The sequence below is a fragment of the Streptomyces actinomycinicus genome (assembly GCF_016741775.1).
Lineage (GTDB): Bacteria > Actinomycetota > Actinomycetes > Streptomycetales > Streptomycetaceae > Streptomyces > Streptomyces actinomycinicus.
Genome location: NZ_JAERRK010000028.1, coordinates 1 through 57,671, shown reverse-complemented (window position 1 = coordinate 57,671; position 57,671 = coordinate 1). Strand labels below are relative to the sequence as shown.

Here is a 57,671-nt window from a genome sequence, read left to right as displayed (position 1 = left end):
TGCCCCAGTCGGCGCGGTTGCTGGACGAGTTGGGCCTGGCCCGGGCCACCCCGGCGTCGCTGATGGCCCGCTGGGCCGACGCGGCCGACGACACGGAGTCGCTGGGCGGCCGGGCACGGGCGGTACTGGGTGCCGGACCGCGCGGGCCGGTCACCGCCGATCTCGTTGCCGAGGGGCCGCACCTGCTGATCGAGGGGCCGCCCGGCAGCGGTCGTACCGAGCTGCTGCGGGCCGTGGTCGCCTCGCTGGCCGCGGCCGAGCGGCCGGACCGGCTGGCCGTGGTGCTGCTCGACGGCCGGGACGGGGTCGGCGCGGGCGCCGGACGTGGGGAGGGCCTGCGGGTCTGCACCGACATACCGCACGCCACCACGCACCTCATCGCCAACGACCCGGTGCGCATGCGGGAGTTCGCGCAGTCGCTGACCGCCGAACTGAAGCGGCGGGCGGAACTGCTGGGCCGGACGGACTTCGCCCAGTGGCATGCGGGCCGGGAGGTGTCCGGCCGGATGGTGGCCCAGCGGACGCCGGCCGCCGGGGACACGTCCGCCCCCGCCGACGCGCCCGCGCACCGCGCCTCCGCTTCCGGCGACATAGAGGCGCCGCCAAGTTCCACCCTGCGCCTGCGGCCGGCCCGGGCCCGGCAACGTGCCGACGCGCCGCCGCCGTTGCCCCGGCTCGTGGTGGTCGTGGACGACCTGGACGCGCTGGTCTCCCCCGCGCTCGGCTCTCCCGGCCGGCCCGCCGCGGGCTCGGTGATGCGGGCGCTGGAGGCGGTGGCCCGGGAGGGTGCCCGGCTGGGTGTGCATCTGGTGGCCGCGGCCGGGGCCGGCGGCCGTACCGCGGAGTCGGAGCCGGCGCGCCGGGCGGCCCTGCGGGTGACGCTGGACGCGCCGCAGCCGGGGCCTGACGAACCGGCACCCGGTCGTGGGCGGCTCGTGTACCCGGACGGGCGTGCCGTCGGCTTCCAGGGCGGCCGGGTGACGGGCCGTATCCCGCGGACCGCGACCCAGCGGCCGACGGTGGTCCCGCTGGACTGGCAGCGGATGGGAGACCCGCCGGCCCGCCGGCCGGTGCGGGAGCTGGGCAACGGCCCGACCGACCTGGCGCTGCTCGCGAGCGCGGTGGAGCGGGCGGCCCGGGAGGTCGCGGCGGCGGAGATACCGTCCCTGCTCTGACCGCGGCCGGGCACCGTACGCCGGGAAGGCAGGTGGGGGGTGCCCGCACACCGGGCGATCGGGCGGAGCCGGGCCCGCACGCCGGGTGGCTCCCGCGGGCCCGTCCCCCCTCCAGGTGAACCTCTGGGGCCTCGGTGAATCCGTCGTCCCCGCGGCCGCCGGAAACCCGTACGCATACACACCTGGTCACGAGCCGGTCACGATGAGCCGGTCGACACCGCAGGCGCTCTTGCCCCTCCCGAGCGGCCCGGCGTAGACCGGAGCGCACGGGACAGAGTTCTGACGTTCAACGACGTTCAACGGAGAACGACGAACGGGGAAGTGATGCGCAGCAAGAGCAGCACGTTCCGGACACACAGGGCCGTCACCACACTCGCCGCACTGCTCACGGGAGCCCTCGCGCTCTCCGCGTGCTCCAGCGGTGACGACGGCAAGAAGGGCGACGGGGGCGGGAGCGGCGAGCCCAGCGCCTCCACCGTCACCCTGCCGAAACTGAACGGCGCCCATCTGGAGGTGGCCGCCGTCTGGACCGGTGCCGAACAGGCCAACTTCAAGAAGGTCCTCGCCGAGTTCGAGAAGCGCACGGGCGCCACGGTCACGTTCGTGCCCGCGCAGGACCCGATCATCAACTTCCTCGGTTCGAAGATCGCGGGCGGGCAGCCACCGGACGTCGCGCTGCTGCCGCAGCCCGGCGCCATCAAGCAGGCCGTGCAGAAGGGCTGGGCCAAGCCCCTCGGGCCGGAGGCCCAGAAGGAACTGGCGGAGAACTACTCGCAGGGCTGGCAGGACATCGGCAAGGTCGACGGCAAGCAGTACGGCGTCTACTACAAGGCGGCCAACAAGTCGCTGATCTGGTACAACACGAAGGTCTTCGAGAACGCGGGTGCCAAGGAGCCCAAGACCTGGCAGGACCTGCTGACCGCCTCGCAGGCGGTGTACGACTCGGGGGTCACGCCCTTCTCCGTGGCCGGCGCGGACGGCTGGCCGCTGACCGACTGGTTCGAGAACGTCTATCTCTCCCAGGCGGGCCCGGAGAAGTACGACCAGCTGGCCCAGCACAAGATCAAGTGGACGGATCCGTCGGTCAAGCAGGCGCTGACCACGCTGGCCCAGCTGTGGGGCAAGAAGGACTACCTGGCCGGCGGCCAGAGCGGCGCGCTGCAGACGGAGTTCCCGCAGTCGGTCACCCAGACCTTCACCGGCGGGGACCAGCCGAAGTCCGCGATGGTCTACGAGGGCGACTTCGTGCAGGTCAACATCGGTGAGACCAAGGCGAAGGTGGGCACGGACGCGAAGGTGTTCCCGTTCCCGGCGGTCGGCTCGGCCGCGCCGGTGGTATCCGGCGGTGACGCGGCGGTGATCCTGAAGGACTCCAAGGCGGCGCAGGCCCTGGCCACCTTCCTCGCCTCGCCGGACGCGGCGACGATCCAGGCGAAGCTCGGCGGCTACCTCTCGCCGAACAAGAACGTGCCGGTGTCGGCGTACCCGAACGAGGTCCAGCGGAAGATCGCCAAGGCGCTGATCGCGTCCGGCGACGACTTCCGCTTCGACATGTCCGACCAGACCCCGCAGGCCTTCGGCGGCACCCCCGGCAAGGGTGAGTGGAAGGACCTGCAGGACTTCCTGAAGAACCCGAAGGACGTCGCGGGCGCCCAGGCCCGGCTGGAGAAGGACGCGGCGGCCGCGTACGGAAGCGGGAGCTGAGCCGGCGATGGCGCCGGCAGCGGCGGCCGGGGCCCCACCGGGCCCCGCCGCGCCCCGCAGTCGCAAGAGCGTGACCGGCACCCGCAAGGCCGTGGCAGCGCTGTTCCTGCTGCCCGCGCTGGTGCTGCTCGGCGCGCTCGTGGTCTACCCGATCGGGTACTCGATCGTCCGCAGCTTCTACAACGCCTCCGGTGACGGTTTCGCCGGGGTCGACAACTACAAGACGCTCTTCACCGACGACGGCATCCGGACCGCCCTGAAGAACAACGTCATCTGGGTGGTGTTCGCGCCGACGGTCTCCACCGCGCTCGGTCTGGTCTTCGCGGTCCTGACCGAACGGGTGCGCTGGGGAACGGCGTTCAAGCTGGTCGTCTTCATGCCGATGGCGATCTCGATGCTGGCCGCGGGGATCATCTTCCGGCTGGTGTACGACCAGGACCCGGACAAGGGCGTCGCGAACGCCGTGTGGGTCGGTGTGCACGACACGTTCGCGCAGGCGTCGGCGTTCCCGAAGGCCCATCCGGGCCGCGAGTCGCCGCTCGTCGCGGAGGACGGCGGTTTCCTCACCAAGGACGCCGTCCACGCCGGGCGGCCGGTCTCCCTGCCCCTCGTCGGTGTCGCCCCGGACCAGTTGCCGGACGGGGTGAAGAAGGCCACCGCGGCCGGGGCGGAGCCGGGGAGGGTCACCGGCACCACCTGGCAGGACTTCACCCGGGGCAAGGGCGTGGGCCGGCTGGGCGCCCCCGACCCGTCCGAGGTGGGTTACGCGGGGATGCGGATCGAGGCGGTGAAGGACGGCAAGGTGGTGGCCTCCACCGAGGCGGCCGGCGACGGCACCTTCACGCTGCCCGCGTCCGCCGACGGGGCCCGGCTGCGGCTGCCGGCGAGCAACTTCCGGGAGCCGTACAACGGGGTCGAGTGGCTCGGTCCGGCGCTGGTCACCCCGTCGATCATCGGGGCGTACGTGTGGATGTGGGCGGGCTTCGCGATGGTGCTGATCGCGGCTGGGCTCGCGAGTGTGCCCCGGGAGCTGCTGGAGGCGGCACGGGTGGACGGCGCCGGCGAGTGGCAGGTGTTCCGCAGGATCACCGTGCCGTTGCTCGCGCCGGTCCTGGCGGTGGTCACCGTCACGTTGATGATCAACGTGCTGAAGGTGTTCGACCTGGTGTTCATCATCGCGCCGGGGTCCTCCCAGGACGACGCCAACGTGCTGGCACTGGAGCTGTACCGCAAGGGCTTCGCGGAGGGCCGGCCGGGCGTCGCGAGCGCGATCGCGGTGTTCCTGCTGCTGCTGGTGATCCCGGTGATGCTGTTCAACGTCCGTAGGCTCAGGCGGGAGGTGCGGCGATGACGGCGACCGCCGGAAGCATCGGCAAGACCGACCCGGTCCGGACGGCCGGGGCCAGGGAGTCGGTCGGCTCCCGTGTCGCCGGGAAGCTGAGCGGCGGGCTGGTCCGGGTGGTGCTGATCGTCGTGGGCCTGTTCTGGCTGGTTCCGACCATCGGCCTGCTCATCTCCTCGCTGCGCACGCCGGAGGACATGAGCGCGAGCGGCTGGTGGACGGTGCTGAGCAAGCCGTCCCAGCTCACCGTGGACAGCTACCAGAAGCTGCTGGAGAACGGTGACATCACCGGCTCCCTGGTGAACACGGTGCTGATCACGGTCCCGGCGACCGTCCTGGTCGTCGTGATCGGCGCGCTGGCGGGGTACGCCTTCGCGTGGATGGAGTTCCCGGGCCGGGACTGGTGGTTCCTCGGCGTGGTCAGCCTGTTGGTGGTCCCGGTGCAGGTGGCGCTGATCCCGATCGCCGAACTCTTCGGGAAGATCGGCCTGTTCGGGACGATCCTCGGCGTGATCCTGTTCCACACCGGCTTCGGGCTGCCGTTCGCGGTGTTCCTGCTGCGGAACTTCTTCGCGGAGATCCCGCGGGAGCTGCTGGAGGCGGCCCGGCTGGACGGTGCGGGCGAACTCCGGCTGTTCGCGCGGGTGGTGATGCCGCTCGGCGGCCCGGCGATCGCGAGCCTCGGCATCTTCCAGTTCCTGTGGGTGTGGAACGACATGCTGGTCGCGCTGGTGTTCACCAAGTCGGGCACGCAGCCGATCACGGTCGCCCTGCAGACCCAGGTACGGCAGTTCGGCAACAACATCGATGTCCTGGCGCCCGGTGCGTTCATCTCCATGGTGATCCCGCTGGCCGTGTTCTTCGCGTTCCAGCGACAGTTCGTGTCCGGAGTGATGGCGGGCGCGGTCAAGTAGCCGCACGGCAGGGCGTTTTCCGGGGGGCGGGCCTTCAGGGGCCCGCCCCCCGGCGTTCACGCGGTGTCCCCCGGATGCCGTACGAACCGTAACCAATTCACTCCATCGGCCGTTCCCGGGCAGAACGCCCGCGCCGACCGACCCATGGATGTCCCTTGCCCAGGTTCAGTGTCATCGTCCCCGCACACCAGGTCCAGGCGTACCTCTCCGAGTGCCTGGACTCGGTGCTCTCGCAGTCGTATCCCGATCTGGAGCTGATCGCCGTGGACGACTGCTCACCGGATGCCTGCGGCGAGATCATCGACGAGTACGCGGCCCGGGACGCCCGGGTGAAGGCCCTGCACCTGGCCGAGAACCAGGGGCTCGGCCGGGCCCGCAACGCGGGCATGGCCGAGGCGACCGGTGACTACCTGGTCTTCCTGGACAGTGACGACACGCTCACCCCGGACGCGCTGCGGGCGGTCGCCGACCGGCTCAAGGAGACCGGCGACCCGGACGTCCTGGTCTTCGACTACGCGCGCACCTACTGGGACGGCCGGACGGTGCGCAACCAGCTGGCCGCCCAGCTCACCGAGCAGGGCCCGGCGCCGTTCCGGCTGGAGGACCGGCCGGGGCTGCTGCGGGTGCTGATGGTGGCCTGGAACAAGGCGTACCAGCGGGAGTTCGTGCAGGCCCGCGGGTTCGCGTTCCCGCCGGGCTACTACGAGGACACCCCGTGGACCTTCCCGGTGCTGATGACGGCCGAGTCGATCGCCACCCTGGACCGGGTGTGCGTGCACTACCGGCAGCGCCGGCAGGGCAGCATCCTGGGCACCACCAGCCGCAAGCACTTCGACCTGTTCGAGCAGTACGACCGGGTGTTCGCGTACGTCGACGAGCGGCCCGAACTCGGGCGGTGGCGGCCGGAGTTGTTCCGGCGGATGGTCGACCACTACGCCGTGGTGTTCACCAGGCGGGGCAGGCTGCCGCGCGGCAGCCGGGGCGACTTCCTGCGCCGGGCCCGCGTCCACTGCCGCCGCCACCATGTGCCGGGGGTGCGGATCCGGCTGCGGCACGCCCTGGTCCGCTTCGGGCTGCACCGCTCCTTCCGGGCCCTCCAGCTGGCCGCCGCCGTCCGCCGGCGCACGGTGAAGACGGCGGTGAAGCTGGCCCGGGCGCTGCGCACGGCCGCGCTCCAGTTGCACTACCGCGTCCAGCTGCGCCTGCCGCTGCGGTCCGACCGGGCGGTGTTCGCCGCCCACGAGGGGCACGGCGATCCGGCCGCGCTGGAGGAGGCGTTCCGGACGTACGCCCCGCGGCTGAGCACGGCGTGGATCGCCCGCCGCGGGCAGGAGGACGTGGTGCCGCCGGGCCCCCGCCGGCTGCGCCCGGGTACGGCCGCGTACTGGACGGCGCTGGCCCGCTCCCGCTACCTGGTCAGCGACGCCGGGCTGGATCGGCGGCTGCGGAAGCGGCCCGGGCAGGTGTTCGTGCAGACCCAGCAGGGCACCCCGCTCGGGCACGCGGGCCTCGACCTCCAGGAGCGCCCGGCGGCGGCCCGGGACACCGACTTCGCGGAGCTGCTGCGGGGCGTCGACCAGTGGGACTACGTGCTGTCGGGCAACCGGCACGCCACCCTGACCTGGGAGCGGGTGCACCCGGGCCGCTACACCACGCTGGAGTACGGGCTGCCCCGCAACGACGTCTTCCAGCGGGCGACCGCGGCGGACGTGGCCGGGCTGCGGGCGTCGCTGGGCGTCCCGGAGGGCGCGGTCGCGATCCTGTACGCGCCCGCGCACCGCGACCACCGGCGCACCCAGCACCCGCTGCTCGACCTGGAGCGGGTCCTGCGCCGTCTCGGCCCGCGTTTCGTGGTGCTGGCCCGGACCCCGGTTCCGGTCGGGGGCACCCGGATCATCGACGTCTCCGGCCGCCCGGACCTGTCCGCGCTGTGCCTCGCCTCGGACGTGCTGCTCACCGACTACGCGTCCGTCATGTTCGACTACGCGGGCCTGGACCGGCCGATCGTGGTGCACACCGAGGACTGGGCGGCGTACGCGGCGGCCCGGGGCGTCTACTTCGACCTGCGGGCCTTCCCGCCGGGTGCGGTGGCGCGCAACGAGGACGAGCTGATCGACATCTTCGCCACGGGGCACTGGCGCGGTTCCCGCTCGGCGCAGCTGCGGGCGGCGTTCCGGGAGCGTTTCTGCCCGTGGGACGACGGGCGCGCCGCCGAGCGGGTGGTACGGCGGGTGGTGCTGGGCGAGACGGAGCTGCCGCCGGTGGTGCCGCTCGCGGACCGGTTCCCGGCGCCGTCGGCGTGCGCACGCTCCCCGCTGGCCACCGTGCCGCAACCTTCCGGTCCCCTCCCCGTCACCGAGAGCCTCTGAACACCGTTGGTCCTTCCGGGAGTTCCCATGCCCCTCGGCTCGACGCGGCCCACCCCGAGCCGGCCGTCCACCTGGCGTCCGGCGGGGCGGCCCGGCCGCGTCCGCAAGACGACAGAAAGAACAGAATGCCCCGCTTCAGCATCATCGTCCCATCCCACGGGGTCGCCGGCCGCCTGTCCCAGGCGCTGGACTCCGTCCTCGGCCAGTCCTTCGGCGACCTGCAGCTGATCCCGGTCTGCGACGCCCCCGACGCCCCCGCCGCGGAGCTAGCCGCCGGGTACGCCGGGCGGGACACCCGGGTGACCCCCGTGCACTCGCCGCCGTCCGCCGGTCTGAGCGGGGCGCGCAACGCCGGGATGCGAGCGGCGACCGGCACGTACCTGCTGTTCCTGGACGGCGACGACCTGCTGCTGCCGGGTGCGCTCGCGGCGCTGGACGCCCGGCTGACCGAGACCGCCGGCGTGGACGTGCTCTACGCCGAGCACGAGCGCGTCCCCTGGTGGGAGGGCGAGCCGACGAACCCGGTCGCGCCCCTGCTCGCCAAGGCGCCGGCCGGCGCCTTCGCCCCCGCCGACCTGCCGGAACTGACCGGTGTGCAGCTGCCCGCGTGGAGCGCCGTCTACCGCCGCACCTTCCTCACCGCGCACGGGCTCGCCTTCCCCGACAGCCACTTCACCGACCTCGGCTGGGGCGGGGCGACCTGGGTCGCCGCCACGCGGGTCGCGGTGCTGCGGCGGACCGTCGTACGGCACCGGCTGCGCCGCCAGGGCAGCCGGCTCAATCTCCCCGGGCCGCACCAGCACACCCTGCTGGACGAGGTGGAGCGGGTGCTGGCCCTGGCGGCCGAGCGCGGCCTGCCGGCCGAGCGGACCGGGCCGCTGTTCGACCAGCTGTTCGCGGTGGTACTGAAGACGGCGTCCAGGCCGCGGCGGCTGTCCGGCGGGCATCGGGCCTTCTTCCGCCGCGCGGGCCGCCTCTACCGGCGCTACCGGCCGGCCGGCCACCGGTTGCCGGGCGGCAGCCTGGGCGTGCAGCACCGGCTGCTGGCGGCGGGCGCGTACACCGCCTTCCGGGCCCTGCGCGGCGCCAACCAGGCGGCGGGCGGCGCCGCCGAACGGCTGCCCCGCCCGCGCATGCTGCGCACCCGGCTGCGTTACGCCCGTGACCTGCGCCGCCCGCTCGACCCCGAGCTGGCGGTCTACTGCGCCTACTGGGGCCGCGGCTACGCCTGCAACCCGGCCGCGATCCACGCCAAGGCCCGCGAACTCGCCCCGCACATCCGCTCGGTGTTCCTGGTGGAGGCCGGCCAGGAGCACGCCGTGCCGAAGGACGTCGACTACGCGGTGATCGGCTCGCGCCGCTACTGGGAGGTGCTGGGACGCGCCAAGTACCTCATCAACAACGCGAACTTCGCCGAGGGGATCGTCAAGCGGCCCGGCAGCGTCCACCTGCAGACCCAGCACGGCACCCCGCTGAAGACGATGGGCGTGGACCAGTCGACGTACCCGGTGGTGGCCGCGCAGTCCGGCAGCTTCACCCGGCTGCTGGGCCGCGTCGACCGCTGGGACTTCAACCTGTCCGCCAACCGCCACTCCACCCAGATGTGGGAGCGCGCCTTCCCCGGCTCGTACGAGCACCTGGAGTACGGCTACCCGCGCAACGACGTCTACTACACGGCGACCGCGGACGACGTGGCCCGGATCCGGCGTGCGCTGGGTGTCCCCGAGGGCAGGACGGCCGTGCTGTACGCGCCGACCCACCGCGACCACCACACCGGCTTCGAGCCCGGCCTGGACCTGGAGGCGTTCTGCGCCGCGGCCGGCGAGGACGTCGTCGTGCTGCTGCGCGCCCACTACTTCTACGACCGGGGCGGCTCACGGAACTCGGACCGGATCATCGACGTCACCGCCCACCGCTCCTCCGAGGACGTGTGCCTGGCCGCGGACGCGCTGGTGACCGACTACTCGTCCATCATGTTCGACTACGCCAACCTGGACCGGCCGATCGTCGTGTACGCCGACGACTGGGAGGTCTACCAGGAGACCCGGGGCGTCTACTTCGACCTGCCGGCCGAGCCGCCGGGGCTGGTCGCCCGGACCCCGCAGGAGCTGGCCGCCGTGTTCCGCGACGGCTCGTACGCGGGGCCCGGGGCCCGGGAGCGCCGGGCCGCGTTCCGGGAGCGGTTCTGCCAGTTCGACGACGGGCGGGCCGCCGAGCGGGTGGTGCGGCGGGTGCTGCTCGGCGAGCCTCCGGAGGCGGTGCCGCCGGTTGTCCCGCTCGCGGAACGCATCCCCGCCCCCGCCGCCGCCACCCTCGTGAGGAGCTGACCCGCCGTGCCCCGCTTCAGTCTGATCGTGCCCTGTTTCAAGGTGCAGGGCTTTCTGCGCGAGTGCCTGGACTCGGTGCTCGGGCAGTCCTTCGGCGACTTCGAGCTGATCGCCGTGGACGACTGCTCCCCGGACGGCTGCGGCGCGATCCTGGACGAGTACGCCGAACGTGACCCGCGGGTGACGGTGTTGCACCTGCCGGAGAACGTGGGCCTCGGCCGAGCCCGCAACGCCGGCGTGCCGCACGCCACCGGCGACTACCTCTTCTTCCTGGACAGCGACGACACCTTCACCCCGGGCGCGCTGCGGGCCGTCGCCGACCGGCTCGCCGAGTCCGCCGACCCGGACGTGCTCGTCTTCGACTACGCGCGCACCTACTGGTGGGGCGGCACCCGGCGCAACGTCCTGGCCCATGTCCTGGCCGAGGCCGGGGCGGACACCTTCACCGCCGCCGAGCACCCGGAGATCCTGGACCTGCTGATGGTGGTCTGGAACAAGGTCTACCGGCGGGAGTTCGTCGCGGAGGGCGGCTTCGAGTTCCCGCCCGGCTACTACGAGGACACGCCCTGGACCTTCCCGGTGATGCTCAGCGCCCGCCGGATCGCCACCCTGGACCGGATCTGCCTGAACTACCGGCAGCGCCGGCAGGGCAACATCCTGTCCACCACCAGCCGCAAGCACTTCGACATCCACGACCAGTACGAGCGGGTCTTCGCCTTCGTGGCCGAACGGCCGGAGCTGGCGCACTGGCGGCCGTACCTGCACCGCAAGATGGGCGAGCACTGCCTGGACATCCTCGCCAAGCCGGACCGGCTGCCGCCCGGTGACAAGGCGGAGTTCTTCCGGCGTACGGCGGAGATGTTCCGCCGGCACAGGCCCGAGGGCGCCGCGGTGGACGGTGAGGCGGCGGTGCTTGAGGGCTCCTGGACCGGGTACCGGCTGCGGCGGCAGTTGGTGGGCGCCGGGCGGGAGACGGCTCGGCGTGCGGTCCAGGCGCGCCGGGCGGCCGCCGGGCGGGCCCGCACCGGCTGGGCGTCCCTGCACACCCACCGTCCGCTGGACGAGAACCTGGTGGTGTACTCGGCGTCCTCGCACCGCGGTCTGCTCGGCGACCCGGCGGCCGTGTACGCCATGGCCCGCGAGATCGCCCCGCAGCTGCGCGGGGTGTGGGTGGTGCGGGACGCGGAGACGGCCGCGCAGCTGCCGGCCGGCGTGGAGCACGTGGTCGTCGGCTCGCGCCGCTACCTCGAGGTCACGGCACGGGCGAAGTTCTTCGTCAACGACGTCAACTGGCCCGGCACCCTGGCCAAGCGGCCCGGCAGCGTGCACATCCACACCCACCAGGGCACTCCGCTGAAGTACGCGGGCGCCGACCTGCGGGACAAGCCCGGCGCCCGGCTCGGCTTCGACGTGCCGCAGATGCTGCGGCGGGCCGACCGCTGGGACCACAGCCTGGTCGCCAACCGTCATTCCGAGCTGGTGTGGGAGCGGGCCTACCCGTGCCACTTCGGCTCGGTGCGCAGCGGCAGCCCCCGCAACGACGTGCTGGTGGCGGGCGGCAGCAGTGACTTCCGGGAGCGGCACGGCATTCCGGCGGACCACACGGTCGTGCTGTACGCGCCGACCCGCCGTGACTACCGCCGGAGCGGGCACGTCGACCGGATCGACCTGGCCCGGTTCGCGGCCGACCTCGGCGAGGGGCACACCCTGGTGGTCCGGCTGCACCCGTCACTGGCGAGCGGCCCCGCCCGGGGCATGGGTCTCGCGGAGCTGGCCCGGCGCGGGATCGTGATCGACGCGACCGACGAGGCGCACGTGGCGGACGTGCTGCTCGCGGCGGACGCCCTGGTCACCGACTATTCGTCGATCATGTTCGACTACGCCAACCTGGACCGGCCGGTCGTCGTGCACGCCGACGACTGGCCCGCGTTCACGGCGAGCCGGGGCGCCTACTTCGACATCACGGCCGAGCCGCCGGGGCATGTCTCCCGGACGTACCGGGAGCTGGCCCGGCTGTTCGCCTCGGGCGCCTGGCGGGACGAGGAGTCGACCCGGCTGCGGGCTGACTTCCGTACCCGGTTCTGCGAGTACGACGACGGGCGGGCCGCCGAACGGGTCGTACGGACGCTGCTGCTGGGTGAGCGGCTGCCGGACGCGGAACCGCCGCGGATCCCGGGCCAGCCGGCGACCCGGAACGCGCTGACGTCCGCCTAGCGCGCCGGGCCGGCGCCGGCCCGGCGCGGCCGCGGGGGCCGGCCCCGTCCGGGACCGGCCCCCGTACCGCACGCGGCGGTCGCACGCCCACCGGCGGGCGGTGGGCCGACTACTCGATGACGAGGTCGACCTCGATGTTGCCGCGGGTGGCGTTGGAGTACGGGCAGACCTGGTGGGCGGTCTCGACCAGCTTGCGGCCGGTCTCCTCGTCCACGGTGTCGGGCAGCTCGATCCGCAGGACCACCTGGAGACCGAAGCCCTCGCCCTGCCTGCCGATGCCGACCTCGGCGGTCACGGCCGCCTGGCTGACGTCCACCTTGGCCTGCCGGCCGACGAGGCCGAGGGCGCTGCCGAAGCAGGCGGCGTATCCGGCGGCGAAGAGCTGCTCCGGGTTGGTGCCCTCCCCGTTGCCGCCCATCTCCACCGGCGGGGCCAGCTTGAGGTCGATCTTGCCGTCGGAGGAGACGGCACGGCCCTCGCGGCCGTGGGTGGCGGTGGCGACGGCGGTGTAGAGCGCGTCCATGAAGACCATCCCTTGACGAAGTCGGTGTTCCGGCGGCGCCTGTCCCGGCCGCCGTACGACCACAAGTAAAGCACACAATTTAGTTGTGCACAACTAAATGGCTTGCAAGAGCTACGCTGGAGCCATGACCGCCACGCCCACCACCTCCGACGCCGCCGACGCCCCCGACGCGGACTGGCTCCGCCTGGACCGCCAGATCTGCTTCTCGCTGCACGCCGCGTCCCGCGCCTTCAACGGCGTCTACCGCGTGATCCTCAAGGACCTCGGGCTCACCTACCCGCAGTACCTGGTGATGCTCGTGCTCTGGGAGCAGGGCGACCTGCCCGTCAAGCGGCTCGGCGAGGAGCTGCGACTCGACTCCGGCACGCTGTCCCCGCTGGTCAAGCGGCTGGAAGGGGCCGGCCTCGTACGGCGCGAGCGGAGCGCCGAGGACGAGCGGTCGGTGCGGGTCCACCTCACCGGGGAGGGCGTGGCGCTGCGCGAGCGGGCCCTGGAGGTGCCGCGCCGGATCATGACGGCGACCGGCTTCGCCCTGGACGAGATCGTCGAGCTGCGCGCCCGGCTCGACCAGCTCACCACCGCTCTGGACGCGGCGGCGCGGGCGGAGGCGCGGGGCGGGCGCTGACCGGGCGGACGTAGAGCCGTACGGTCACCCCGTGCCGCACCTTTTGCTCACGGCCGGTGAACTCCTGCTGCAGGACGGCGTACTTCGCCCGCTCGACGGGGTTGCGCGGGGCCCGGCGGCCGGCCAGGAGCTTGCGGTCCGCCACGACCCAGACCCGGTCCAGCCGCGCCAGCCTCCGGCGCACCTCGCCCGGTCCGGCCTCGCGCCCGTACAGCGTCCCGGACCCGGCCGCCCCGGCCACCAGGGCCACGTCCCGCACACCGCGGAAGGCGCGGGGATACGTCAGCGCCACGTTCCGCAACTGCACCGGCAGGAACACCACGGCGTCCCCGGGCCGCAGCTCCCGCCCGGCCACCCGGGAGACGGCGGCGAGATCATCGGCCCGCCGCCCGGGGTCCCGGTCCTTGTGCAGAACGGGGAACTGGTGGAGGAGCGAGAGGGCGAGGGCGAGTACGCCGGTGAGGGTGAGGTAGGGGGCTCGCGCACGGGGCCGCACCGCCACCCGCCCCATCAGCCCGGCCGCCCGCTCGGCCCCGGCCGCCACCACCAGCGGTGCCCCCGACAGCGCGTACAGCACGTACCGGTCGACGTACAGCGGCGACACCTGCGAGGCCAGCATCAGTGCCACCGGCGGCAGCACCGCCAACGGCAGTCCCACCCCCGCGCACGTGACCTCCCCCCGCCGCCCCACGAGCCCCAACAGGCCCAGCAGAGCCAGCCCGAGACACACCCGGTACACCCCGTCCGTCGGGCCGAGGAACACCCGCAGCAGGTGTTCCGCGGTGTCCGTGGTCGGCGGCTTCAGCCAGGCCACCTGCGCCGACTGCCCCCGCGACACCAGCGCCATCGGAAGCAGCCCGACGACGACCGCCCCCGCCGCACACCCCCACCCCCGCCACACCCGCGCCCCGGCCCGGGCGAGCGCCAGCGACGCCGCGTGGGCGAGGAGCAGCAGGACCGCGAACTCGTGCAGCCAGCAGGTGGCGCCGAGGAGCGCGCCGTAGGGCCACCAGGAGCCCCCTTCGACGGCCCGCACGAACAGCAGGGTCGCACCCGTGGCGCCGGCCGCGACGAGTGCGTACGAGCGGCCCTCCTGGGCGTAGTGACCGGCCATCGGCGTCACGGCGTACAGCAGACCCGCCCACAGCCCGACCCGCGGCCGGGCCAGCCGCGTGCCGAGTGCGGCCACCAGACCCGCCGTGACGGCCGCCGCGCACACCGACGGCAGCCGCAGGACGACCTCGCCGGGGTGGACGGCCAGGACGGCGTGCAGGAAGAGGTAGTACACGCCGTGCACCGCGTCGACCTCGTGCAGCAGCCGCCAGATCTGCGGCACCGTACGCCGCCCGACCTGATAACTGACCGCCTCGTCACGCCACATGCCGCCCCGGTCGAGCCCCCAGAGCCCGAGCAGCAGCATCACCAGCGCGGGCACGCCCACGGCGACGGCCCGGCCCAGCCGCACCGGGGTGCATTCCGGTACCCGTTGCGGTGCCCGGCTCGTTGCACCGGTCGGCACGGCAGTGGTCGCTCCAGCCGCCCGACGCGGCTGCGGTTTCGCAGGAAGCCCGACGTTCACCATGGCCCGATCTCTTGCGATTAGCCAATATTTGCGGCCGTTGACGGCGTATCAGCATGGATACACCATCCGCACCGCTTAGGCTCCCATGTGATGAACCGTCTCCGTGTCACCTCCGGCCCGGTCCTCGCCGTCACCTCCCTGTGGCTCGTCACCCGGGCCGTGATGCTGTGGCTGCTCGAACACAACAGCGCCCGGCTGCTGGGCAGCGGCTCGGTGACCCGGGAGGTGTGGCGGCTCTACTTCCACTGGTACGGCGTCCTCGCCCACGGCTCCTTCCCGGTGCACGACACGCTGTGGCAGTACCCGCCGGGCGCGGGCGCGGTGCTGCTGGCGCCGGGGCTGCTGCCGGGACTGACGTACTTCGAGGCGTTCGTGCTGCTCACGCTGGCCGTGGACGCGCTGACCGCGGCGGCGCTGGTCCGTGCGGGCACCCGGAGCGGGCGGAGCCTGCTCGGCGCGGCCGTGTGGACCGGCGGTCTGCCGCTGCTGCTGCAACTGCCGCTCGCCCGCTACGACGTCCAGGTCACCGCCCTGGCCGTGCTGTCCCTGCTCGCGTCGGGACGGTTCCCGCGCGCGGGCGGTGTGCTCGGTGCGCTGGGCGGCCTGGTGAAGGTGTGGCCGGCCCTGGTCCTGCTGGGCACGCCCCGGGGGCGGACGACCCGCACGGCGTGGGCCTGGGCGGCGGGCGCTGGGGCCGCGGGTCTCGCGCTGCTCGCGGCCTTCTTCACCCACCCGCTGTCCTTCCTGCGGGAACAGGGCGGCCGGGGCGTGCAGATCGAATCGCTCGGCGGTACGGCACTCAGCCTGGCCCGGCACGCCGGCTGGTCCGGGCGCACGCGCTACCAGTACGGCGCGATCGAACTCGTAGGCCCGCACGTGCAGGCCGTCGCCGGCGTCTTCCTCGGGCTCACCGCGCTCGCCCTCGGACTGCTGCTGCTGTGGCGGCTGCGCGCGCGGCACTGGAGCGAGGCCACGCCGTACGACGCGGCCCTGAGCGCGGTGCTGCTGTTCACGGTCACCAGCCGGGTCATCAGCCCGCAGTACATGATCTGGCTGATCGGGCTCGCCGCCGTGTGCCTGACCTCGCGGCACACCAGCCAGCGGCCCGTGGCGGTGCTCGTCCTGACGGCGTCCGCACTGAGCACGGTGGCGTTCCCGATGTGCTACCGCGAGGTCGTCGACGGCACCTGGGCCGGCTGCCTGCTGATGCTGGCCCGCAACGGGCTGCTGACGGCCGCCGCGGTGCTGTCCTTCCTGCGGCTGTGGCGGGCCGCGCGGCCGCCGGCCGGGAAGACCGCGGCGGTGACGGAACCCCGTCCCGGTGCGGACCGTCTTCCGGATCGAGTACTAAGCGTCCCTTAACGGGGTATACCGCACATTTCAATGCCTCCGGCCCGTGGAATCCATGCACCCTGAACCGCGAGACCCGCACCCCGCACCGACACCGGCTCCCGCTTCGGCTCCGGCTTCGGCTCCGGCTGCGGCCGGTGAGGTCGCCGTCGTCGTCATCGGCTACAACGACCGCGCCCACGTGGGCGAGGCCGTGCGCTCGGCGCTGGCGCAGGGGCCCGCCGTCGGCGAGGTGATCGCCGTGGACGACTGCTCCACCGACGGCAGCGCCGAGCTGCTGGCCCGGCTGGCCGGTCGCGAGCCGCGGCTGCGAGTGGTGCGCCGGGACGTGAACAGCGGCGGCTGCGGCAGCCCGCGCAACGCCGGGACGGATGCGACGACGGCCGCGTACGTGATGTTCCTGGACAGCGACGACGTGCTGCCGCCCGGCGCGGTGGACGCGCTCCTGGCGGCGGCCCGGGAGGCGCACGCCGAGGTCGCGAGCGGGCTGTGCGTGCGCCGTGAGCTGCCCGCGGGCCGGGAACAGCCCTGGCAGGGGGCCCTCTACGCGGCGCCGGCCGTGCTCGCGCACCCCTCCCGCCGTCCCCGGCTGGTCCACGACACGCTGTGCGTCAACAAGCTGTACCGCACCGACTTCCTGCGCGAGCACCGCATCCGCTTCCCCGAGGGCCGCTTCCTCTACGAGGACTTCGTGTTCACCGCGCGGGTACTGGCCGCGAGCCCGCGCATCGCGCTCGTACCGGACCGGGTGTACGTGTGGCAGGTGCGCCGGACGGCCGGGGAACTGTCGCTCTCGCTGGACCGGGCGCACATCGACAACTGGACGGCGCGTGTCGAGGCGAGCGGGCTGGCGTACGACATCCTGCTGGGCGCGGGGCAGAAGGAGCTGGCGCGGGCGGCACGCGCCAAGTTCCTCGACCACGAGGTGCGCATGTACGCGCGCGAGCTGGAGTTGCGCGACGCCCACTACCGGCGCGCCTGGTGGACGCGCACCCAGGAGTACCTCGGCCGCTACGACGCGGCCGACTGGGAGCGGAACCCCGCCGCCCCGGGCCGCCTGCTCGCCCGGGTCGTCCTGGCCTCCCCCGAACCCCGTGACCTGCTCCGCCTGCGCGAACTCGCCGCCCGCCCGGCCCGGCTGCTGCCGCCCTACGCCCGCACCGCCGAGGGCGTCCCCGTCTGGGCCCCCGACCTCCCCCAGGTCTCCCTGGCCGCGCTCCTGACCCGGCCCGTCTCCGCGCTCCCCCTCACGGTGGACGCGGAACTGCGCCCACGCGCACGTGCCTCGCTGCTGCGTCTTCGGCTGCACGAGCTGTACGGGAGGGCGGCCGAGGCGGGCCCGCGCGAGGTGGACGTGGTCTGGCAGGCGCGGGCGGACGGCTGCACGCGCGGGCGCTCGACGACGCCCCTCACGCCCTCCGGCGCGGGCACCTGGTCGGCCGAGCTGCCCGTCGACCTCGGCGCGCTCGGCGACGAGACCTGGGACCTGCGGCTGACCTTGCGGTTCGCGAACGGTGCGGAGCGCGAGGTCACGGCGCACGCCCTGACGGGCGCCGGCCGGCTGCGCCGGTGCGCCGTCCCGAGCGCCCGGTACGGCGTACTCCTGGCGCATCCGCACGCCACTCACTCCGGCGCACTGGCGGTGCGCGTGGCGACCGGTGCGCGCGGAGTGCTGGGGGTGGCCCGTGGCCGGTTCCGCCGCTTGCTTCACTGGGACACGGGCCAACCGACGAGCTGACGAGGGGACGGCCGCACATGACCTGGCTGATCACCGGCGGTGCCGGATACATCGGGGCACACGTCGTCCGCGCGATGACGGAGGCGGGTGAGCGCGCGGTCGTCTACGACGACCTGTCCACCGGCATCGCCGAGCGGGTACCGGCCGAGGTGCCGCTGGTGCGCGGCTCGATCCTGGACGCGGACCGGCTGGCCCGGGCCCTCGCCGAGCACGAGGTCACCGGGGTCGTCCATCTGGCGGCGAAGAAGCAGGTGGGCGAGTCGGTGGACAGCCCGCTGCGCTACTACCAGGAGAACGTGGAGGGCCTGCGGATCCTCCTGGAGGCGGTGGTCTCGGCGGAGGTCCCGTCGTTCCTGTTCTCCTCGTCCGCCGCCGTCTACGGCATGCCGGACGTCGACCTCGTGACGGAGGAGACGCCCTGTCTGCCGCTGTCCCCGTACGGCGAGACCAAGCTGGCCGGGGAGTGGCTGGTCCGCGCGGTCAGGCGGGCGACCGGCCTCGCCACGGCGTCCCTGCGCTACTTCAACGTGGCGGGCGCGGCAACCCCGGAACTCGCCGACACCGGCGTGTCCAACCTGATCCCGATGGTCTTCGAACGGCTCACCGAGGGCGCCGCGCCGCGCATCTTCGGCGACGACTACCCGACCCCCGACGGCACCTGCGTCCGCGACTACATCCACGTGGTCGACCTGGCCGAGGCCCACGTCACCGTCGCCCGCGCGCTCCAGTCCTCCCCCGGCACGGACCTCACCCTGAACATCGGGCGCGGGGAGGGCGTGTCCGTGCGCGAGATGATCGACCGCATCAACGCGGTCACCGGGTACGACCGTCCGCCGACCGTCACCCCGCGCCGTCCCGGCGACCCGGCCCGCGTCGTCGCCGCGGCCGACCGCATCACGACGGAACTGGGCTGGCACGCCAAGCATGACGTCCAGGACATGATCACGTCGGCGTGGGAGGGGTGGGTGCGGATGCATCCGGAGGCCGCGCGGTCGTAGGGCCGCCGTTGGAGCGGGGCCGTGGGGGCTCGCCGTCGTGCTGGGGTGCGTGGCCGGGTGCGGCTGCGGGTGCGCTGCGCGCTGGTCGCGCTGTTCCCCGCGCCCCTCAGGCCGGTTGGGGCTCAGGGCAGCTCACAGGGCTGGCGGAGTTCCCCGCGCCCACGGGAGGGTTGGGGCTCGGGCGGCTCCGGGGCTCGCGGAGTTCCCCGGGCCGCTGGGGAGTTGGGGGTCGGCGCCGCTCAGAGGGCTCTGAGTGCTGCCGCCGTGGCTCGTGCCAGGTTTTCCAGGTAGGACTTCGGGAGCTTCGGTGAGCGGGTGACCACCGAGCGCCAGTACAGGGGACCCGAGATCAGGTCCAGGGCGAGGTCGGGATCCACCCCCGGCCGCAGTTCCCCCCGCTTCTCCGCCGCCGCCACGACCTTGCTGGCCACCCCTTCCTGCCCGTCCCGCAGCGCCTTCTGGAAGGCCTCGGCGATCTCCGGGTTGCGCGCGGCCTCGGCCTGGAGGTCGGGGATGATCTGGGACGCGACGGGGTGGCGCAGGGCGCGGGACGTCACCTCGTAGAGGAGGCGCAGGTCGCCCTCGAGGGAGCCGGTGTCGGGGACCGGGAAGCCCGTCACGGCCATCGCTGAGACGACGTCCAGGACCAGGTGGAGTTTCGAACGCCAGCGCCGGTACACCGCCGTCTTGCCGACCCCGGCCCGCCGCGCGATCCCCTCGATGGACATGCGTGCGTACCCGACGGCCGCCAGTTCCCCGAAGACGGCCGCCCGGATGGCCTCGGTCACGTCCTCCCGGAGCACGGCGGCCCCGGCGGGGGCCCGGCGGCGTGGGCGCGCCGGCGGCTCGTCGGCGGACCCGGCGGCGTTCGTCGTCATACCGCACAGCATAGGGCGTTACGACGAAACGGTTGCGTTCCGACGTCGGTTGGGCCTAACCTCACGTTGCGACGATACGGTCCCGTCCCGACGTAAGAGAACGTGAAGAGAAGCGTAAGGAAACGCCGGGCGACGGGCACGGACACGGCGGTCCCGGCGACAGCCGGACGCAGCACCCCCCTCCCCCCGAGCGAAAGCAGCGGATGTGAGCCAGGTCCTCCACACACCGCCCCCGACGCGGGCCCCGGCCGACGACGACCTCGCGGCGCTGGCCGCACGGCACGGGCTGTCGGTCAGCGGCGCCCGCCCCACCCTGCCGGAGTACGTCCGCCAGTTGTGGGCCAGGCGCCACTTCATCGCCGCCTTCTCCACCGCCAAGCTCACCGCGCAGTACAGCCAGGCGAAGCTCGGTCAGGTCTGGCAGGTCATGACCCCGCTGCTGAACGCCGCGGTGTACTACTTCATCTTCGGTGTGCTGCTCAACACCAAGCACAACGTGCCGGACTACGTGCCCTTCCTGGTGACGGGCGTGTTCATCTGGACGTTCACGCAGAGTTCGATCATGGCCGGCACGCGCGCGATCTCCGGCAACCTCGGCCTGGTCCGCGCCCTGCACTTCCCGCGCGCCGCCCTGCCGATCTCGTTCGCGCTCCAGCAGCTCCAGCAGCTGCTGTTCTCGATGGCCGCGCTGGTCGTCATCCTGCTCGTCTTCGGCGTGCCGGTCTCCCTCTCCTGGGTGCTGGCCGTCCCGGCCCTGGTGCTCCAGTTCACCTTCAACGCCGGGGTGTCCATGGTCATGGCGCGGATGGGCGCCAAGACCCCGGACATCGCCCAGCTGATGCCCTTCGTGCTGCGCACCTGGATGTACACGTCCGGTGTGATGTGGAGCATCGACAAGATCGCCGGGCACGACAAGCTGCCGCACGTGGTGACCGTCGCGCTCCAGCTCAACCCGGCCGCCGTCTACATCGACCTGATGCGGTTCGCGCTGATCGACAGCTTCCACGCCGGGTCGCTGCCCCCGCACGTGTGGGCGGTGGCCACCGGCTGGGCCCTGCTCGCCGGTGTCGGCGGCTTCATCTACTTCTGGAAGGCTGAGGAGACGTACGGCCGTGGCTGAGCACACCCAAGAGAAGGTCCCCACCGTCGTCGCCGACGACGTCGACATCGTCTACCGGGTCAACGGCACCGGCGCGGGCCGCGGCACGGCCACCGCGGCCCTCAACCGCATCCTGCGCCGCAAGCAGGCCGAGAAGGCGGCCGGCGTGCGCACGGTGCACGCGGTGAAGAAGGTTTCGTTCGTCGCCTACAAGGGCGAGGCGATCGGGCTCATCGGCACCAACGGCTCCGGCAAGTCGACGCTGCTCAAGGCGGTCGCCGGGCTGCTCCCGGTGGAGAGCGGGCACATCTACACCGACGGCCAGCCGTCCCTGCTGGGCGTCAACGCGGCCCTGATGAACGACCTCACGGGTGAGCGCAACGTGTTCCTCGGCGGCCTCGCCATGGGCATGTCCCGGGAGCAGATCAAGGAGCGCTACCAGGACATCGTCGACTTCTCGGGGATCAACGAGAAGGGCGACTTCATCACGCTGCCGATGCGCACGTACTCCTCCGGCATGGCCGCCCGGCTGCGGTTCTCCATCGCCGCGGCCAAGGACCACGACGTCCTGCTGATCGACGAGGCGCTGGCCACCGGTGACCGTTCCTTCCAGAAGCGTTCCGAGGCGCGGATCCGCGAACTGCGTCAGCACGCGGGCACGGTCTTCCTGGTCAGCCACAACAACAAGTCGATCCGCGACACCTGTGAGCGGGTGCTGTGGCTGGAGCGCGGCGAGCTGCGCATGGACGGGCCGACGGATGAGGTCATGAAGGAGTACGAGGCCTTCACCGGCGACAAGAAGCCGGCCCCGAAGAAGCCCGCCGCGAAGAAGCCGGCCCCTGCGGCGGAGGCACCGGCCGCGGGCAACCAGGGCGGGGCGAAAGTACCTCTTCCCTCCTGACCGGGGCGTCGTACTCCGAACGCATCCATCCCTTTCACCCTGTTAGTCACAGTATGTTATGAAAGGATTGCCCGGAGACGACGAGCCGAAGGAGTCCGCCGCGATGCCCCAGCTGAGCGTGATCGTCTACGGGCCGAACGCACAGGGGCGTCTGACCGAGCTGCTGGACTCCCTGGCGGCGCATCCCCTCACCGACGCCGAGGTGATCGTCGCCGCGGTCGGCGACTGGGCGCGGGAGGCGGCAGGGCGGCACGCCCCGGAGTTCGTCGTCGTCCCCCTTCCGGACGGCACCCGGGACCCCGTGGCCCGCGCGGCCGGTGCCGCCCGCGCGTCCGGCCGCTGGCTGCACTTCGTGCACGCCAAGGACGGCCTGCCGGCCGGCGCGCCCCGCCTGATCGCCGAGCGGACCGCCGAACTGGACGCCACGGACACCCCGCACCCGGTCGACGTACTCCTGTTCGACCACGTCACCACCACCTGGCAGACCGCCGCCGCCCCCTCCCGGGACGGCCGCCGGCTCGCCGCCGTCGGCCGCGCCGGCCGTGCCCTGGACGGGGCCGCCGACCTGCTGCGGCTCGCCCCGCTGCTCGGCAACCGCGTCCTGCGCGCCGAGTTCTGGCGGGCGCACGAGGAGCAGCTCACCACCGACGACGAACCGCGCGCCGCCCACGCGGCCCTGCTGCACGCCGGCCGCGTCGCCTGCCTGAACCAGGTGGCCTACGAGGACCGCGTACTGCGCCCGGAGAGTCTGCCGCCCCGCGCGCCCGAGGACCGGCTCGCCCTCATCGACCGCTACGAGTCCCTGCTGCCGCTCACCCGGGGCCGCCGGGCCGCCCGCGTGGTGCTGTACGACCTGATGGTGCGTGACCTGCTGCGCACCTTCGCCCGCGAGGACCTGCCCGACCCGGTGGCCCGGGAGTTCTTCCGCCGCGCCTCACTGGCCACGGTCCGCTGGCGCCCCGCGGGCCACCGGCGGCCGGCCGGCCTGGAGGGCGTACGGCAGGGGCTGCTGGAGGAGGGCGCGTACACGAAGTACCGGGCGTTCCAGGCCGCCAACCGGGCCCGCCGCACCGCCCGCAAGGCCGTACGCACCCGCAAGCGGCGGCTGAGCGCGAAGGTCCGCGACCACCAGTACCGGCGCGCCCTGAACCGCCCGCTGGACCCGGACCTCGCCGTGTTCGCCGCCTACTGGGACCGCGGCGTGGCCTGCAACCCCGCCGCGATCGCCGCGAAGCTCGCCGAACTCGCCCCGCACATCCGTCAGGTATGGGTGGTGAACAAGGCGAACGCGGCCCTGCTCCCGCCCGGCACCGACCACGTCGTCCCCGGCACCCGCCGCTACTGGGAGACGCTGGCCACCGCCACCTACCTGACGAACAACGTCAACTTCCCCAACGCGGTGGTCAAACGCCCCGGCCAGATCCACCTCCAGACCCATCACGGCACCCCGCTCAAGCGCATGGGCATGGACCAGATGGACCATCCGGCCGCCGCCAAGGGCCTGGACTTCGCCGCCCTGCTGGCCCGCATCGACAGGTGGGACTACAGCGTCAGCGCCAACAGCCACTCCACCCGGATGTGGGAGCGCGCCTACCCGGCCCGCTACACCTCGCTCGACCACGGCTATCCGCGCAACGACGTCTTCTACGCCTGCGATGCCCAGGGGGTGCGCGCGGCCCGCGAACGCCTCGGCATCGCCCCCGGCCGAACGGCCGTCCTGTACGCCCCCACCCACCGCGACTACGAGGCCGGCTTCACCCCCCGCCTCGACCTCGCCGCCCTCGCCGACCGCCTCGGCGAGGACACGGTCCTCCTGGTCCGCGCCCACTACTTCTACGGTGGGGCCGCCTCCCCGCTGACCGGACTGCGCCGCTCGGGCCGGATCATCGACGTCTCCTCGTACGACCCCGTCGAGGAGCTGTGCCTGGCCGCGGACGCGCTGGTCACGGACTACTCGTCGATCATGTTCGACTACGCCAACCTGGACCGCCCGATCGTCGTCTACGCCGACGACTGGGAGACCTACCGCACCACCCGGGGCGTCTACTTCGACCTGATGGCCGAACACCCCGGCCAGGTCGCCCGCACCCAGGAGGAACTCGCCGAGATCTTCCTCTCCGGGGCCTGGCGCGACGAGAACGCGGCCAAGGCGCGGGCCGCGTTCCGGCGCCGGTTCTGCGAGTACGACGACGGGCGTGCCGCCGAACGGGTGGTACGGCGGGTGTTCCTGGGCGAACCGGAGGAGTCGCTGCCGCCGGTCCTCCCCGTCGAGGACCGCACCCCCGCCCCGACCCCCGAGGAGGCCGCTGCATGACGCGTCCCGACGTCACGGTCACGGTCATCGTCTACAACGACGCGGAGCGTCTCCCCCGCGCCGTCGATTCGCTGCGCGCGCAGACGCACGCGAACATCGAGATCGTCATCAGCGACGACCACTCGACCGACGACACCCCGGCCGTGGCCCGGGCGTTGGCGGCGCGGGACCACCGCATCCGCTGCGTACGCCTGCCGCAGAACAGCGGCGGGTGCAGCGCCCCGCGCAACCGGGCCATCGAGATCGCCCGGGCGCCCTACCTGATGTTCCTGGACAGCGACGACGAACTCCCGCCGCGGGCGGTCGAGCTGCTGCTCGCGGCCCACCGGGAACGGGAGGTGGACTTCACCATGGGCGCGGTGCGCCGGGTCCGGGTGGACAACGGGCGCCGCTCGACCTGGATGCCGCACCTGGTCACCCGGCGCCGCACGGTCGAGGGCATCGAGGCGGACCCCCGGCTGCTCTTCGAGCACCTGTCGACGAGCAAGATGTACGCCCGCGCCTTCCTGGACCGCCACCGGCTCCGCTTCCCCGAGGGCATCCACTACGAGGACCAGCTGTTCTCGGCCCAGGCGTACTGCCTGGCCACGGCGTTCACGATCATCCCGGACCCGGTGTACGTCTGGTACATCGAGCCGTTCGCGGCGGCGGCCGCCGCCTCCATCTCCAACCAGCGGCACAAGATCGCCAACGTCCGCGACCGGGTGCACGTCCAGCGGCTGATCGACGACTTCCTGGTGAGCAGCGGCCACGCGGGACTTCGTGAGGACAAGGACTACAAGTTCCTCAAGCACGACTTCCGGATGTACGCCGGCGACCTGCCCTACCGGGACCCGCAGTGGCTGGCGTCCTTCGCCGGCATCATGAACCCGTACCTGGACACGCTCTCCCCCGGCGCGTTCGAGCGGCTGCCGCGGCTCGAGCGGGTGGTGCTGGAGCTGCTGCGGGACGGCCGCCCGGCCGAGGCGCAGCTGGCGGCACGCGGCCTGGGGCACGGGGTGGCGCCACGGCAGGTGACCACCGACGGGACGGGCGTCCCGTACTGGGGCGGCAGCGTCCCGGCCACGGACCGCTCCCGCCGCGAACTGGACCTGTCCGAGCTGGAGCTGGACACCCGGCCGTTCCCCGCGGCCCAGTTCCGCCACGAGATCACCGGACTCACACCCGGTCCAGGGGCGTCCCTGACCCTCGCGATCCGCACCTACGACCCCGGTCTGCGCCTGCCGGTCGGCCCGCAGCGCGCCTGCCTGCTGCTGACCCCCGGCCGGCGCCGGATGACGGTCCCCTTCCGCCTGGACCCGGTCCGCCCCGGCGTCTTCGAGGGCACCGTCCGCCTCGACCTGGCCACCGCGCCGCTGCCCCTCCAGGGCTTCGAGGGCGTACGGCACCCCCTGGTCCGCCTGGACCAGCAGGGCCTGTCCCACACGGGGCTGCTGCTGGCACCCCTGACCTTCCCCACCTGCACGGCCCGCATCGACTACCGCTCCGGCGCCGCTCCCCACCGGCTGACCATCGAACCGGAAGGCCGCAACCCCGGCCGGCTCCAGCTCCGCTGGCAGCCGGTGGGGGTGACCGCCCGGGTGACCCGTCCGGTGGTCCGAAGGGTGGCCCGGCCGCGGGTACGGAGCGCCGCGCGGCTGGTGGCGAGCCTGTTGAGGTAAAAGCAGGCGCAGGGCACTTTTCCGCCAGTCGTACCGCACAGCACCACCGGGGAGTTCCCGTGGCTCAACTGGTCCCTCCGTCCGCCGCAACCAGTCCCACGCCGTCCTCAGGTGCACCGGGCGGCTGGCGGACCCGGCTCCGCTCGGCGACGCGCCGGCACCCCGTACGCGTCACGTTCGTACCGCGTGAGACGTACGTGGCCGTGGCGCTCCACCTGACGCTGTCCGTCGTCGGGTTCGTCGTCCTCCTGCTGCTCAACCGGCACCTCGGCCACACCGTGACGGACCTGCTGCACCGCTGGGACTCGGCGAACTACCTCTCCGTCGCCGAGCACGGCTACCCCGACCGGCTCCCCCGCCGTTCCGACGGGCTGCCCGCCTACAGCACCCTCGCGTTCTTCCCCTTCGTCCCCGGGCTGATCCGCGTACTGCACCTGATCACGGGTCTGTCCTTCGCCTACGCCGGAGTGCTGATCTCCTGGATGGCCGGGGCCGTCGCGGCGAGCGGGGTGCACACGCTGGCGCGGGCCGTCGTCGGTTCTCCCGCCGCCTACGTGTGCGTGGCCCTGTGGTCCTGTTCGCCGTACGCGTTCGTGCTCTGGATCCCGTACTCCGAGGCCGTCTTCACCGCTGTCCTGATGTGGGCGCTGGTGGCGCTGCTCGCCCGGAGCTGGGTGACGGCGGGGCTGCTCTGCGCGGTGGCCGGGACGGTGCGCCCCACCGCATGCGTGCTCGTCGCGGTCGTCGCCCTGACGGGGCTCGCAGCGCTGGCCACCCGCGGCGACGGCCTGCGTCCGCTGGCCGCGGCCGTGCTCGCCCCGCTGGGCCTGATCGGCAGCTGGCTCTACCTCGGCAGCAGGATCGGCTCCGTCACGGGCTGGTTCGAGGCCCAGAAGGCCTGGGGGCAGTCCTTCGACTTCGGCGTCGGCACCCTCGACTTCCTGGACCATGCCATCGGGGCGCACTCGCCCGACATGCGGTACGTGACCGTGCTCGTGACGATGGCCGCCGTCGCCATCGGAGTCGTCGCCCTGGCCATGAACCGGCGCGTGCCCTGGCCCCTGGTGCTGCTCGTGGCGGTCGCCTGGGTGCTGCTGGTGGGCGTCTCCGGAGCGCCGTTCTCCAAGCCGCGCTTCATGCTGCCGTTCCTGCCGGTCCTGTTCCTGCTGCTCGCACCGTCCCTGGCCAGGCTCCGCCGGCCGGTGCGCCGGCTGATGTACGTGAGCGGCGCGGCGTTCACCGGCTGGTACGGCGCCGGCCTGCTCGTCCTCTTCCGGCAGGCACCCTGACACCCGGTTCGCCGGACAGCGCCATCTATATGCTGGGTTGTCACGAACTGCCCGGATACCCCATGTTCTCGGACGACCGGACGGGAGAGGTCATTGGACGGCGGAACGGCTGCCCCGGCCCGGCTGCGCGCGCTGCCCGTGCTCGCCGCCGTGATCTTCCTCGTCCTGCACGTCTTCGCCTACCCGGCGACCCGGTTCTCCAACGACTCCTACCGCTACGCCCGCGAGGCCTACGAGTTCCTCGGCGACCCGCCCGGGCGGGCCCAGCAGAAGGCCCTGGCCGCCTACTGCGCCGACACCGCGAGGCTCGTGCACCGCAACCGGCTGCTGGACCAGACGAAGTTCCGCGCGCCGGGCCGGGAGGCGGAGTACCGCCGCAGCTGTGCGGCCAAGTACCGCGACGGGCTCGCCCCGAGCGGCCCGGAGTACGACCGCATCTTCCGCACCCGGCCCGCCTACCCGCTGATGGCCGCGCCGTTGGTGGCGCTCCTCGGCGCCAAGGCGGGCCTGACCGCGGTGGCGCTCGCCTTCACGGCGGCCGCCGGATTCCTCGTGTACCTGCTGCTGCGGGCCCTGCGCGCCCCGCCGCCGGCCGCCGTGCTCGGCCAGGTCCTGTACTACGTCACACCGCTCGCGCTGTGGGGCGGCCGCCCCCTGTCCGAGGGGCCGGTGGTCGCCCTGATGACGGCCCTGCTGCTGGCCTCGGTCTGGCTGCTGCAGAACCGCCTCACCCGGGGCGCCCTGCTCCTCACCGGGGCTCTCGCCCTGGGGTTCGCCGTCAAGTACTCGAGTTTCCTGATCGTGGCGCCGTTCCTGGCGGCAGCCGCGTACGCGGCCCTGCTCTTCGTCCGGCGTACGCGGCACCGCGGCACCTGGGTGCTCGCCGGGCTCTCCACGGCCGGCACGCTCGCCGCGGCCGTGGTCAGCAGGGTGCTGCGGCTGCCCGGCATGACCGACTCGCTGCAGGACGTGTTCACCCTGCACTGGACCCGCCCCGAGGTCGCCGACCCCTGGCGCTCGCTCGTCCGCCTCGACGCCAACTACTGGTGGCAGTGGCTGCAGAAGGAGGCCCTCGCCCCGCTGCTGCTCACCCTGCTCGCGTGCGGCACGTGGGGCCTGTGGAAGCGCTCGGTACCGGTGGCCCTGTGCGTCCTGGCGACGGGCCTGACCGGATTCGCGACCATGGCCGCGCACCCGCTGGCCGTGGAACAGGACCGGCTCTACGTCCAGGTCTGGCTCATCCCCGTGATCGGCCTGCCCCTCGCCCTCGAACAGCTCTGGCGGCGCGCGGCCCCGGCACCGGCCGCCCCCGGCGACGCCGGCACCGCCGGGGAACCGGCCGGGCCCACCCGCTGCGTGCGCTGATCCGTCCCGCCACATGGAAGGCGCCCCGGACCGTCACCGGTCCGGGGCGCCTTCATCGCCGTACGGCTACGAGTGCGTGCGCAGCAGCGTCCGCATCGTGCGCATCGCCACCGACAGGTTGGCGAGGTCGAACGAGTCCGAGCCGCGGATCTCGTCCAGCGTGCTGCGGGCGCGGCCCAGGATCGCCTGGTTCTTCCGCTCCCAGGCCGTGAACCGCTGCTCCGGCGTCGAGGTGCCGTTGCCCGCCGCGAAGACGTCCGCGGTGAGCGCCGCGTGCGCCGCGTAGAGGTCCTCGCGGATGGAGGCGCGGGCCATGGACTGCCAGCGGTCCTCGCGGGGCAGCTCGATGATGCGGTCCATCAGCTGGGTGATGTCGAGCCGGTCGGCGAGGTCGTAGTAGATCTCGGCGACGTCCAGCGGCTCCTTGCCCATGCGGTCGGCCACCGAGACGATGTCCAGCGCCGGGAAGGCCGAGGAGAACCCGGCCACACGGCCGGCCAGCTCGTCCGGGACGCCGGCTGCGGACAGCTCGTCGTACACGTGCTGGTACCACTCCAGGTCCGCGCCGCGCAGCAGCTTCGGCAGCTGCTGCCAGACCTGCTCGACTCGCTCACCGAAGAACTCGACCGTCTCGGCGAGTTCCAGCGGCTGCGGACGGTTGTTCAGCAGCCAGCGGGTGCCGCGCTCGACCAGCCGGCGCGAGTGCAGCCGGATGCGGGTCTGGACGGCGGCGTCGACCTGGTTGTCCAGCGACTCGACCGCGTCCCACACCGGCGCCGAGCAGAAGATCGCGCGGGCCGCGGTCTGGGCGCGGACGATCTCCTCCAGGGAGGCGCCGGTCTCCTCGCGCAGGCGGTGCAGATACGTCGTACCGCCCGTGTTGACCGTGTCGTTGACCAGCACGGTCGTGGTGATCTCACGACGCAGCGGGTGGTTGTCGATGGCCTCGGCGAAGCGCTCGCGCAGGGCCGACGGGAAGTACGCGTGCAGCAGGCCGCGCAGATACGGGTCGTCCGGCAGCGAGGTCCCCAGCAGTTCCTCGGAGACCGTGATCTTCGTGTACGCCAGCACGACGGCCGTCTCCGGGCTGGTCAGGCCGTGGCCCTGGGCGATACGGTCCCGGATCTGCCGGTCGGTCGGCAGGAACTCCAGCGCCCGGTCCAGGTGGCCCTCGCGCACCAGGTGGCGGAGGAACCGCTGCTGGGCGTGGAGCATGGCGTTGGCCTGGGACAGGGCGTTGGCCAGGGCGGTGTTCTGCGCGTAGTTGTTGCGCAGGACCAGCGCGCCGACCTCGTCGGTCATCTCGGCGAGCAGCTTGTTGCGCTGCTTGACGGTCATGTCGCCGTCCGCGACCAGGCCGTTCAGCAGGATCTTGATGTTCACCTCGTGGTCGGAGGTGTCCACACCGGCGCTGTTGTCGATCGCGTCCGTGTTGATCTTGCCGCCGTGCGTGGCGAACTCGATCCGGCCGAGCTGCGTCAGACCCAGGTTGCCGCCCTCGCCGACGACCTTGACCCGCAGGTCGGCGCCGTCCACGCGGATGGCGTCGTTGGCCTTGTCACCGACGTCCGCGTTCGACTCCGCCGAGGACTTCACGTACGTGCCGATGCCGCCGTTCCACAGCAGGTCCACCGGCGACTTCAGGATCGTCTTCATCAGGTCGGCCGGGGTCATCTTGGCGACCTTGTCCTCGATACCGAGGGCCTCGCGGATGTGACTGTTGAGCGTGATCGACTTGGCGCTGCGCGGGAAGATCCCGCCGCCGGCCGACAGCAGCCCGGTGTCGTAGTCGGCCCAGCTGGAGCGGGGCAGCTCGAACAGGCGGCGGCGCTCGGCGTAGGAGGTGGCCGCGTCCGGGGTGGGGTCGATGAAGATGTGCCGGTGGTCGAAGGCGGCGACCAGCCGGATGTGCTCCGAGAGCAGCATGCCGTTGCCGAAGACGTCACCGGACATGTCGCCGATGCCGACGACCGTGAAGTCCTCGCTCTGCGTGTCCACGCCCAGCTCGCGGAAGTGCCGCTTCACGGACTCCCAGGCACCGCGCGCGGTGATGCCCATGCCCTTGTGGTCGTAACCGGCCGAGCCGCCGGAGGCGAAGGCGTCGCCGAGCCAGAAGTTGTACTTCTCGGCGACGCCGTTGGCGATGTCCGAGAAGGTCGCGGTGCCCTTGTCGGCGGCGACGACCAGGTAGGTGTCGTCGCCGTCGTGCCGGACCACGTCCTGCGGCGGCACGACCTCGCCGGCCACCATGTTGTCGGTGATGTCCAGCAGCGCCGAGATGAACGTCTTGTAGCTGGCGATGCCCTCGGCCAGCCAGGCGTCGCGGTCCACGCCCGGGTCCGGCAGCTGCTTGGCGACGAAGCCGCCCTTGGCGCCGACCGGCACGATGACGGTGTTCTTCACCATCTGCGCCTTGACCAGGCCGAGGATCTCGGTGCGGAAGTCCTCACGCCGGTCGGACCAGCGCAGACCGCCGCGGGCGACCTTGCCGAAGCGCAGGTGCACGCCCTCGACGCGGGGCGAGTACACCCAGATCTCGTACGCCGGGCGCGGCGCGGGCAGGTCCGGGATGGCCTGCGGGTCGAACTTCATGGAGACGTAGTCGTGCGGCTTGCCGCCGAGCGCCTCCTGGAAGAAGTTGGTGCGCAGGGTCGCCTTGATGACGGTCAGGAAGGACCGCAGGATGCGGTCCTCGTCCAGGCTGGCGACCTGCTCCAGGGCCGCGTCCAGCTCCTCCAGCAGCGCGTCGGTGATCTCCAGGCCGGCCTGCTGCCGTTCCGGGGACATCCGCGCCTCGAACAGGGAGACGAGCAACCGGGTGGTGTGGACGTTGTTGCGGAGGGTGTCCTCCATGTAGTCCTGCGAGAAGGTCGAGCCGGCCTGCCGCAGGTACTTGGCGTAGGCGCGCAGCACCATCGCCTGCCGCCAGGAGAGCCCGGCGCTCAGCACGAGGGCGTTGAAGCCGTCGTTCTCGGCCTTGCCGGTCCAGGTGGCGGCGAACGCGTCCTGGAACCGCTCACGGGCGTCGTCCGCCAGCCGGTCGCCACTGTGACCGCCCACCGACTTGGGCATGCGCAGACCGAAGTCGTAGATCCAGGCGGTGGTGCGGTCCGCGCAGCGCAGCTCGTACGGGCGCTCGTCGGTGACCTCGACGCCCAGACGGCTGAGCACCGGCAGGACCTTGGAGAGGGAGACGGTGCCGCCCTTCTGGTAGATCTTGAAGCGGCGCTCGTCGGGCGCGGCACCCACCGGCTCGTACAGGCTGAGCGAGAAGGTCTTGTCCTCGCTCAGCTGCTCCAGGTGGACGAGGTCGGCGACCGCGGCACGCGGCGAGTGGTCGGCCTTGTAGCCCTCCGGGAAGGAGTGGTTGTAGCGGCGCAGCACCTCGGCCGCGTGCTCCTCACCGCACTCGGCGGTCAGCGCCTCGGCGAACGCGTCGGCCCAGGAACGGGCGGCCTCCACCAGGCGGGCCTCGATGCGCTCCTTGTCGGCGTCCGACAGCTCGGGCAGCTCGGTGCCCTGCGGGACCCGGACGACGAAGTGCAGCCGGGACAGGATCGACTCGGTGTTCCAGGCGGTGAAGTCGACGCTGATGCCGCCCAGTTCCTCCTTGAGGATGTCGATGATCCGGAGGCGGACGCCGGTGGTGTAGCGGTCGCGCGGGAGGTAGACGAGGGCCGAGTAGTAGCGGCCGTACTCGTCCTGGCGCAGGTACAGCCGCAGCCTGCGGCGCTCCTGCAGGTACAGGACGCTCGTGACGATGGACTGCAGCTCGGCGACCGGCGTCTGGAACAGCTCGTCGCGCGGGTAGGTCTCCATGATCTGGAGCAGGTCGCGGCCGTCGTGGCTGTTGGGCGAGAACCCGGCGCGCTCGAGCACCTCGTCGACCTTGCGGCGGACCACCGGGACCCGGCGCACCGAGTCGGTGTAGGCGGCGGACGAGAAGAGGCCCAGGAAGCGGCGCTCACCGATGACGTTGCCGTCCGCGTCGAACTTCTTGACGCCGATGTAGTCCAGGTACGACGGCCGGTGCACGGTGGCCCGGCTGTTGGCCTTGGTCAGCACGAGCAGCTTGTGCTCGCGGGCCTTGGCGCGGGCGTCCGCCGGGAGCCGCTCGAAGGAGGGGCTGACCGGGTGCTGGTCGTCCTCCGCGTGGTGCGGGTCCGAGCGCAGTATGCCGAGACCGGTGCCGGGCACGGCGGCGAGCGTGTCGTCGGCGCGCAGCTCGTACTCACGGAAGCCGAGGAAGGTGAAGTGGTCGGCGGCGAGCCAGTGCAGCAGCTCGCGGGCCTCGTCGACCTCGGGCCGGGGCAGGTCGCCGGGGGCGGGCTCGCTCCGCAGGTCGTCGGCGATCCGGGTCGCCGTGTCCCGCATCTTCTCCCAGTCCTCGACGGCCTCACGGACGTCGGACAGGACGCGCAGCAGGTCGGCGGTGATCTGCTTCAGGTCGGCGCGGTCGGTCTCCCGGTCGATCTCGACGTGGATCCAGGACTCGACGTGCGCGTCGTGCGGGAAGTCGCCGGTGGGCGGGGTCGGCAGCACCTCGATCAGCTGGCCGGTCAGGTCACGCCGGACGACGAACTGCGGGTGGATGACGACGTGGATGCCGCGTCCCTGCCGGGTCAGCTCGTTGGTGACCGAGTCGACGAGGAAGGGCATGTCGTCGGTGACGACCTCCACGACCGTGTGGCTGCAGGTCCAGCCGTTCTCCTCCACGGTCGGGGTGTGCACCCGGACGTTCGCGGTGCCCTGGGGGCGGTTCTCGGCGAGACGGTAGTGCGAGACCGCGGCACCGAAGACGTCGACCGGGTCGCGGTCGGCGAGGTCTTCCGGGGCGGTGTGCAGGTAGTAGCGCTGGAGGAACGCGAGCACGGATTCCGCGTCCGGGGTGCCGGGAGTGCCCTCGCTCGTCGACCCGGTCGGTAGGTGCCCCCCGACCGGGCTGTTCTCAGCTACCCGGGCGGCCCTCTCGAGCAGCTCGGCCTTTGCTTCGTCCAGCTTGGTCTGCATTGTCCTCTGGCTCCTGTCGCGCGCCGTTGCGTGACGTAGAAGGAAGTACGGTCCCTGTCCCTGCGACACAACGCCACGTCCCGGGGTGTCCGGTCGGTTCCGACGCTATGCCTCGAGGTGAGATGAGCGGGGGGTATTCGGCCATTGTCGACACGTCAGACAGCTGTGACGCTGCTCTCGGCGCCGCCGTGTCCGGGATCGTCCTCGGCGCCTCGGGGGCGTCCGCGCCCCCGTCCCGCCCGCGAAGACCAGCGACCGCCGCCCGGTCACGGAGGTGTTCCGTGCAACCCGGGCGCAGGGCAGGAGCAGCATCGCTCCCGCGAGATATCGCGCTGATCACGCCACCAGGCTATCGCCACTTACCCCGGGCCCGTCATGAGCCGTATGTGTACAAAACCGAGGGGTGAAGTTTGACGTTCTGCACAGCGGCGTGGCGGGGCCGGGTGACGTATCCGGCGCCCGGACGGCGCACCCGGTCGAGGGTGCCGGCCGGTGGGTGGTGCATGCGGCGGTGCGTTCGGGGGCGTGCGTTCCGGCTGCGGTGGTGCGTTCGCGCTGCGGTGGTGCGTTCCGGCACGTGGCGCATCCGGTCGCGCCTCCGGCGCTGCGGTCGCACCCTGAAAGCGCCGGGCCCTCTTGGCAAGCGCGCCCTGCGAGGGGCACGGTGCCCAGGACGGCGGAGGCGCGGTGCCCCGGACGGGCAGTGTGCCCCCGCCCCGGAGTTCTGCCCGCAGAGTCTCACAGAGCCCGGTGTCTGCCCCTGAGGAGCCGACCATGCCCACGAAGATCCTGATCGTCACCGGCGACGCGGCGGAGTCCCTGGAGGTCCTCTACCCCTACCAGCGGCTCCGCGAGGAAGGCTACGACGTCCACATCGCCGCCCCCAGCCGCAAGACCCTCCGCTTCGTCGTCCACGACTTCGAACCCGGCTACGACACGTACACCGAGAAACCCGGCTACACCTGGCCCGCCGACCTGGCCTTCTCGGAGGTGGACCCCGGGGACTACGCGGCCCTCGTCATCCCGGGCGGCCGGGCCCCCGAGTACCTGCGCAACGACGGCGAACTGCGCAAGATCCTCAAGGCCTTCTTCGACGCGGACAAGCCGGTCGCCCAGATCTGCCACGGCCCGCTGCTCACCGCCGCGATCGACTCCCTCCGGGGCCGCCGGGTCACGGCGTACCCCGCGCTGGAGCCGGACATGCAGGCCGCCGGAGCGAGCTTCCAGGACGCCGAGGCGGTGGTCGACGGCACCCTGATCTCCGCTCGCGCCTGGCCGGACCACCCGGCATGGATGCGGGAGTTCCTGGGTGTCCTGCGGTCCAAGGCGCCGGTGAGCTGAGGAGGAACACCGGGTGAGCGGAGGGGGAGCGCCGGCCGGCTCAGGAGGAGCGCCCAGCCGGCTGACGAGGAGCGCCCGGCCGGCTGAGGAGGAGCAGGGGGCGCCGGGAGCCGGGGCGGCCGGGCGCCGGGGCCGGGCACCGGGGCCGGGGGCGCCGGGCGCCGGGGGCGCCGGGCGCCGGGGCCGGGGGCGTCGTCTCCGCTACGCGGCCGCCCTCCGTGCCTCCGCCACCGCGTCGGCCAGCGTGTCCACCACCGGAACGCCCACTTCCTCCAGGCTGGCCCGGCTGTGCGACCCGCCGGTGTACAACACGGCCCGCGCCCCCACGTACCGCGCGGCGACCGCGTCGTCCGCCGCGTCCCCGATCACCACGGTCCGCTCCAGAGCCACCGTGCCCGCCAGCGCCTCCAGGTGTCGCACCATGTGCTCGGCCTTGCTGCCCCCGGACGGCCCCGTGCGCCCGTCGACCCGTATGAAGTGCGCCTCGATCCCGAAGCCCCGCACCAGCGGTACCAGCTCCTCGTGCCCGTACATGCTCAGCAGCGACTGGCTGTGTCCTGCCGACCTCCACCCCGCGAGCAGTTCCTCCGCACCCTCGGTGAGCCGGCACCGCACCCGGTGCTCGGCGTAGTGCCGGTGGAAGACCCCGTCCATCAGTTCCCACTCGGTGTCGGTCGGCAGTCGCCCGAGCAGCCGCTCGTAGAACTTCGGCACCGGTACGCAGTACAGCGAGCGGTACTGCTCCAGCGTGATCGGTGCGAGCCCCAGCTCGGCGAAGGCCGCGTTCGTCGCCCCGATGATCGCGTCATTGTCGTGGAACAGCGTCCCGTTCCAGTCCCAGACGATGTGCGCGCTTCCGTGCATCCCCATGTCCAAGACCGTACCCGCCGCCACTGACAATCACGGCTCCGGCCCTGGTCAGACCCGTCCGACCAGGTTGGGGATCTCCTGGGTGGCGTACCAGAGCAGCTCGTGCTCGTCCGCCCCGTCCACGACGGACTGGGCGTCGTCGTCCCCGCCGTCCGCCGCCGCCAGCGCCTGTGCCGCCGCGGTGACCTCGGCCTCGGCGTCGTCGGCGTCGACGTGCACGGAGGCCGCCTTCGCGAGCGGCACCGTCACGGTCACGCTCACCTCACCGAAGGCGGACGGCTTGAGGGCACCGTCCGGGTCGACCCTCGCGGCACCGTCGGGCACGTCCACGGCGACGACGACCCGGCGCCGTGCCGCACCGGCGTCCGCCGCGAGGAGCCGCAGCGAGGCCAGCGCGGCCCGGCCGAGCGCCGCGTACTCCAGTTCCTCGATGTCCTCCGAGAGGTACCACTGGCGCAGCGCGGGCGTGACGGCGTACGCGACGAAGGGGCCGCTCCCCAGCTCACCCGTCTTGTGCGCCTCGGCGAGAGCGGGGAGGGTCAGGGGGACGTAGACGCGCATACCGGCCGCTCTTTCCTGGTCAGAGGCTCCGCTTGGGGGCTCCGGGGAGAGCGGCTGGCGCATCTCCCGGAGGGCCTTCAGGATACGTGCGCCCGTCCCCTTTCGGGTCCCTCACCACCCCCTCCCAGGCGTCACCTCCGCGCCCGGAACTCACCCTCCCCGGCCGCTTCTTCCCGGGCTCCGCACCCCCTGGATTCCCTCGGATAGGTGAACTCTCCACCCCCTCGCCGGCACTCCGCGCCTTCCTTGCAAGCCCCTTCCCCGCCCCGTACAAGATCCCCACCAGCGAGTTACCGCCCGGTATCGTCCGGGCCCGCCGAACGGGGACCCCAATGAACAAGGTCATGAGCCGCACCGCCCAGCCCCGCCCGCGGCACCGCCCGCCGACCCGTCGCGACTCCCGCCGTCCGGGTGGCGCCCCGCCGCGCGTGCCCAGCAGGCCGACGGCCACGGCCACCACACGCCCCGAGCCGCCGCGCGCCGCGCCCGAACCGGCCCTCAACCCGCCCCCGTCGGCCCGTACGGCGCCCACCACGGCCCGTACCGGGCCCGGAACCCCCCGCAACGCCGCCGGGACGGCCCACACCGGGCCCGGGACCGCCGCCCGGCAGCTCCGCCCCACCGACCTCTTCGCCGACCGCCTGCTGGCCGTCCTGAGCGGCCGCCGTCCCGTCCACTGGATGCTCCGCCACACCGCGGGCCGCGCCTACGACGAGCTGGCCCGCCTGGCCGAACGACGCCCCCTGCGCGCCCTCGGCCCGAGCCCGGTCGTCCACGACATCGGCTACTACGTCCCCAGCGAAGGCGCCCTGGAGGTCTTCGCCCGCATCGCCGCGGGCGACCAGCTGCGGGCGATGGCCTTCCGCCTGGAACTGGGCAAGGACCTGCGCTGGCGCTGCACAGCGGTAGAGACGGGCCCGCGGTAGCCCTGCGGGGCAGCGTGACGTGGATGCGGGCCCGCGGTCGCCCTGCGGGCCCGCATCGCGTGGACGAGGGCAGGCGGGACTGCAGGCACCTCGCGTGGATGCGGGCACGCTGGACTGCAGGCACCTCGCGTGGATGCGGGCACGCGGGACTGCAGGTCCGGAAGGCCGCTGAGTGGGTGCGGGCGGCCGCTGTGTGGGTGCGGGCGGCCGGGGAACCGAGTCGGCGCCGGCCACCGCAACTCCCCAGGGGCGCGGGGAACTGCGCGACCAGCCCCCACGCACCCGCACCTGCACGACGGGGCCTGCGGAGCTAACGTGGGCCCGCACCGACGCGACTCGCAGGCAGAGCCCACAACTCCGCTCCGACGCAGCAGAAAGGCCGGGCCCCCGCAAAGGAGACCCGGCCCTTCTTCAACGGCGGGGCGCCGCAGGCTGGCGTTGCCTACTTCTTGCGGCGTCGGCCGCCCTTCGCCTGACGCCGGCGCTCGGCGCGCGTGAGGCCGTCCGCCTCGGACCGCACCGGCTCGTCGTCCTCCAGGTCACGCTCGACGATGCCGCCCTCACCGTCCACGGTGGGCGCGGAGAAGTGCAGATCCCGCCGCTGCGGAACGTCCAGCCCCTTCGCGCGGATCTCCGGACGTGCACCCGCCTGCGCCGGCACGGTGTCCTGGACGCCCTCGGCGACCGGCTGGGCCTCCTCGACCGGGACCTCCTCGACCTGCTGCTCGACCTGGACCTCCAGGTTGAACAGGTAGCCGACGGACTCCTCCTTGATGCCGTCCATCATCGCGGAGAACATGTCGAAGCCCTCGCGCTGGTACTCGACCAGCGGGTCCTTCTGCGCCATCGCGCGCAGGCCGATGCCCTCCTGGAGGTAGTCCATCTCGTAGAGGTGCTCGCGCCACTTGCGGTCCAGCACCGACAGCACGACCCGGCGCTCCAGCTCACGCATGATCTCGGAGCCGAGCTGCGTCTCACGGGCCTCGTACTGCTCGTGGATGTCCTCCTTGATGGACTCCGAGATGAACTCGGCGGTGAGCCCGGCCCGGTCGCCGGCCGCCTCCTCCAGCTCCTCCACGGTGACCTTCACCGGGTACAGCTGCCGGAAGGCGCCCCACAGCCGGTCGAGGTCCCAGTCCTCGGGGAAGCCCTCGGCGGTCTCCGCGGCGATGTACGCGTCGATCGTGTCGTCCATGAAGTGATGGATCTGCTCCTGCAGGTCCTCGCCCTCCAGGACGCGCCGGCGCTCGCCGTAGATGACCTCGCGCTGCCGGTTGAGCACCTCGTCGTACTTCAGGACGTTCTTACGGGTCTCGAAGTTCTGCTGCTCGACCTGCGACTGCGCGGACGCGATCGCGCGGGTGACCATCTTGTTCTCGATCGGCACGTCGTCCGGCACGTTCGCCATCGACATCACGCGCTCGACCATCTGGGCCTTGAACAGGCGCATCAGGTCGTCGCCCAGGGAGAGGTAGAAGCGGGACTCGCCGGGGTCGCCCTGACGGCCGGAACGGCCGCGCAGCTGGTTGTCGATGCGCCGGGACTCGTGCCGCTCGGTGCCGAGGACGTAGAGGCCGCCGAGGGCCTCGACCTCGTCCTTCTCGGCCTTGACGGCCTGCTCGGCCTTCTCCAGGGCGGCGGGCAGCGCGTGCGCCCACTCCTCGATGTGCTCCTCGGGGTCGAGGCCGCGCTGGCGCAGCTCCGCCTCGGCGAGGTCCTCGGGGTTGCCACCGAGCTTGATGTCCGTACCACGGCCGGCCATGTTGGTGGCCACCGTGACGGCACCCTTGCGGCCGGCCTGGGCGACGATCTGCGCCTCGCGCTCGTGGTGCTTGGCGTTCAGCACCTCGTGCTGGATGCCGCGCTTGCTGAGCTGCTGCGAGAGGTACTCCGACTTCTCCACGGAGGTCGTGCCGACGAGGATCGGCTGGCCCTTCTCGTGCTTCTCCGCGATGTCGTCGACGACCGCCTCGAACTTGGCGACCTCGGTGCGGTAGATCAGGTCCGACTGGTCCTTGCGGACCATCGGCTTGTTGGTCGGGATCGGGACCACGCCGAGCTTGTAGATCTGGTGGAACTCGGCGGCCTCGGTCATCGCCGTACCGGTCATGCCGGAGAGCTTCGAGTAGAGGCGGAAGAAGTTCTGCAGGGTGATCGTGGCGAGCGTCTGGTTCTCGTCCTTGATGTCCACCCCTTCCTTCGCCTCGATCGCCTGGTGCATGCCCTCGTTGTAGCGGCGGCCGGCGAGGATACGGCCGGTGTGCTCGTCGACGATCATGACTTCGCCGTCGATGACGACGTAGTCCTTGTCGCGCTTGAACAGCTCCTTGGCCTTGATGGCGTTGTTCAGGTAGCCCACGAGGGGGGTGTTCACCGACTCGTAGAGGTTGTCGATGCCCAGCCAGTCCTCGACCTTGGAGACGCCGTTCTCGTGGATGGCGACCGTGCGCTTCTTCTCGTCGACGTCGTAGTCGCCGGTCTCCTCCAGGCCCTTGAGCGGGTTGCCCGCCTCGCCCCTCTTCAGGCGCGTGACCAGCTTGGCGAAGTCGCCGTACCACTTGGTGGCCTGGTCGGCCGGGCCGGAGATGATCAGCGGCGTACGGGCCTCGTCGACCAGGATGGAGTCGACCTCGTCGACGATGGCGAAGTTGTGGCCGCGCTGCACCAGCTCGTCCTTCGACCACGCCATGTTGTCGCGCAGGTAGTCGAAGCCGAACTCGTTGTTCGTGCCGTAGGTGATGTCGCAGTCGTACTGCTCGCGGCGCTGGGCCGGCGTCATGTTGGCGAGGATGCAGCCGACGCTCAGGCCCAGGAACTTGTGGACGCGGCCCATCATCTCGGAGTCGCGCTCGGCCAGGTAGTCGTTGACCGTGATGAGGTGCACGCCGTCGCCGGACAGGGCGTTCAGGTACGCCGGCAGCGTGCCGACGAGGGTCTTGCCCTCACCGGTCTTCATCTCGGCCACGTAGCCGAGGTGGAGGGCGGCGCCGCCCATCAGCTGCACATCGTAGTGGCGCTGGCCGAGGACGCGCTTGGCGGCCTCGCGCACGGTGGCGAACGCCTCGGGGAGCAGGTCGTCCAGGGACTCTCCGTCGGCGTACCGCTGCTTGTACTCCTCGGTGAGGGCGCGCAGCTCGGCGTCGGAGAGGTCGACGAAGTCCTCTTCGATGGAGTTGACCTGGTCCGCGATGCGGTGCAGCTTGCGCAGGATCTTGCCTTCGCCTGCACGCATGATCTTCGAGAGGACGGACACGGGGGCTGGTCTCCTTGCCGGTCGGGCCTGGGACGGTCGGTTTTCCTTCTACATACTGAGCAACGGCCATCGTATGCGAGGACCCGGCCGCGCCGGGAGGGCCTGGCTGCCTGGCGGCTGCTTCACCCGGGACAACGGACGGGGAACCGGGATAGTGCCGCATCGGCGCAGGGATTTGTGCGAAATGTGATCGCGCGCTCACGGATAGCGAAAACCGATGGCCTCCCCGGTGTGGCCGGATCAGAATCGGCCGATGGAACCCGTCACGCTCACCACCGACCGTCTCCGCCTGCGCGCCGTCGGGCCGGAGGACACCGAGGCGGTGCACGCGGCCGCCCAGGACCCCGACATCCAGCGCTGGACCACGATCCCCTCGCCCTACCTGCCCGAGCACGCGCGCGGCTTCACGCAGGAGACGGTTCCCGACGGCTGGTCCCACGGTTCGGCGTTCGCCTTCGGGGTGTTCCTCGGCGGCGGGGAACTGGCCGGGATGCTCGAGCTGACGATGCGCGGGCTGGCCGCCGCCGAGATCGGCTTCTGGGCGGCCAAGGAGCACCGCGGCCACGGCTACATCACCGAGGCCACGCTGGCCGCCTGCCGCTGGATCTTCACCGCGGCCGGCGTCGACCGGGTCGAATGGCGGGCCGAGGTCGGCAACCTCGCCTCCCGCGCGGTGGCCGAACGCGCGGGCTTCACCGTCGAGGGCACCCTGCGCTCGGCGCTCAACAACAAGGGAGTACGACGGGACTGCTGGGTCGGCTCCCTGCTCCCCTCGGACCTGGGCCTGCCGTCCACGGCCCCCTACCTGCCCGCGCGTTCCTGAGGAACGCGCAGCTCAGGACGGGCTGTCAGTGGCACCCTCTATCGTCCGACACATGACGACCCTTCCGCGCCCGACCACCACCCTCACCGCGGACGACGCCCGCCGTATCGCCCTGCGGGCCCAGGGCTTCCTCGGCGCGCCCGACCGGCGGTCCGGTGTCCGCGGGGTGCTGCGCCACCTCGGCGCGGTGCAGCTCGACACGATCTCGGTCCTCGCCCGCTCCCACGAACTCGTGCCGTACGCGCGCCTGGGCGCGGTGGGCCGCAAGACCGTGGAGGCCGCTTACTGGTCGGACGCCCACGCCTTCGAGTACTGGTCGCACGCGGCCTGCATCCTCCCCGTCGAGGAGTGGCCGCACTTCGCCTTCCGCCGCCGCGCCTACCGCAACCGCCCGCACTGGAACCACGAACTCCCCGACGGCGCCTACGAGCAGGTCGTCAAACAGCTGCGCGCGGAGGGCCCGCTGACCGCCACGGAACTGGGCGGCGCGAAGAAGACGAACGAGTGGTGGGACTGGTCGGGCACCAAGGTCGCCGTGGAGCGCGCGCTGATGTACGGCGAGGTGGTGTGCGTGGAGCGGCGCGGCTGGAAGCGGGTGTACGACCTGGCGGAGCGCGCGGTCCCGCAGGCGCTGCTGCACGACGAGCTGGACGACGCCGAGTGCCTGCGCCGCCTGGTCCGGCTGGCCGGTGAGTCCCTCGGTGTCGGCACCCGCGCGGACATCGCCGACTACCACCGCCTGAAGGGCGAGCAGGTGGACGCGGTGATCGCCGACTCGGGTCTGGTGCCGGTGGAGGTCGAGGGCTGGGCCAAGCCGGCCTGGGCCGATCCGGAGGCCCTGGCGACGCCGCCGCGGGGCCGGCACCGCACCACGCTGCTGTCGCCGTTCGACTCGCTGATCTGGGAGCGGGCGCGCACGGAGCGGATCTTCGGCTTCAGCCACCGGCTGGAGGCGTACGTCCCCAAGCCGAAGCGCGTCCACGGATACTTCGCGATGCCGGTGCTCGCGGGCGGCCGGCTGGTCGGGCGTGTCGACCCGGCCCGAGAGGGCCGCACGCTGGTGGCCAGGCAGGTGACCCTGGAGGGTCCCAAGGCGGTCCCGGGGGTCGCCCAGGCTCTGGTCGAGGCCGCGACGTGGGTGAACTGCACGGACGTCCGCGTGGAGCGCGTGGACGCCCCCGAGCTGCGCGAGCCCCTGAACAGGGAACTCGCCGGTCTGCTCGGGTAGCCCCCGCCCTAGCGGATCTCGAGGATCTTCTCCCGCATGGCGTAGACCACGGCCTCCATCCTGGAGTGCAGCTGCAGCTTCTCCAGGATGTTGCGGACGTGGTTCTTCACGGTGTTCTCGGAGATGAACAGTTCCTTGGCGATGTCACGGTTGTTCATCCCGGTGGCGACGAGCTTGAGGACCTCCAGCTCCCGGTCGGTCAGCCGGGGCGCCGGCACCAGCCGGCGCTCGTCGGTGCGCTGGATCATCGACTTGAACTCGGTGAGGAGTTTCGACGCCATCGAGGGGCTGATCTGCGACTGGCCGTCGGCCACCGCTCGGATGGCGGTGGCCACCTCGTCGGTCGAGATCTCCTTGAGCAGGTATCCCGTGGCACCGGCCTTGATCGCGTCGTAGAGGTCGGCCTCCTCGTCGCTGATCGTCAGCATGATGATCTTGGCGCTGGGGGCGACCTCCTTGATGGAGGTGCAGGCCTCGATCCCGCCGCGCTTGGGCATGCGGACGTCCATCAGCACGATGTCGGGCAGCAGGTCGGCGGCCTTGTCGACGGCCTCGGCGCCGTCGCCCGCCTCACCGACGACCTGGATGTCCTCCTCGGCCGCGAGCACGATCTCCAGGCCGCGCCGGAAGAGGGCGTGGTCGTCCACGACCAGGACTCTGATCGGCTCCCTGCGAAGTGAGCCGGCGTCCGTGCTCATGCCGATGTCATCGTCGTCGGCGTCCCCGTCCCGCATCGGTCCGAAGGTGTCCGCCATCGTTCCTCCCCCTGAAGGCTGTGGCCTGTGGTCCTGTGCCATCGCCAACCCAAGGCAGCGGCCCACCGGTTGGGCCGGTCCGGCCATGATTTCATGCCCGGGCGACACAGAGGTGACGTGCGGGGCGCGAAGTGGTCGCACACCGGTGCCCCTGGGGGCGCACACGCGCGCGCTCCAGGGGCACCGGCTCAGCTTCAGCCGGGTGGGTCAGCCGCCCAGCGTGCCCCCTGCCGCGTGGGGCTGCGCCTCGGTGACCATCGGGTCCGTGCTGAGGTGGATCACGCCGTAGTCGTAGGCGTGGCGCCGGTAGACGACGCTCGGCTCCTTGGTCTCGGAGTCGACGAACAGGTAGAAGTCGTGGCCGACCAGTTCCATCTCGTAGAGAGCCTGGTCGAGGGTCATCGGGGAGGCGACGTGTGTCTTCTCGCGGACGATGAGGGGGCCTTCTCCCGTGACCTCCAGCGAGCCGATCTTCTTCGTCGGCACGCCCTCCGTCTCCTCTGCCGGGACGGGGACGCCGTCGCTGGTCAGCGTCGCCACACCGGGGACGTGGTCGGCGACCTCTGCCGCGGGGATCCGGCGCGCGCCTCGGCGCGAGAACCGCTTGTCGTGCTGCTTGCGCAGGCGGGCATCCAGCTTCTCGGCCGCCAGGTCGAGTGCCGCGTACGGGTCGCTGGCCGCTGCCTCCGCCCGGATCACCGGACCGCGGGAGCGGAGCGTGATCTCCACTCGGTCACTGCGGTCGGCCTGACGGGGGTTGGGCTCCTTGGACACCTCGACGTCGAGGCTGATCACCTTGGCATCGAGCCTCTGGATCTTCTCCAGCTTCAGCTTCTCGGCCACGTGCTTGCGGAACCGCTCGGGCACCTCGGTCTTGCGGCCTTTGACGACGATGTCCACGCAGAACTCCGTTCCCGGATCGCTCCGCTGCATCGGCGGAGCATCTCCCTTTTGCACCAGGTCCGGTGATCACCGGACCGCGGACTCGGTGACTTCCACCTCCTCCTCCCCCAAGGGCGAGATCTGCACCCCACCGGTGCGGGTGATTGCGGAAAACCCGCAGCACGGCATTCGGATATGAGAGGTGTGGCCTGCGCCTTTCCTCTCAACCGAACATATCTCGCCCGGACGGATGTCGTCACCCTCTACTGCGACGTACCTCCGTTCAGGTGAATTACCCGTCTCACTACCTGCAACGATGCAGGTAGACGGTCAGTTCCTGGTTATTTCGAGGGAATCGAGAGGCGCGGCGATCACGGCGGCGTGGAGAACCTGCCCGAGGGCGTTCGGCACCGCCATTTCCGGTGCACTGTGCATCCACTCCGTCCACTCCGTCCGGGCACCGATCCGTCGTTCCTCCCTACCTTCCCGGGTTACGGCCGCATACACGAGTGGCCCTCCATCACGGCGGGATACCGTCGCCTCCCGCAGCGCTCGCGCCGCCTCCGCGAGGGTGGCCCCCGTCGTCATGAGGTCGTCGACCAGCACGACGGGACCCGCACCGAGCAGCCGGGCGCCGCCGGCAGCCACCTCCAGCGCACCCGCGACGTTCTCCAGGCGCCGCCGGGCGTCCAGCCCGGCCTGGTCCGCGACGGCCCGCCGCTGGCGCAGCACGGCCGCCACCCGGGCCGGTGTCCCGGTGCGCCGCAGCTCGCCGGCCGCAGCGAGCGCCATCCGCCGCACCGGATCGTGCCCACGCGCCCGCACGGCCCACCGGGCGGAGGGCACGGGCACCAGCAGCACAGGCCCGCGCCAAGACCACCCGGCCGTTCCCACACCAGCGCCGCGCCCGGCACCGGGCCGCCCAGCAGATCCCACAGCCGCCCCGCGCCCGGCACCCGGCCGCCCAGCAGGCCCCACAGCCGCCCCTTGCCCGTCGAGCCCCGCTCGCGCGGCTCCCGCCAGCGCCGTACCCAGCGCGCCCGCGAGCGCCAGCGCACCCCGCTCCTTGTGCGCCAGGAGCAGCGCACGGACCTCGTCGGCGTACGGCGCAACGGCGTACACCGCCGGCAGCCCGGCAGGCTCCGGTGCCGGACGCGCCCGCCGCGCCGCCGCACCGTCCAGTGCCGCCCGGCACCGCGGGCACAGCGCCGTACGAGGTGCCCCGCAGCCCGCGCAGTCGGCCGGGAGCACCAGGTCGGTGAGGTCGTGCCACCACCCCCGCATGCCCACCACTGTGCCGACGCCGGCACGGACCGGCCACCCCTGTGGACAACGCCCTGTGGACAACCCGGGGCAGCGAAGCCGACGCGTCACTCACACGGCCGACGGGCGGCACACCCGTGCGCCGCCGCGAAAGCAGCTGCGGGGTGCCGCCGCGGAAACAGGTCCGGGATGCCACCGCGAAGGCAGGCACAGAGTGCCGCCGCGGAAGCAGGTCCGGGGTGCCGCCGCGGAAGCAGGTCCGGGATGCCACCGCGGAAGCAGGCGCAGGGTGCCGCCGCGGCGCCGGCCGCGTCCTCAGCCCGGATAGACCGGCGCCGTACCGTCCTTGTCGATCTTCTGCCACTGCGCACCGGACGGCAGTCGCACGATCCCGTCCTCGGAGTAGGCCACCAGTGGCACCCGCTCGTCCTCGGACGCGGCGACCGCCTTCACCCCGGTGAGCGCACCCGGCGCCGGCGCGTCGAGCGTGGAGCCGTCGACCTGGACGTAGCGCATCTGCTGCACGCCGCCCTGCTCTTGGCCCACGACGAGCAGCCGGCTGTCCCCGGCCCAGGAGATCGCGCTGACCTCCTCCAGGTCCGGTGCCGCCGGGCGCAGCCCGTCCACGGAGATGCCCTGCCCGGTGCCGTCGTCGCGCTGGATCCGTCCGATGAGCAGGGACTGCTTGCCGTCCTTCTCCACGACCAGGGCGATCCGCGCCCCGTCGGCGGCCACCCTCGCGTCCTTGATCTGACCGGACAGGTCCGGGACGGCGACCTGCTCCGGATCGGCGACGCCCTGCTCCAGGACGAACACCCGCGCCCGGTGCGGATCACGGTCGGCCACCCACAGGTCGCCGCGGGCGTCCCAGCTCGGGGTGGTCAGCCGGTCGGCGGGCTTCGTACCGGCACTGGTCACCACCGCGTCGCCGAGCGAGCCACCCGACGCCAGCGACGCCACGTACAGCGACCTGCCCTGGTCGGCCACGCCGGCCGCGGTGCGCTCGTCCCGTGACACCGCCACCGACTGCAGCACCTTGCCGGTCTCGCCCAGCGGACCCGGCACCGGAACGGCGCCGGTGCCGGTGCTCCCGGTCGGCATCCGCACCACCCGGTGCTTGCCGTCGAGGAAGTACAGGTACTCGGGGCGCTTGGCCGACCCGTGCCAGGCGGCGGACTCGGCGCGCTCCCCGGTCAGCTCGCAGAGCCGGTCGCCACCGGCGCCCTGCAGCTCGACGGACTGCAGCGTCGGCGCCAGGTTGCGCAGGGTGAACAGCACCTGGGTGGCCATTTCGGTGCACTTGCTCGCCGCGACCCGGGACGCCTTGAGGTTCAGCGGCACCGTCACCTTGTTCTGGTCGTCCGGCGCCAGGCCCGACACGTCCTTCTGCAGCGCCGTGCCGGTCGGGAAGCTGGACCTGACCACCGGCTCGAGCCAGGTGGTGGGCCCGGTCAGCAGCGAGCGGACCATCTGCGTCATCGCGTCGACCTTGCTGCGCACGACCACCGGGTCGGCGACCGTCACCGGCTCCCCGCCCGCCCCGACCGCCGTGTTGGAGGCGAAGTAGTACTTGTCGACGGACGTGTAGTTCCGCTGGAAGTCCGACTTGCCCATGACGACACCGTCGGGGAGTCCGTCGATGCGCCACTGCCCGCTCTTGGGGTTCTTCGTGAGGTGCAGCTTCTTGCGGTACGGGCCGGCGGCGGGCTGGTACGCCTGCTGATCGTCGACCGTGGCGACCTTGGTGCCGGCCAGCACGCAGGTGACGCTGTTGGTCTCCTCGCGGCCGCCGGGGCGGCAGTCGGTCTCGAGGCTCGGCCCGTTCACCAGGACCGTGGTCGACCGCTCCGGCCGCCAGGCGTTCGCGGCGTCGGGCGACAGGTATTTGCGGGCCGTGTCGTACTCCGGGTCGTCGCTGGTCAGCGCCTCCAGGAAGCCCTGCATGATTTCGCCGGGACCGGCACCGTCGGCCGGCGGCATCGCGAACACCCGGACTCCGGTCTCCTGCCGGGGCGTGGACTCCACGTCCCGCAGGTCACCGTTGTCGGGCATCGAGGCGCACCCGGCCAGCAGAACGACCCCCAGAGCGGTGCACGCCGCCCCGCGTCCCGGCCGCCGCCGTGCGCCCCCCGTGCGGTCAGCGGCCACGAAATTCCTCCCCTGGATCCGTCGAATCCTCCGTTGCGACCGCGTCCGCCGGAGCAGTGTCCGGTCGCGTCGCATCGGGCTGAGCCACATCCGATCGCGCCGCGTCCGCCCGAGCCACGTCCGATCGCGCCGTGTCCGACCGCGCCGTGTCGGGCCGGGCCCTGTCCGCGTCGGGTGCCGGCCGTGCGGCGGGCCCGTCGCCGGGGCGCGGTGTGCCACCCGTCGGCCTGGGGACCACGCGCGCGCCGTTGCCGTTGCCGGGCAGGGCGGTCGGGCCTGCGGCCGGGGCGACGGCGGACAGCCGCGGCGCGAGCGACGCCCCGGGCGCCAGCGCCGGTGGCTGGGCACCGCCCTGCTGCACCGGAACGGTCGCCCGCTTCTCGTCGCCGCCGCGGGCCGGGCCGGCGGCGTCGAGACCGCGGTTGCGACGTGAGTCCTTGGGCTCCAGCGGTATCGGCGACCCCCGCAGCGGCTCGTCCGCGGTCCTCGGCAGCGTCAGCCGGAACTGCGAGCCGCCGCCCGGTTCGCCCCAGGCCTGCAGCCAGCCGCCGTGCAGCCGGGCGTCCTCCAGGGCGATCGACAGCCCGAGACCCGTACCGCCGGTGGTACGCGCGCGTGCCGGGTCGGCCCGCCAGAACCGGCTGAACACACGGGTCGCCTCGCCCGGCTTCAGCCCGACGCCGTAGTCGCGTACGGCGATGGCCACCGCCCCGCCCGCCGCGGCGAGCTTGACGACGACGTCCTTGCCCTCGCCGTGCTCGACGGCGTTGACCACGAGGTTGCGCAGGACGCGCTCCAGGCGCCGGGCATCGGCCTCGGCCACGACGGGCTGCTGGTCGCCGACGACCCGTATGTGGGTGCCCTTGCGCTCGGCGAGCGGTTCGGCACCGCTGACGACCCGGCGGACGACCTCCCTGAGGTCTATCGGCTCGGCCTCCAGCGCCGCCGCGCCCGCGTCGAACCGGCTGATCTCCAGCAGGTCGGCGAGCAGCGACTCGAACCGGTCCAGCTGGTCGGCGAGCAGCTCCGCCGACCGGGCGGTCACCGGATCGAAGTCCTCGCGCGCCTCGTGGATGACGTCGGCGGCCATCCGTACGGTCGTCAGCGGCGTCCTCAGCTCGTGCGAGACGTCGGAGACGAACCGCCGCTGCATCCGGGACAGGTCCTCCAGCTGCTGGATCTTGACCTGGAGGTTCTGCGCCATCTTGTTGAAGGCCTCGCCCAGGCGGGCGATGTCGTCCTCGCCGGTGACCTTCATCCGTTCCTGCAGCCGCCCGGCGGAGAGCCGCTCGGCGATCCCGGCCGCCATCCGCACCGGCGTGACGACCTGCCGCACCACCAGCCAGGCGATGGCACCGAGCAGGACGACGACGAACAGCCCGGCGGTCGCCAGGGTGCCCTTGACCAGGCTCAGGGACTTCTCCTCCTGCGTGAGCGGGAAGAGGTAGTACAGCTCGTACGGTCGGCCGTTGGGGTCGTTGACCTGCTTGCCGATGACCAGTGCCGGCTGGGACTCCTTGCCGTTGGAGTAGACGATCCGCGTGTAGCTCTGGGCGGCCGTCGTACCGCCGTTGACCCGCTCACGCAGGCTCGCGGGCACGCTGGAGGTCGGATTGACGTTCCCGGAGCCACGCGGGCTGCGGCCGCCGCCGGCGTCGTCGCCCACGGGCAGCGTCGCCACGTCGAAGGCGCCCGCACCGCCGCTGGACAGCGACTCCACGAGGTCGCTCATCCACGGGATGACGTTCTGCGACTGCCGGCCGTCCGCCGTGGCGGTGCCGTCGGCGGTGCCTGTCCCGGCAGCCGCGCCGGTACCACCGGCCGCTTCGTCGGCCTTCTGCTTGGCCACCGCGAAACCGCCCGTGGCCTGGCTCTGCGAGGCCTTCACCTTCGCGTCCAGCAGGCCGTTTCGCACCTGCCCGATCACGACGAAGCCCAGCAGCAGGACAACGCCCAGGGACATCAGCAGGGTCGTGGCGACGACCCTCAGCTGGATGTTGCGCCGCCACAGCCGCATCACCGGCAGCAGCGGACGGCGCACCCAGCGCAGGAACAGCCGGAGGACCGGGCTGCCCTGGACTCCGCCCTGCAGCAGCCCGCCCTCGAACAGACGCCTCACACGCGCACCCACCGTCCGGCCGACAGGCCGCCCCGGGCGGCCCCCGGACCGGCCGGGAGCCGAAGCGGCACTGTCCCCGGACATGTCAGCTGGGTCCGGCCTTGTAACCGACACCACGGACGGTCACCACGATCTCCGGCCGCTCCGGGTCCTTCTCGACCTTGGAGCGCAGCCGCTGGACGTGCACGTTGACGAGCCGCGTGTCGGCCGCGTGCCGGTAGCCCCACACCTGCTCGAGCAGCACCTCGCGGGTGAACACCTGCCACGGCTTGCGCGCGAGCGCGACCAGCAGGTCGAACTCGAGCGGGGTCAGCGCGATCGACTGCCCGTCCCGCTTCACCGAGTGGCCGGCCACGTCGATGACCAGGTCACCTATGGTCAGCTGCTCCGGCGCCGGCTCCTCCGACCTGCGCAGCCGCGCCCGGATACGGGCCACCAGCTCCTTGGGCTTGAACGGCTTGACGATGTAGTCGTCGGCGCCCGACTCCAGGCCCACGACAACGTCGACGGTGTCGCTCTTCGCCGTGAGCATCACGATCGGCACGCCGGACTCGGCCCGGATCAGCCGGCACACCTCGATGCCGTCCCGGCCGGGCAGCATCAGGTCGAGGAGCACCAGGTCGGGCTTGGACTCACGGAAAGCGGCCAGCGCCTTGTCGCCGTCGGCTACGAAAGACGGCTCAAAACCTTCACCACGCAGCACAATGCCGAGCATCTCGGCCAGTGCGGTGTCGTCGTCGACGACAAGGACTCGTCCCTTCATAAACGACATCATCCCATTCTCATAACAGCGACAGGCGCCCTGGTGAGGGAGGTCACTGGCCGGTGACCATAGCCGCACGGAGCCGTCACTGTCTGCCCCCGCCCGCCGGTTGCCCGGCAGATCCGCCCCGGACCGCGCCGCCGGGAGCCCGGACCGGCCGTTTCCCACGGCCGCCGGACCGCGCCGCCGGAGGCCGGACGGGCCGTTTCCCACGGCCGCCGGACCGGGCGCGGGCAGGCCGGAGCGGCGGCCGCGCGGCGGTGAGCGCCATGTCAGCGCCACCGCGGAGAACGGCCGCCCGCGTCCGCTTCGTCAGGCGGCGGTCCGTCCCTGCCCGGCGCACAGCTCCGCAAGAGCCTCGGCCGTCACGGGTGAAACGACCCCTTCCTCGGTGACGACGGCCGTGATCAGCTCCGGCGGCGTCACGTCGAACGCCGGGTTGTACGCCTGCGTCCCCAGGGGCGCCACCGGAATTCCGCCGCCCGCTCCCGCCACCGGCACCTGCGGCGCTGAAAGCTCGGTCACCTCGAAGCCCGGCCGCTGCTCGACCTCGATGGACGCCCCGTCCGCAGTGGCCGGATCGACCGTGGTCACCGGCGCCACCACGATGAACGGCACGTGGTGGTACCGGGCGAGCACGGCGAGCGGATAGCTCCCCACCTTGTTCGCCACCGAGCCGTCGGCCGCGATCCGGTCCGCCCCGATCAGCACCGCGTCCACCTCACCCGCCGCGAACAGGGAACCCGCCGCGTTGTCGGTGAGCAGGGTGTACGCCATGCCACTGCGGGCCGCCTCGTACGCCGTCAGGCGCGCGCCCTGCAGCAACGGACGCGTCTCGTCCACCCACAGCCGCCGCAGCCGCCCCGCCCGGTGCGCCGCCAGCGTCACCGCGAAGGCCGTGCCCTCCCCACCCGACACCAGCGACCCGCTGTTGCAGTGGGTGAGGATCCGGTGCCCGCCACCGGGCAGCAACTCGTCCAGCAGCGCCAGACCATGGGCGGCCATCCGGGTGCTGGCGACGGCGTCCTCCTGGTGCAGCGCCCGCGCCGCGGCCAGCGCCGCCACGGCACCGGCGGTCGGGTCGCCGGTGGCGGCCAGCGCCTCCTGGTGCGCGGCCTGAGCCCGGCGCACACCGACGGACAGGTTCACCGCGGTGGGCCTGGCTTCTTCGAGCGCCCGCGCCGCCTCGGCCACGTCGAAGCCGCGCGCGGCGGCGAGCGCGACGCCGTACGCCCCCGCGATGCCGAGCAGCGGGGCCCCGCGCACGGCGAGCGAACGGATCGCCTCCACCAGCGCCGGCGCGTCCGTGCACACCAACTCGACTTCTTCGGCCGGGAGCCTCGTCTGGTCGAGGAGGACCAGCACGGGACCTTCTGGTGGTTCCTCCCAACGGATCACCGGTATCTGGGTCGGCCGCCTGTCCTCGCCGGTTCGCGCCTGCTGATCAGCCATGCCGTCAGTCTGCCCCGGATCCGGCGGACAATTGAAGGTGTCCAGCCCATACCGCGGCCGGTACCCCGGTGACCAGCCCATGGCACGATGGCTGCCAACCTGCCGCCGCGACCGCGGACGGGCACCGAGAAGGAGTTTCGATGACAGACACTCCGGGCTGGGCCTCGCCCGGATCCGCCCCGTCGTCCGAGGGGCGGGAACCCGGTGCGTCCCACCCCTCCGACCGACCCGGCCCCGCCGAGCCCGAGCCGCAGCCGGGCAGCGAATCGCAGGGCCCGGGCGGGAAGTGGTCGAAGGAGCAGCCGCCACCGGGCCAGTGGTCCGCGCCCACGGGTGCCCCCGACCCCAACCAGGCCCCGCCGCCCCCACCCCCCGGCCCGGGCTGGGGCGGCCGGCCGCCCGGCGCTCCCGGCCCCGGCGGCTACGGTCCCGGCCCCGGCGGCTACGGTCCCGGCCCGGGCGGCTACGGCCCCGGCGGCTACGGAGGCGGTGGTCACGGAGGACCTCCCGCGGCGCCCGGCGGCTACGGCACCCCGGGCGGCTACCCCGCCTGGGGCGGCGGCTGGGGCGGACCCCCGCCCGCCGCCAAGCCCGGTGTCATCCCGCTGCGCCCGCTCGGCGTCGGCGAGATCCTCGACGGCGCCGTCTCCACCATGCGCACCTACTGGCGCACGGTCCTCGGTATCTCGCTGGCCGTCGCCCTGTTCGTGGACACCAGCCTGGTCCTGCTGCAGGGTTTCGTCCTCAACGACGCCCTCAGCCAGTCCTCCCTGGACAGCCGGACGGCCACCCCCGACGAGGTGTTCCGCGCCCTGCGCGAGACGATGATCGGCACCGGCATCATGACGGTCATCACGGTGGCCGCCATGATCGTCGCAACGGCGCTGCTCACGACCGTCACCAGCCGGGCCGTGCTCGGCAAGCCGGTCAGCACTGGCGAGGCCTGGCGTGAGTCCCGCCCGCAACTCCCCAAGCTGGCCGGGCTGCTCATACTGCTCGGCCTGATCACCGTCGGCGTGATCGTGGCCGGGACACTGCCCGGCATCCTCGTCCTGGCCGGCGGAGGCAGCGACTCCGGCGGAGCCGCCCTGTTCGCCCTGGGCATCCTGGCCGCCATCGTCGTCGCGGTGTGGCTGGCCATCCGCTTCTCCCTGGCCGCGCCCGCCCTGATGCTCGAACGACAGGGCGTCCTGAAGTCCATGAGCCGCTCCGCCAAGCTGGTGCGCGGCTCCTGGTGGCGCATCCTCGGCATCCAGTTGCTGGCCGGACTGATCGCCAACATCGTCTCGGCGCTCGTCACCATCCCCTTCGCCCTCATCGGCGCCGCCGTGAGCGACGACGGAATGGACAACTTCCTCGCCACGAGCGGCGGACACGTCGGCTGGGCGTTCCTGATCATCCGCGGGATCGGCTCCCTGATCGGCACCACGCTCACCCTCCCGATCAGCGCCGGCGTCACCGTGCTCCTCTACATCGACCAGCGCATCCGCCGCGAGGCCCTCGACCTCGAACTGGCCCGCGCCGCCGGTGTGCAGGGCTACGGCACCGGCCCGGTCCCCGGGAGCTGATGCGGTGAGCCTCACGGGGGGAGTTCTCATGGCAGCGGCCCCGCCCGGCGCCACCGGCAGGGTCGTACCGACCCTGCTGCGAGCGGCACACGGGGCCCTGCCGGCCGCCGGCTCGGGCGACGAACCGCCGGTCACCATCGGGCGCGATGCCGCCCGGGAGGCGGCCCGGCGCGAACTGTCCAAGCGGATGTACCACGAGAACGACCCGAGCCTGCTCCAACGCGCTCTGAACGCGTTCTGGGACTGGGTCGACCGGCTGTTCAGCTCGGCCGCGTCGGCGACGCCCGGCGGCGCGGCGGGCCTGGTCGTCGTGATCCTCTTCGTCGTCGCCGTCCTGGCCGCCCTGTGGTGGCGTCTCGGCACCCCGCGCCGCCTGCCCGCCTCCGCCGCCGTTCTGTTCGGCGACCGCCCCCGCAGCGCCGCCGAACACCGAGCGGCCAGTGAGGCCCATGCCGCCCAGGGCCACTGGAACCAGGCGGTCCAGGAACGCATGCGAGCCCTCGTCCGCTCCCTGGAGGAACGGGCCCTGCTCGACTCACGCCCCGGCCGCACCGCCGACGAAGCAGCCGCCGAGGCCGGCCGCGTACTTCCCGCGCACACCGACCGACTGCGCGCCGCCGCCCAGGAGTTCGACGGCGTCACGTACGGCGGGCGCAGGGCGAGCGAACAGTCGTACCAGCGCATGGCCGCACTCGACCGCGACCTGGAACGCACCAGTCCCAGCCTCGCCGCCGACGCCACCAGCACGGCCCACAGCAGCCGCCAGGGGGTCACCCGGTGACCACCGAGGCCACGCCCACGACCACCTCCGCCGCGCCCACGGCGGCCGGGACGGCCACTTCCACGCCGCCCCGCCGTCAGCTGTGGACCCGCTCCCGAGGCATCGCGCTCGCCGTCGTACTCATCCTGGCAGCGGCCGTCGCCATGGCCGCCGTACGCTCCACCACTCGCCACGGCGACCTGGACCCGCGCTCCCCCGACCCCTACGGCAGCCGCGCCGTCGCCCAACTCCTCGCCGAGCGCGGCGTCTCCACGCGCGTGGTCACCACACTCGACGAGGCACGCGCCGCCGCCGGCCCCGACACCACCCTCCTGGTCGCCGTACCCGACCGGCTGACCCACCGTCAGCAGGACCGGTTGCACGGGACCACCGCAACCTCCGGCGGCCGCACCGTGCTCCTCGCAGCCGGCAGCTGGTCCGTCGAGCGGCTCGCCCCCGGGGTCACCGCGGACCCCGCCACCAGCGGCGACCCCACGCTCGCCCCGCACTGCACCCTGCCCGAAGCCCGGCGCGCAGGAACCGCCGACACCGGCGGCATCCGCTACACCACCACCCACCTCGACGCCGACTCCTGCTATCCCAGCGAGCGCCTCGCCACCCTGCTGCGCATCCCCGCGGCCTCCGGGGACGGCGACACCGTCGTCCTCGGCGCGCCCGACATCCTCTACAACGACCGCCTCGACGAGCAGGGCAACGCCTCGCTCGCCCTCCAACTCCTCGGCTCCCGCCCCCATCTGGTCTGGTACCTCCCCTCGCTGTCCGACGCCTCCGCCACCGGCACCGGCGAGCGGAAGAACTTCCTCGACCTGCTCCCTTCGGGCTGGCTCTGGGCCACCCTGCAGCTGTTCGTCGCAGCGGTCCTCGCCGCCTTCTGGCGGGCCCGCCGCTTCGGCCCCCTCGTGACCGAGAGGCTCCCCGTCGCGATCCGCGCCTCGGAGACCGCCGAAGGCCGGGCCCGCCTCTACCGCAACGCCAACGCCCGCGACCGCGCGGCCACCGCTCTCCGTGCCACCACCCGCACCCGGCTCGCCCCCCTCGTCGGCGTCCCCCTCGCCCGGGCGCACACGCCCGAGGCCCTGCTTCCCGCCCTGTCCGCCCACCTCTCCGGCGACGGACAGGCCCTGCACCACCTGCTCTTCGGACCGCCGCCCGGCGACGACGCGGCCCTCATCAGACTGACCGACCAACTCGACGCCCTCGAAAGAGAGGTACGCCGTTCATGATGGACCCGACCACTGACAACGCCGGGCGGACCGGGGACGCAGGCACCGCACGCGCCTCCCTGGAAGCCCTGCGCGCCGAGATCGCCAAAGCCGTGGTCGGCCAGGACCCCGCCGTGACCGGCCTCGTCGTCGCCCTCCTCTGCCGCGGACACGTACTGCTCGAAGGAGTTCCCGGGGTCGCCAAGACGTTGCTCGTCCGGGCGCTCGCGTCCGCACTCGAACTCGACACCAAGCGGGTTCAGTTCACTCCGGACCTGATGCCGAGCGACGTCACCGGCTCCCTCGTCTACGACACCCGCACCGCCGCGTTCTCCTTCCAGCCCGGCCCGGTCTTCACCAACCTGCTCCTCGCGGACGAGATCAACCGCACCCCGCCCAAGACCCAGTCCTCCCTGCTGGAGGCGATGGAGGAGCGCCAGGTCACGGTCGACGGCACCCCGCGCCCGCTGCCCGAACCGTTCCTGGTCGCCGCCACCCAGAACCCGGTCGAGTACGAGGGCACCTACCCCCTCCCCGAAGCCCAACTCGACCGCTTCCTGGTGAAACTGACGATCCCTCTGCCCTCGCGGCAGGACGAGATCGATGTGCTGACCCGTCATGCCGCCGGCTTCAACCCGCGCGACCTGCGCGCCGCCGGCGTGCGCCCCGTCGCCGGCCCGGCCGACCTCGAGGCGGCCCGTGCCGCGGTCGCCACGACGACCGTGTCCCCCGAGATCACCGCCTACGTCGTGGACATCTGCCGGGCGACCCGCGAGTCGCCCTCCCTGACCCTCGGAGTCTCCCCCCGCGGCGCCACCGCCCTGCTCGCCACCTCGCGCGCCTGGGCCTGGCTGACGGGCCGCGACTACGTCATCCCCGATGACGTGAAGGCCCTCGCCCTGCCCACCCTGCGCCACCGGATCCAGCTACGCCCCGAGGCGGAGATGGAGGGCGTGACCCCGGACTCGGTCATCAACGCCATCCTCGCCCACGTCCCGGTCCCCCGCTGATGGCCCTCACCGGACGCGCCGCCCTCATCGCGGCCCTCGGCTCGGTCCCCGTCGGCATCCTGGAACCCGGCTGGACCGGCATCCTCGCGGTCAACGGCCCCCTGGCCCTGGCCTGCGCCTGCGACTACGCGCTGGCCGCGCCGGTACGACGTCTCGTGCTGACCCGCTCCGGCGACACCGCCACCCGGCTCGGCGAGACCGCCGACGTCACCCTCACGATCACCAATCCGTCCCGCCGACCGCTGCGGGCCCGGCTGCGGGACGCCTGGCCGCCGAGCAGCTGGCAGCCGGGCACGGAGGTCGAAGCCTCCAGGCACCGGCTGACCGTGCCTCCGGGCGAACGCCGGCGCGTGACGACCCGGCTGCGCCCCACCCGTCGCGGGGACCGCCGGGCCGACCGCGTGACGATCCGCTCCTACGGCCCCCTCGGCCTGTTCTCCCGCCAGGGCGCCCACCAGGTGCCCTGGACGGTACGAGTCCTGCCGCCGTTCACCAGCCGCAAGCATCTTCCGTCGCGGCTCGCCCGACTGCGCGAACTCGACGGCCGCACCAGTGTCCTGACCCGCGGTGAGGGAACGGAATTCGACAGCCTGCGCGAGTACGTCCCCGGCGACGACACCCGGTCGATCGACTGGCGAGCCACCGCCCGCCAGTCCGCGGTCGCCGTCCGAACCTGGCGCCCGGAGCGCGACCGTCACATCCTCCTGGTCCTGGACACGGGCCGCACGTCGGCCGGCCGGGTGGGTGACACCCCGCGCCTGGACGCATCCATGGACGCCGCCCTGCTGCTGGCGGCGCTCGCTTCTCGTGCGGGCGACCGCGTGGACCTGCTGGCCTACGACCGCCGGGCACGTGCCCTGGTCCAGGGCCGCTCGGCCGGTGACGTGCTGCCGTCCGTGGTGAACGCGATGGCCGCGCTGGAACCGGAACTCGTGGAGACGGACGCTCGGGGGCTCACGGCCACTGCTCTGCGCACGGCGCCGCGGCGTTCGCTGATCGTTCTTTTCACGACCCTGGACGCGGCACCGGTGGAGCAGGGGCTGCTTCCCGTGCTTCCGCAGCTCACCCAGCGCCACACCGTTCTGGTGGCGTCGGTGGCGGATCCGCACATCGCCCGGATGGCGCAGGCCCGGGGCAGTGTGGAAGCGGTGTACGAGGCGGCGGCTGCCGCTCAGGCGCAGAGCGAGCGCAGTCGTACGGCGGAGCAGTTGCGTCGGCACGGGGTGACGGTGGTGGACGCGACGTCGGCGAACCTGGCGCCGGCTCTGGCGGATGCCTACCTCGCTCTCAAGGCGGCGGGACGACTCTGATTCGGGCGTCCCCCCGCCCCGCCGAGCTTTTGACAAGG

Annotated in this window: 40 protein-coding genes (1 of these 40 running past the window's edge); 26 read left to right on the top strand and 14 right to left on the bottom strand. The window is 72.5% G+C overall.

Annotated elements, in window-relative coordinates:
• The 7 genes from JK359_RS35065 to JK359_RS35035 all read left to right on the top strand — a co-directional run.
• On the top strand, positions 1–1,175 hold the 3' end of the coding sequence (locus JK359_RS35065) for an FtsK/SpoIIIE domain-containing protein (RefSeq protein WP_201843680.1). The gene continues 3,241 nt to the left of window position 1, outside the view; only the last 1,175 of its 4,416 coding nucleotides appear in the window; its start codon lies off the left edge, out of view; it ends in the stop codon at positions 1,173–1,175.
• A gap of 324 nt (positions 1,176–1,499) precedes the next feature.
• Positions 1,500–2,879, top strand: coding sequence for an ABC transporter substrate-binding protein (locus JK359_RS35060; protein WP_201843679.1), 1,380 nt, complete (start codon positions 1,500–1,502; stop codon positions 2,877–2,879).
• A gap of 7 nt (positions 2,880–2,886) precedes the next feature.
• Positions 2,887–4,230 (top strand): carbohydrate ABC transporter permease, encoded by a 1,344-nt coding sequence (locus JK359_RS35055; RefSeq protein WP_201843678.1) that lies wholly within the window; start codon positions 2,887–2,889, stop codon positions 4,228–4,230.
• Positions 4,227–5,135: a carbohydrate ABC transporter permease gene (locus JK359_RS35050; protein WP_201843677.1), complete on the top strand. Its 909-nt coding sequence runs from the start codon at positions 4,227–4,229 to the stop codon at positions 5,133–5,135. Before JK359_RS35055 ends, JK359_RS35050 begins: the two co-directional genes overlap by 4 nt.
• A gap of 155 nt (positions 5,136–5,290) precedes the next feature.
• Positions 5,291–7,504 (top strand): bifunctional glycosyltransferase/CDP-glycerol:glycerophosphate glycerophosphotransferase, encoded by a 2,214-nt coding sequence (locus JK359_RS35045; protein WP_201843676.1) that lies wholly within the window; start codon positions 5,291–5,293, stop codon positions 7,502–7,504.
• Positions 7,505–7,629: 125 nt separating this feature from the next.
• Complete coding sequence (locus tag JK359_RS35040) at positions 7,630–9,831, top strand: bifunctional glycosyltransferase/CDP-glycerol:glycerophosphate glycerophosphotransferase (protein ID WP_201843675.1); 2,202 nt, start codon at positions 7,630–7,632, stop codon at positions 9,829–9,831.
• Positions 9,832–9,837: 6 nt separating this feature from the next.
• Complete coding sequence (locus JK359_RS35035; protein ID WP_201843674.1) at positions 9,838–12,045, top strand: bifunctional glycosyltransferase/CDP-glycerol:glycerophosphate glycerophosphotransferase; 2,208 nt, start codon at positions 9,838–9,840, stop codon at positions 12,043–12,045.
• A 109-nt stretch (positions 12,046–12,154) separates the two neighbouring features.
• Here the strand turns inward: JK359_RS35035 and JK359_RS35030 are convergent, their stop codons facing one another.
• Positions 12,155–12,568, bottom strand: coding sequence for an organic hydroperoxide resistance protein (locus JK359_RS35030; protein ID WP_201843673.1), 414 nt, complete (start codon positions 12,566–12,568; stop codon positions 12,155–12,157).
• Between the two features lie 124 nt (positions 12,569–12,692).
• Here JK359_RS35030 and JK359_RS35025 point away from each other — a divergent pair, with 124 nt between their 5' ends.
• Entirely contained in the window at positions 12,693–13,193 is a 501-nt protein-coding gene (locus JK359_RS35025; RefSeq protein ID WP_201843672.1) for a MarR family winged helix-turn-helix transcriptional regulator, read from the top strand.
• Here JK359_RS35025 and JK359_RS35020 read toward each other — a convergent pair.
• The gene (locus JK359_RS35020; protein WP_307788422.1) at positions 13,141–14,712 is read right to left on the bottom strand and encodes a glycosyltransferase family 39 protein; all 1,572 of its coding nucleotides are present in this window, start codon (positions 14,710–14,712) and stop codon (positions 13,141–13,143) included. The genes JK359_RS35025 and JK359_RS35020 overlap by 53 nt on opposite strands.
• 153 nt (positions 14,713–14,865) lie before the next feature.
• On the opposite strand from JK359_RS35020, the gene JK359_RS35015 reads away from it, so the two are divergent.
• Genes JK359_RS35015 through galE form a run of 3 tightly spaced genes read left to right on the top strand, consistent with a single transcriptional unit; the run spans position 14,866 to position 18,861 of the window.
• Positions 14,866–16,137 carry a glycosyltransferase 87 family protein gene (locus JK359_RS35015; RefSeq protein ID WP_201843671.1) on the top strand — a complete coding sequence of 424 codons (1,272 nt, stop codon included), beginning with the start codon at positions 14,866–14,868 and terminating at the stop codon, positions 16,135–16,137.
• A 43-nt stretch (positions 16,138–16,180) separates the two neighbouring features.
• Positions 16,181–17,863 carry a glycosyltransferase family 2 protein gene (locus tag JK359_RS35010; protein WP_201843670.1) on the top strand — a complete coding sequence of 561 codons (1,683 nt, stop codon included), beginning with the start codon at positions 16,181–16,183 and terminating at the stop codon, positions 17,861–17,863.
• Positions 17,864–17,880: 17 nt separating this feature from the next.
• A complete protein-coding gene (galE, locus tag JK359_RS35005) occupies positions 17,881–18,861 on the top strand; it encodes a UDP-glucose 4-epimerase GalE (protein ID WP_201843669.1) in 981 nt (326 codons plus the stop codon).
• Positions 18,862–19,100: 239 nt separating this feature from the next.
• Here galE and JK359_RS35000 read toward each other — a convergent pair whose 3' ends face one another.
• Complete coding sequence (locus JK359_RS35000; RefSeq protein WP_201843668.1) at positions 19,101–19,739, bottom strand: TetR/AcrR family transcriptional regulator; 639 nt, start codon at positions 19,737–19,739, stop codon at positions 19,101–19,103.
• Between the two features lie 205 nt (positions 19,740–19,944).
• Between JK359_RS35000 and JK359_RS34995 the strand changes: the two genes are divergently transcribed.
• The 6 genes from JK359_RS34995 (at position 19,945) to JK359_RS34970 (ending at position 28,368) form a co-directional block, all read left to right on the top strand.
• On the top strand, positions 19,945–20,859 hold the full coding sequence (locus tag JK359_RS34995) for an ABC transporter permease (RefSeq protein ID WP_201843667.1): 915 nt from the start codon (positions 19,945–19,947) through the stop codon (positions 20,857–20,859).
• Positions 20,852–21,739, top strand: a complete 888-nt coding sequence (locus JK359_RS34990) for an ABC transporter ATP-binding protein (RefSeq protein ID WP_201843666.1) — start codon at positions 20,852–20,854, stop codon at positions 21,737–21,739. Before JK359_RS34995 ends, JK359_RS34990 begins: the two co-directional genes overlap by 8 nt.
• Before the next feature lie 103 nt (positions 21,740–21,842).
• A complete protein-coding gene (locus JK359_RS34985; protein WP_201843665.1) occupies positions 21,843–24,053 on the top strand; it encodes a CDP-glycerol glycerophosphotransferase family protein in 2,211 nt (736 codons plus the stop codon).
• Positions 24,050–25,714, top strand: coding sequence for a glycosyltransferase family 2 protein (locus tag JK359_RS34980; protein WP_201843664.1), 1,665 nt, complete (start codon positions 24,050–24,052; stop codon positions 25,712–25,714). The genes JK359_RS34985 and JK359_RS34980 overlap by 4 nt, the downstream gene beginning before the upstream one ends.
• Positions 25,715–25,773: 59 nt before the next feature.
• Positions 25,774–27,003, top strand: coding sequence for a putative hexosyltransferase (locus JK359_RS34975; protein ID WP_201843663.1), 1,230 nt, complete (start codon positions 25,774–25,776; stop codon positions 27,001–27,003).
• A gap of 93 nt (positions 27,004–27,096) precedes the next feature.
• On the top strand, positions 27,097–28,368 hold the full coding sequence (locus JK359_RS34970; RefSeq protein WP_201843662.1) for a hypothetical protein: 1,272 nt from the start codon (positions 27,097–27,099) through the stop codon (positions 28,366–28,368).
• Positions 28,369–28,434: 66 nt separating this feature from the next.
• Here JK359_RS34970 and JK359_RS34965 read toward each other — a convergent pair whose 3' ends face one another.
• On the bottom strand, positions 28,435–33,378 hold the full coding sequence (locus JK359_RS34965) for an NAD-glutamate dehydrogenase (RefSeq protein WP_201843661.1): 4,944 nt from the start codon (positions 33,376–33,378) through the stop codon (positions 28,435–28,437).
• A 774-nt stretch (positions 33,379–34,152) separates the two neighbouring features.
• On the opposite strand from JK359_RS34965, the gene JK359_RS34960 reads away from it, so the two are divergent.
• The gene (locus JK359_RS34960) at positions 34,153–34,719 is read left to right on the top strand and encodes a DJ-1/PfpI family protein (RefSeq protein ID WP_201843660.1); all 567 of its coding nucleotides are present in this window, start codon (positions 34,153–34,155) and stop codon (positions 34,717–34,719) included.
• 201 nt (positions 34,720–34,920) lie between these two features.
• On the opposite strand, the gene JK359_RS34955 is transcribed toward JK359_RS34960, so the two are convergent.
• Positions 34,921–35,589, bottom strand: coding sequence for an HAD family hydrolase (locus JK359_RS34955; RefSeq protein WP_201843659.1), 669 nt, complete (start codon positions 35,587–35,589; stop codon positions 34,921–34,923).
• Between the two features lie 48 nt (positions 35,590–35,637).
• A complete protein-coding gene (locus JK359_RS34950; protein ID WP_201843658.1) occupies positions 35,638–36,150 on the bottom strand; it encodes a DUF6912 family protein in 513 nt (170 codons plus the stop codon).
• Positions 36,151–36,482: 332 nt separating this feature from the next.
• Between JK359_RS34950 and JK359_RS34945 the strand changes: the two genes are divergently transcribed.
• Entirely contained in the window at positions 36,483–37,076 is a 594-nt protein-coding gene (locus JK359_RS34945; protein WP_201843657.1) for an Rv3235 family protein, read from the top strand.
• A gap of 442 nt (positions 37,077–37,518) precedes the next feature.
• On the opposite strand, the gene secA is transcribed toward JK359_RS34945, so the two are convergent.
• Complete coding sequence (secA, locus tag JK359_RS34940) at positions 37,519–40,329, bottom strand: preprotein translocase subunit SecA (RefSeq protein ID WP_201843656.1); 2,811 nt, start codon at positions 40,327–40,329, stop codon at positions 37,519–37,521.
• Between the two features lie 253 nt (positions 40,330–40,582).
• Between secA and JK359_RS34935 the strand changes: the two genes are divergently transcribed.
• Positions 40,583–41,152 carry a GNAT family N-acetyltransferase gene (locus tag JK359_RS34935; protein ID WP_201843655.1) on the top strand — a complete coding sequence of 190 codons (570 nt, stop codon included), beginning with the start codon at positions 40,583–40,585 and terminating at the stop codon, positions 41,150–41,152.
• Between the two features lie 52 nt (positions 41,153–41,204).
• The gene (locus JK359_RS34930) at positions 41,205–42,380 is read left to right on the top strand and encodes a winged helix-turn-helix domain-containing protein (RefSeq protein ID WP_201843654.1); all 1,176 of its coding nucleotides are present in this window, start codon (positions 41,205–41,207) and stop codon (positions 42,378–42,380) included.
• Between the two features lie 8 nt (positions 42,381–42,388).
• On the opposite strand, the gene JK359_RS34925 is transcribed toward JK359_RS34930, so the two are convergent.
• From JK359_RS34925 to mtnA, 7 genes are all read right to left on the bottom strand, one after another.
• Positions 42,389–43,135: a response regulator gene (locus JK359_RS34925; protein WP_201843653.1), complete on the bottom strand. Its 747-nt coding sequence runs from the start codon at positions 43,133–43,135 to the stop codon at positions 42,389–42,391.
• A 207-nt stretch (positions 43,136–43,342) separates the two neighbouring features.
• On the bottom strand, positions 43,343–44,035 hold the full coding sequence (gene hpf, locus JK359_RS34920) for a ribosome hibernation-promoting factor, HPF/YfiA family (RefSeq protein WP_372445515.1): 693 nt from the start codon (positions 44,033–44,035) through the stop codon (positions 43,343–43,345).
• A gap of 312 nt (positions 44,036–44,347) precedes the next feature.
• Positions 44,348–45,301 carry a ComF family protein gene (locus JK359_RS34915; protein WP_201843651.1) on the bottom strand — a complete coding sequence of 318 codons (954 nt, stop codon included), beginning with the start codon at positions 45,299–45,301 and terminating at the stop codon, positions 44,348–44,350.
• 294 nt (positions 45,302–45,595) lie between these two features.
• Complete coding sequence (locus JK359_RS34910; RefSeq protein ID WP_201843650.1) at positions 45,596–47,428, bottom strand: LpqB family beta-propeller domain-containing protein; 1,833 nt, start codon at positions 47,426–47,428, stop codon at positions 45,596–45,598.
• Positions 47,418–49,631: an MtrAB system histidine kinase MtrB gene (gene mtrB / locus JK359_RS34905; RefSeq protein WP_236678935.1), complete on the bottom strand. Its 2,214-nt coding sequence runs from the start codon at positions 49,629–49,631 to the stop codon at positions 47,418–47,420. The genes JK359_RS34910 and mtrB overlap by 11 nt, the downstream gene beginning before the upstream one ends.
• 1 nt (position 49,632) lies before the next feature.
• Positions 49,633–50,322 (bottom strand): two-component system response regulator MtrA, encoded by a 690-nt coding sequence (mtrA, locus tag JK359_RS34900; RefSeq protein WP_187279108.1) that lies wholly within the window; start codon positions 50,320–50,322, stop codon positions 49,633–49,635.
• A gap of 300 nt (positions 50,323–50,622) precedes the next feature.
• The gene (gene mtnA / locus JK359_RS34895) at positions 50,623–51,762 is read right to left on the bottom strand and encodes an S-methyl-5-thioribose-1-phosphate isomerase (protein ID WP_201843649.1); all 1,140 of its coding nucleotides are present in this window, start codon (positions 51,760–51,762) and stop codon (positions 50,623–50,625) included.
• Positions 51,763–51,902: 140 nt separating this feature from the next.
• Here mtnA and JK359_RS34890 point away from each other — a divergent pair, with 140 nt between their 5' ends.
• From JK359_RS34890 to JK359_RS34870, 5 genes are read left to right on the top strand one after another with little or no spacing between them, the layout of a single operon-like run.
• The gene (locus tag JK359_RS34890; RefSeq protein ID WP_201843648.1) at positions 51,903–53,330 is read left to right on the top strand and encodes a glycerophosphoryl diester phosphodiesterase membrane domain-containing protein; all 1,428 of its coding nucleotides are present in this window, start codon (positions 51,903–51,905) and stop codon (positions 53,328–53,330) included.
• A 28-nt stretch (positions 53,331–53,358) separates the two neighbouring features.
• The gene (locus JK359_RS34885; protein ID WP_201843647.1) at positions 53,359–54,111 is read left to right on the top strand and encodes a DUF4129 domain-containing protein; all 753 of its coding nucleotides are present in this window, start codon (positions 53,359–53,361) and stop codon (positions 54,109–54,111) included.
• Positions 54,108–55,334 carry a DUF4350 domain-containing protein gene (locus JK359_RS34880; RefSeq protein WP_201843646.1) on the top strand — a complete coding sequence of 409 codons (1,227 nt, stop codon included), beginning with the start codon at positions 54,108–54,110 and terminating at the stop codon, positions 55,332–55,334. Before JK359_RS34885 ends, JK359_RS34880 begins: the two co-directional genes overlap by 4 nt.
• On the top strand, positions 55,334–56,323 hold the full coding sequence (locus JK359_RS34875) for an AAA family ATPase (protein WP_201843711.1): 990 nt from the start codon (positions 55,334–55,336) through the stop codon (positions 56,321–56,323). Before JK359_RS34880 ends, JK359_RS34875 begins: the two co-directional genes overlap by 1 nt.
• Positions 56,323–57,633: a DUF58 domain-containing protein gene (locus tag JK359_RS34870; RefSeq protein ID WP_201843645.1), complete on the top strand. Its 1,311-nt coding sequence runs from the start codon at positions 56,323–56,325 to the stop codon at positions 57,631–57,633. Before JK359_RS34875 ends, JK359_RS34870 begins: the two co-directional genes overlap by 1 nt.
• Positions 57,634–57,671 lie beyond the last annotated feature (38 nt).

Coding starts and splice junctions, on each gene's coding strand:
- JK359_RS35060 (WP_201843679.1), top strand. CDS start 1,500: ATGCGCAGCAAGAGCAGCACGTTCCGGACACACAGGGCCGTCACCACA.
- JK359_RS35055 (WP_201843678.1), top strand. CDS start 2,887: ATGGCGCCGGCAGCGGCGGCCGGGGCCCCACCGGGCCCCGCCGCGCCC.
- JK359_RS35050 (WP_201843677.1), top strand. CDS start 4,227: ATGACGGCGACCGCCGGAAGCATCGGCAAGACCGACCCGGTCCGGACG.
- JK359_RS35040 (WP_201843675.1), top strand. CDS start 7,630: ATGCCCCGCTTCAGCATCATCGTCCCATCCCACGGGGTCGCCGGCCGC.
- JK359_RS35030 (WP_201843673.1), bottom strand. CDS start 12,568: ATGGACGCGCTCTACACCGCCGTCGCCACCGCCACCCACGGCCGCGAG.
- JK359_RS35025 (WP_201843672.1), top strand. CDS start 12,693: ATGACCGCCACGCCCACCACCTCCGACGCCGCCGACGCCCCCGACGCG.
- JK359_RS35015 (WP_201843671.1), top strand. CDS start 14,866: ATGAACCGTCTCCGTGTCACCTCCGGCCCGGTCCTCGCCGTCACCTCC.
- JK359_RS35010 (WP_201843670.1), top strand. CDS start 16,181: ATGCACCCTGAACCGCGAGACCCGCACCCCGCACCGACACCGGCTCCC.
- galE (WP_201843669.1), top strand. CDS start 17,881: ATGACCTGGCTGATCACCGGCGGTGCCGGATACATCGGGGCACACGTC.
- JK359_RS35000 (WP_201843668.1), bottom strand. CDS start 19,739: ATGACGACGAACGCCGCCGGGTCCGCCGACGAGCCGCCGGCGCGCCCA.
- JK359_RS34985 (WP_201843665.1), top strand. CDS start 21,843: ATGCCCCAGCTGAGCGTGATCGTCTACGGGCCGAACGCACAGGGGCGT.
- JK359_RS34980 (WP_201843664.1), top strand. CDS start 24,050: ATGACGCGTCCCGACGTCACGGTCACGGTCATCGTCTACAACGACGCG.
- JK359_RS34965 (WP_201843661.1), bottom strand. CDS start 33,378: ATGCAGACCAAGCTGGACGAAGCAAAGGCCGAGCTGCTCGAGAGGGCC.
- JK359_RS34960 (WP_201843660.1), top strand. CDS start 34,153: ATGCCCACGAAGATCCTGATCGTCACCGGCGACGCGGCGGAGTCCCTG.
- JK359_RS34955 (WP_201843659.1), bottom strand. CDS start 35,589: ATGGGGATGCACGGAAGCGCGCACATCGTCTGGGACTGGAACGGGACG.
- JK359_RS34950 (WP_201843658.1), bottom strand. CDS start 36,150: ATGCGCGTCTACGTCCCCCTGACCCTCCCCGCTCTCGCCGAGGCGCAC.
- JK359_RS34945 (WP_201843657.1), top strand. CDS start 36,483: ATGAACAAGGTCATGAGCCGCACCGCCCAGCCCCGCCCGCGGCACCGC.
- JK359_RS34935 (WP_201843655.1), top strand. CDS start 40,583: ATGGAACCCGTCACGCTCACCACCGACCGTCTCCGCCTGCGCGCCGTC.
- JK359_RS34930 (WP_201843654.1), top strand. CDS start 41,205: ATGACGACCCTTCCGCGCCCGACCACCACCCTCACCGCGGACGACGCC.
- JK359_RS34925 (WP_201843653.1), bottom strand. CDS start 43,135: ATGGCGGACACCTTCGGACCGATGCGGGACGGGGACGCCGACGACGAT.
- JK359_RS34915 (WP_201843651.1), bottom strand. CDS start 45,301: ATGCGGGGGTGGTGGCACGACCTCACCGACCTGGTGCTCCCGGCCGAC.
- mtrB (WP_236678935.1), bottom strand. CDS start 49,631: ATGTCCGGGGACAGTGCCGCTTCGGCTCCCGGCCGGTCCGGGGGCCGC.
- mtrA (WP_187279108.1), bottom strand. CDS start 50,322: ATGATGTCGTTTATGAAGGGACGAGTCCTTGTCGTCGACGACGACACC.
- mtnA (WP_201843649.1), bottom strand. CDS start 51,762: ATGGCTGATCAGCAGGCGCGAACCGGCGAGGACAGGCGGCCGACCCAG.
- JK359_RS34890 (WP_201843648.1), top strand. CDS start 51,903: ATGACAGACACTCCGGGCTGGGCCTCGCCCGGATCCGCCCCGTCGTCC.
- JK359_RS34885 (WP_201843647.1), top strand. CDS start 53,359: ATGGCAGCGGCCCCGCCCGGCGCCACCGGCAGGGTCGTACCGACCCTG.
- JK359_RS34875 (WP_201843711.1), top strand. CDS start 55,334: ATGGACCCGACCACTGACAACGCCGGGCGGACCGGGGACGCAGGCACC.
- JK359_RS34870 (WP_201843645.1), top strand. CDS start 56,323: ATGGCCCTCACCGGACGCGCCGCCCTCATCGCGGCCCTCGGCTCGGTC.